Genomic DNA, 41,266 nt, shown 5'->3' with positions numbered 1-41,266 from the left:
AATGGCAAGCAAGTGATCACATATTTGTCAATGCTTCTGTTGGAACCAAACTCAGTGGGATAGCAAGGTATGGGAGTATCAATCTAGGATTCAAATGGAGGTTTTAAAACCTTCAAGGTTTTTGGATGCAATGGTGTTCCCGGTATCAATAGAAATGAAATCCGCAATGTCAAAATGCAATTCCCCCCACTAGAAACACAAGAAAATATTATCTCTAAAATCAATTATATAGAATCTAAAATCGACCAATTAAAAAATATATGCCCTAATATAGATATAATAAAAAATCAAATCATAAACAAATATCTCTCAAGCTAAAAAACTAATTTATTTTCTCCCACACACTCCCCTCAGGTGTATCCATCACCACAATACCTATAGCCATAAGCTCTGCTCTGATTTTATCAGCCAAAGCAAAATCTTTTTGTTTTTTTGCACTCAAACGTTCTTGGAGTCGCTGTGTGATAAAATCTTTTTGCACCTCACTTACCCCTAATTGAAAATATTCCAAAGCTTCCTTCCCACCTATTCCAAATACTTCAGTAACAAATTCAATATTGCCTGCTATTTTTGCTTTGAGTATTTTATCTTTGGGATTTTTATCAAGCTCATCATTAGCAGTATTTATCATTTCTTCCAACACACTAAAAGCTTTAGAAACATTCAAATCATCGCTCAATGCCTCCAATAAAGAAAATCTAAAATCTTCTCTTGCTATTCCAATCTCTCCTATGACCCTTTTTTTGAGACGATAAAGCTTATCAAGACGTTTTTTACTCATCAACAAATCTTCTTCATTGAAGTTCAAAATACTACGATAATGCACCCCAAGCAAATAATTCCTCAAAATCTCCCCATCATAGACCTTGAGTGCATCTTTGATAAAAAAACTATTGCCCAAACTTTTGCTCATTTTTTCACCATTGATATTGACAAAACCATTATGCATCCAATATTTAGCTATCTCTACATCATCTGCACAACGCGTCTGAGATGCTTCATTTTCATGATGAGGGAATAACAAATCCGCTCCCCCACCATGAATATCAATCTGATAAGGTTTGCCTTTGTAAGCAAGCATTTCTTCAATCATAGCTGAACATTCAATATGCCAACCCGGTCTTCCCCTCCCTAAAGATGTTTCATATCCAATATCTTCAATGCCTTTATACATTTTCCATAAAACAAAATCCCTTTCATTTTTTTTCTCTTCATTTTCTTCTACACGACTGATATTTTGTTCATTTTCCAAACCTCTATGGCTAATACTGCCATAGAGGTTATCTTTGCCTACATCAAGATAGATATCTCCATTTGAAGTTTTATACGCAATCCCTTTTTCCAAAAGTCTTTGTATCATCTTGATGATACAATCAATGCTCTGCGTTGCTTTGGGTTCTTTATTAGGTCTTTTTACCAAAAGGGCTTTCATATCAGCAAGATAAGATTTTATATAATACTGGGTAAGTGTTTGGATATCTTTATTTTCTTCCAAAGCTTTTTTAATGATTTTATCATCAATGTCAGTAAAATTTTTTACAAAATTTACCTTATACCCTTCAAGTTCCAATACCCTCACGAACAAATCAAAAACAATCGCACTCCTAGCATGTCCCAAATGAGCATCATCATAAACTGTAGGACCACAAACATAAATCCTAACTTCACCAGGCATGATGGAAATAAAATCAACTTTTTGTTTCAACTTGGTATCATAAATCTTCATCAATCGCCCTTCATTGGATATGAAAAAAATACAAAAATAATTTCAAAACCCCTATCTCTATAATCGCTACGAACAACAAACCTATCCAACCTCTAAAATAAGCTATTATATCCCAAAATCGCACAAGTCCAAACTCCCTAACACTAAGTATAAACAACATCACCCCACTCAGACTCCCTGCAAGTGCAAGCCCCATAGCTCCAAAATGCCACATCAATACTAATGAGCATATCACACCAAATATCAAAGAAAGGGCTGAAATCTTAGCAGCCCTACCCTGTAATCTATGAGCATAAAGCCATAGAGAAAAAATCCTAGATAGTCCAAATGGCAAAAGTCCAAGCATATAAGCTGCGAAAATATTTGCTACTTCTAAAGTATCTGATCGTTGGAATTCCCCACGTTCAAACAAAAGCCATATGATTTCATTTTTGAGCATTATACCACCTATCACACATACCCAAAGCATGAACAATAAAAACCAAAAAGATTTCTTCATATTTTTCAAGGCAAGCATCTCTTGAGAATTCTTTATCGCTTTAGCTATCATCGGGAAAAGTGCAGTAGAAATAGCAATGGCAAAAATAGCCAAAGGGAGTTGAAAAATACGATTAGCATAATACAAATATGAAATACTCCCACCAACCAAAAATGAAGCCAATAATGTATCAATGAATGAAGCAATTTGGGCTGTCGAACTCCCAAGCACAGATGGGAAAAATTGCGTAAAAAAGTTTTTCAAATCTATCTTTATTTTGAAAGCTAAAAATTTGGCTTTAGCAGATGGAGAAAACAATGCCTTATAAATCTGCCTCAGCCCTACAAAAAAAATCATAAAAAACTTCAATTTATATAATGGATAAAAATGCAATAAAATCTGTGCCACACCTCCACACAATACCCCATAGCTCAAAAAATAAATGATCTGCATCGAATCAGAATCTTTAGCCAAATATAATGCCCCTATCATAGATAAATTGAGCAAAACAGTGTTGTAGGCACTTACCCAAAAGCTATTTTTATACTGTAAAAAAGTACTCAAAAAGGTAACGATAAAAACAAGTTCTAAATACCAAAAATTGATTACAACAATTGGCTCTGCTAAAGCTATTTTTTCTTCATCAAATCCTGTTGCTAAAATCTTAGTCACCCAGCCTGAAAAACACCAAACAAAAAGAGTCAATAATAATAATATCAAAACAAACATCATAAAAGTCGCTACAACAAAAGCACTTTTTTTCTGACTAGCGATAAAACCAGGCAAAAAGCTTTGTGTAAACGCTCCTTCTGCAAAAACACGTCTGAATAAATTTGGGAATTTAAAAGCAACAAAAAAAATATCACTATACATCCCTGCTCCAAGTACAGAAGCCATATACATATCTCTAAAAAAACCAAATATCCTAGAACACATAATGCCACTACTATTAGTCAAAAAAGCTTTTTTTAACAAGCTGCCTTCCTTCAAAACAATAAAAACTCATTTTAATATCAAATATTGTAGAATATTTATTGTATTTTATCAAAAACCAAAAATTATATTTAAGGATGGAAAATCGAAATGGATACCCCCCATTTTATCCCACAAATCATCAAAAACTGTGAAGATATCAAAGAAGAAATCCAACGATTCTCCATCAATACAAAAATAGATTCTAAATATATTTGGTTTGATGTCATCCAAACACATACTTTTATCAAACTCCACGAAAAAGACGAATATCGTGCGATTGTCGGGAATGAACTCATCCAGTTTGAAAAAGATAGTTTTTATGCAAAAGAGGATTTTTTTGTCAAACAAACCTATGATATCCGCATCAAACCAAAAGCAAAAAATTTTGGCATCAAAATAGAAATCACACCTCTAGCCGATAAAGCTTCTCTATTATTTGATGAACATTTTACTATCATTGATGATGAATATTTTTATGAAGAAATATTTAGTTTCATTGATACATTGATGGCATATGAAAAGATTATTTTCAGGCAACAATATGAACAAAAAGAAAACCTCAAAATACAATTCCAAAAACTCAACAAACAAGGACTATACCCTCAAAAACTATTGCTAAAACAAACTCCTGATTTTATCCCATCTAAACCAGCTAAAATGAATTTTTTACTCAAAGAAGAATGGGAAAAAAATGGCAAAATTGCTCCAGAAAATGCACTCTTTGGCGTAGGTAAAGGTGAAGTCATAGCAGAATGTACCAATCCCATAAAAGGGAAAGATGGAAGGAATTTAAAAGGAATATTTATCCACAATGAACTTATCAATAATAAAAATGTTCATTTTTCATACAATACACTTTCTATCCAAAAAGAAGAAACACCTGAAAAAGTCATTTTCAAAGCCTTAGATGCAGGATATGTAGAGATTTCTAATAATACAATTTCATTGCACACTGATTTTAATTTTAACACTATCAAAACCATCAATACTCCTATGCTTTTAGGAGGTCTTAAAAGCGGTATTTCATTGAATATAAAATCTGAAGATGAACTCATTGATGCAATTGATGCCAATATGATTATTGAAGCAAGCACAATAAATATCAAAGGGAGCATTGGAGAAAATGTCATCCTTACAGGACAAAAAATCTCAATAGAAGGTCAAACCCATCAAAGCAGTATCATCTATGCAGAAGAAGCCAATATCACAACACATAAAGGAAAGTTTTATGGTGATAAGTTTTATGCAAAAAATCTCGATAGCGGATTCACACAATGCGTTGAAGCTATCATTGGATCAACTGCAGGAGCAACTATCTTTGCTAAAAAACTAGAAATCAAAAATCTAAAATCTAATAATAAAATATATTTTTCTCAAGAATGTATCTTGAAGCAAATGCAAGGGGGTGAAAATAAAATTACTATCAGTGCGAGTGCCCATACTAGCACAAAAGACACTATGGATTTTATCAATAAAAAAATATCATTACTAAAAACAAAGATGCAAACCATCATCAAAGAATACCAAACCCTTTTACTGCAAGCAAAAAAAAATAAAAATATCATCGATAAAATCAAAGCTTCTGATGTCCCTACCCAAAAAGCAATGTTGGCAGATAAAGATATTGAAAAGACTTATTATGAATATATTGAAGCAATCAAAAAACTCAAAATCCTAAAAAAAGAACTCATAAAATTTCAAAATGAAATCCACGATCTCAATCATAGTTTATTACAAATAGAAGATGAAACCCTTCGAGCAAAACTCATCACTCAAAGTGACTGGAAAATGGAAAATGAAATCGTCTATCATCGAGACTATCCAAAACCCTCCGATGAGAATCTTTTCATAGAAGATGGTGAAAATGTCGATATTATAATTGATCCAGCTACAAAAAAAATGATAAAAACCCAATGAAGGACAAATAAATGATCGTAGCAATGACTGGTAGTGTTTACAAATTAGACCCTACTTTTGCATGGCTTGAAGTCAATGATATTGTTTATGGTATCCATATTTCAACCAATACAAGCTATATACTCAGTGAATCTAAAGAAAAAAAAATCACTCTACTCATCACAGAAATCATCCGTGAAGATGCTCATTTACTATTTGGATTCCACCAAGATTTAGAAAAAATTACTTTTGAACGTCTCATTAAAATCAATGGTGTGGGTCCAAAAGTTGCCTTAGCTATCCTCTCAACTTACACGCCCAAAGCCTTTGGAAAAATCATCCAAGACAAAGACATTAAAGCACTCCAAAGAGTTCCAGGCATTGGTACAAAAGGAGCAGGTAAAATTATGGTAGATCTTGCAGGTTTCTTCTCTGAGATTATACAACCTCAAAATACCCTGTCAAAAGAAAATGAACGCAATGAAGCGTTTATGGCACTTCAAAGTTTAGGATTTAAAAATGCAGAAATCTCAAAAGTTTTTAAAGCCATCCAAAGTTCAAACACGCAAGAAATAATCAAAGAAGCTTTAAAAATGCTCAAATAGCTAATACAAATTACTTTAAGCATAATAAAAACTTTACAAGGAGCCTATATTGTTAGATAAAATCCAAATCATTGGTGCAAAAGAAAATAATCTCAAAAACATCTATTTAGAAATCCCAAAAAATAAACTCATTGTCTTTACAGGTCTGAGTGGTTCGGGCAAATCAACCCTTGCCTTTGACACACTTTATGCAGAAGGACAAAGGAGGTATATTGAATCCCTCTCAAGCTACGCAAGACAATTCCTTGATAAAGTCGCTAAACCCAATGTAGATAAAATTGAAGGCCTCACACCCGCTATTGCTATTGATCAAAAAACCACAAGCAAAAATCCCCGATCAACAGTGGGGACTATCACAGAAATTTATGATTACCTACGATTGTTATTCGCAAGAGTAGGCACACAACACTGCCATATTTGCGGCAAACCCATTTCTCAAATGAGTCAAACTGATATTATCCAACAAGTTTTAGACCTACCAGCCCAAAGTAAAATCATCATTTTAGCCCCTATCATAAAAGAAAAAAAAGGTAGCTTCACAGACAAAATCCAAGATTTAAGACAAAAAGGCTTTGTAAGAGCATATATTGATGGTGTAATGGTACGTTTAGATGAAGAGATCAATCTAAGTAAGACAAAAAAACACAGCATAAAAGCCATCATTGATAGGGTCATAATCCAAGAAGATAACCATTCTCGTATCGCTCAAGCCATCGAAAAATCCCTCAAAGAAACTTATGGAGAAGTTGAAATTGAAATCATCAATGAAGCAGGTCAAAACCGCTTTATCCACTATAGCGAACACCTTGCTTGCTTTGATTGCAAAATCAGTTTTGAACCTTTAGAACCACTTAGTTTTTCATTCAATTCTCCAAAAGGAGCTTGTGAAGATTGTGGCGGACTGGGTAGCAAATATAGCATTGACATCAAAAAAATTTTGAATAAATCTTTACCCCTTAATAAAGGTGGCATCAAAGTAATTTTTGGCTTCAACCGAAATTATTATGCTGAACTGTTCAATGGTTTTTGCCAAACCAATAAAATCAATATAGACCAATCCTTTGAAGAGCTTGAAGAACACCAACAAAATGCCCTATTATATGGGAATGGTTCTGAAGTCTCTTTTACTTGGAAAAATTCTTCACTTAAACGTCCTTGGAAAGGCATTATTCAAATCGCTTATGATATGTTCAAAGATGAAAAGGATTTGAGTGACTATATGAGTGAAAAACCTTGTTCCACCTGTAAGGGTCATCGCTTAAAAGCCTCTAGTTTGAATGTAAAAGTTGGAAAAAAGAGTATTGGAGATATCATTGATATGCCCATTGAAGAAAGCTACGCATTTTTCAACAATGACAAAAACTTTGCCTACCTTAGCGACCAATCACGATTCATTGCTGCTTCCATCCTCAAAGAGATTCGAGAAAGACTATTTTTCCTATATGATGTAGGCTTGAGCTATTTGAGTCTGGGCAGAGATGCTAGGACAATAAGTGGTGGCGAGAGTCAAAGGATACGTATTGCTAGTCAAATTGGCAGTGGACTCACAGGAGTGATGTATGTTTTAGATGAACCAAGCATAGGACTACATGAACGTGACACACTCAAACTGATAAAAACACTCCGCAGTCTTCAAGAAAAAGGCAATACTGTCATTGTAGTTGAACATGATAAAGAGACGATCAAAAATGCAGATTTCATTGTGGACATAGGTCCTGGAGCAGGTAAAAATGGTGGTGAAGTCGTATTTTCTGGTACAGTAAATGAAATGTTAACTAGCAATACACAAACAGCACAATATATCAATGGCACAAAAACCATCTCTTATTTATACAATCGTCCTCAAAAAAAATGGCTCTCAATCAAAAATGTCACGATCAACAATATCAAAGATATGAGCTTAAAAATACCTCTATCTAACTTTGTCTGCATCACTGGAGTAAGTGGGAGTGGCAAAAGTTCACTCATACTCCAAACCCTCTTGCCCGTCGCCCAAGAACTCTTAAATAATGCCAAAAAAGTCAAAAAATGCGATGGCATTGAGATTGAAGGACTTGATATGCTTGATAAAGTCATCTACCTAGATCAAAGCCCTATTGGCAGAACACCAAGAAGCAATCCTGCGACCTATACAGGCGTGATGGATGATATCCGTGTGCTTTTCTCTGAAGTTAAAGAAGCTAAAATTTTAGGATACAGTGTGGGTCGATTTAGTTTCAATGTAAAAGGAGGACGATGTGAAAAATGTCAAGGTGAGGGTGAAATAAAAATTGAAATGCATTTCTTGCCAGATGTAATGGTCAAATGTGACGCCTGCAATGGTGCAAAATATAATCCTCAAACCCTAGAAATAAAATACAAAAATAAGTCCATTGCCGATGTATTAAATATGAGTGTTGATGATGCGTGTGAATTTTTTTGCAAAATACCCAAAATTGCTTCAAAACTCAAAACTCTCCAAGATGTAGGTCTAGGCTACATAACATTAGGACAAAATGCTGTTACCCTTAGTGGTGGCGAAGCCCAAAGGATAAAACTTGCTAAAGAACTCAGCCGCAAAGATACAGGAAAAACACTCTATATACTCGATGAACCTACCACTGGACTGCACTTTGCAGATGTTAATAGGCTCACAAAAGTCCTCCATCACCTTGTTGAACTCGGGAATTCAATGATCGTCATTGAACATAATTTAGATATGATAAAAAATGCTGATTATATTATTGATATAGGTCCTGAAGGTGGTGATAAAGGGGGTAAAATTGTTGATGCTGGATCTCCGGAACATATCGCAAAAAATCATAAAAAATCAGGAAGCTATACAGGAAAATTCCTAGCTCTTGAATTGTAAATTTTAGATTTTACAAAAATATCAAAAAACAATTAAAGATTTCATTAGCATGAATCGCTCAAGGCGAATGCTCATTAAATAAAATTATTGATAAATATGTTAAAATATAAAAAGACTTACAATAATATAAATACGGATTTATTACCATGAGATTTGAAATGCTTTATAGCAAAATACATCGTGCAAAAATTACAGATGCGAATTTAAACTATATTGGTTCAATCACTATAGATTCAGATATTGCAAAAAAAGCAAACCTACTTGAAGGTATGAAAGTAGAAATCCTAAATATTAATAATGGAGAACGTTTTTGCACCTATGTGATACTAGGGAATAGTGGGTCTGGTGAAATTTGCCTCAATGGTGCTGCAGCAAGAAAGGTTCAAATAGGGGATATCATCATCATCATAGCCTATGCAAGTTATGATGAAAAAGAACTACAAAATTACACCCCTACAGTCGTAATGGTAGATGAGAACAATCAAATAATATCTGTAAAACATGAGGTGAAAAATGTTTGATCCCGAGCAACTTGGTAATGTTTTTGGCAATATACAAAAAGAATTTTCTGATTTGGAACAAAAAGCTAAAGATACTTGTATCACAGCAAAAAGTGGTGGTGGATTGGTGAGTGTAAGCATTAATGGTGCTGGAGAACTTATCGACATCGCTATTGATGACAGTTTGCTTGAAGACAAAGAGTCATTACAAATTCTACTCATCAGTGCTATCAATGATGCTTATAAAAGTGTAGAAGAAAACAAAAAATCAATGGCATTCCAATTATTTGGCGGGATGAATCCTTTTGGTGGAAAATAATGCCAAATCTTTTTTTGATTGTTTTTGTATTTTTTTTGATTGTTTCAAATCTTTTTAGCTATGATTTTTCTCATTGCGTCAATTATTATCAAGAAGCAACCACAAGTCTTACAAACAATCACCTTGTTTCTATCAAAAACAAAAACAAGAATGTATCTTTAATGTTTTCACGCACTCCTCCAAAAGGGCTTAAGATTTTAAAAGCTGATCCTTTTGTGGGATTATATATCATACAGAGTAACCCCACAAAATACATTTACAAAATTTTAGATATTGATAGCTATGCTAAGCAAAAAGAATTATCAGCCATAGGCTTTAAATACTCATCTAAAGGTAAAATCTTAAAAACCCAAAATGGCTTTACTGATTATGCACGATTTTCTACTAATATCCCGATAAATGGTGTAATAAGCAACATTTGCTACCAAATTTATGGTATTGGTGTAGGGGATAATCAATTCATTGATAAAAAATATATAGACAGATTCTTAAATCAAAAAACCTCTTATTATGGAGATATAGGCATCAGGGCAGTACAAAAAGACAAATATATCATTGTACGTCAAGTCGATCCATTTTTTAAAAATAATCCTTTTTTGCCCGGTGATGTCATCTTATCAATCAATGGAAAAACCTTTCAAAATTACGCAGATTTTGAATGGCTAGTCAGCAACCTGCCCTATCAAAAACCTGCCAATATAATTATCATCAGGGATAATAAAAAACAAAGCTTTAATATCAACACAGATAAACGTTATGGTGGATTTTTAATGCCAGATACTTTTTTAGAAAGATTTGGCATCGTACTTGATAAAGACCTCACTATCATACAAATAGATGAAGACAAGCAAAGTAATTTTAAAATAGGAGATAGACTTATTTGGATTGATAGAAAACCCATCATCAAAAATGAAAATGATTCATTCATAAAAATCACAGATTCTTTACGTAGTGCACTTTCACAAGCAGGCATCAAAAATAATATAGAGGTTTTAGTGATGCGCAATGGTTTAGAACTTTATTTGAAAATTTGAGGTTGGCAATATGGAGTTAAATTTTTATAAAAAAACCTGCCTTGAATTTGAAAATTTCTTATTACATTCTGCTCCAAAAATACAAACCTTTCATCCTTATTTCGAAACTGCATTTTGGGAAATGATGCTAAGTGGAGGTAAAAGATTTCGTCCTAAACTTTTGTTAGCAGTAGTGTGTGCTATAAGCCCTATTTTAAGTAAAAATGCTTTTTTACCGGCTTTGGCTATAGAATGCCTGCATACTTATTCTTTAATACATGATGATTTACCCTCAATGGACAATGCTTCCTTAAGAAGAGGGCACCCCACTTTGCATACACTCTATGATGAATCAACTGCAATATTGATAGGCGATGGACTCAATACCTATACATTCTATCTCTTGAGCAAAGCTAGGCTTGATAATGGAGTAAAAATTAAACTCATTGAAGAGTTATCTAAAGCTGGAGGTATTGATGGGATGGTAATAGGTCAGGCAATGGATTGTTATTTTGAAAACCAAAAGCTCCAAATAGATCGATTAAAAGAAATCCATTTGAATAAAACAGCAAAATTAATCGCAACCTCTCTAAAAATGGGTGCAATTATTGGCAATCTATCAAAAGAATTAACAGAAAAAATCTATATTTTTGGTTTGGAGCTAGGGCTTTATTTTCAAATACAAGACGACATTATTGATACCACACAATCAGAAAATCAAGCATTAAAAACAACACGACAAGATAATAACAAAAATAGTTACGTAAATCTATTAGGCTTGGAAGAAGCAAAAAATAATGCTAATGGACTTAAAAAAAATATTGTAAATAATTTAACATATTTTGAAAAATCACTACAACAGAATCTAAAAATATTGTTGGAAGATTATTTATAAGGAGCTAGAAAGAGGTGAAAAAAATATTATTGACTAATGATGACGGATTTGATTCAAAAGGATTATTAGCACTAAAAAATGCTCTCAGCCATATCGCTCAAATCACCATCGTAGCACCCTCTAGTGAAAAATCCGCCTGTGGACATGGTCTTACACTTACCAAACCATTAAAATTCATCAAAGTTGATGACGATTTTTATAAGCTTGATGATGGAACTCCTGCAGATTGCATTTATCTTGCACTGAATACAATTTATAGCAAAACTTCATGTCCTGACCTCATCATTTCTGGGATCAATTTGGGGTCAAATATGGGAGAAGATATTACTTATTCAGGTACAGCTGCAGGAGCAATGGAAGGAGTCATACAAGGTATTCCTTCTATAGCAATTTCTCAAGTAATGAAAGACAAAAATTTAGCTGATTCTTTTGATTTTGCTTTAGCAAAAAAAGTTATCGTTGAAATCGCTGAAAAAATTTTTAATGCTCAATTCCCATTAAGTGAACGAAAATTCTTAAACATCAATATCCCACAAATAAATCCTTCAGAATGTAAAGGTTATAAAATCACTCAAAAAGGCTATCGCCTCTATAGCAAACAAGCTCACCTAAATCACAATCCTAGAGGTCAAGAATATTATTGGCTAGGACTCCACCCACTTGCTTGGCATGAAAGAAAAGAGCCAAAAGGATTGATATCAGATTTTTCTGCCACTCATCAAGGATATGTCTCAATAACACCTATTACTTTAGATATGACAAGTTATTCAGATATTGATTCTTTGAAAATATGGTTAAAATGATTTTTGCCGATATGCTTTATAGATTTTGTTTTGGAGAGTTTTTATGAAAATTAAAATATTAATTTTTAGTTTGTTTGCATTATTTTTTTTAGGTTGTGCGAATAAAATAAATATGGGTTATTACTCAACAATTGAAAAAAATTATATTTTCAATGCTAATGCACCTATAGTAGTAGCTTATGACAAAAATGATCTTCTTTCAGCTTATTATATCAATCTGATTGTCTATGAACTCCAAAAACAAGGCTTCAATAGTGTTTATAAACAAGAAGATTTACCTATACACAAAGCCAAGAATGTGGTTTTTGTAAAATTATTCCACAGCGTCCGTCCTTATCCAAGCATTAATTATAGCTATTCTATGTTCAGTGATGGTCTTATGCAATCTTGCTATTGGTATGGGGAACAGTTCTATTGTAATGACAAACCAAATAAAACATATGTTTTGAGTGGATATTCAGAAAGCCTAAATTATCTTTCAGGTTACCATTTTACGCTTGATTGGTATGATTTAAATCTAAAACGACGTATTTTGTACATCAATGGAAGCGTGAATGGAAAAACTTGCGGTTATAATCTTTTGCTACGAGATTTAGTTATTCAAACAATTTCGAGGATTGATTTAAAACGTGCAGAAAATTATCGTTATTATTTTGACTTGCCTTATTATTGGGTTTGTCCTTAATTAAACAATAGGTTTTGGAGGTTTTTATGGTTATAAGACGTTCTTTTGGTTTTTGTGCTTCTCATATTGTCAGGAATTGCACATCCAAAAGATGTTCAAATAGTATTCATGGGCATAATTATAAAGTAGAAATTTTTATCAATGCCAATACTTTGGATAATGGAGGAATGATACTTGACTTTGGTATTTTTAAAAATCAAATTGCAGACTTTATTGATGGATTTGATCATGCTCACCATTTTTGGAATCAAGAAACACCTGATTTTATTAATTTCATTGAAAAAAACTCTGCTAGATATGTAAAATTATCACTAAACCCGAGTGCAGAAAACTATGCTTTATTATTATTGTTTTACATTGATAAAATTTTAAAAGCAACCCAATTCAATAACGCTGAAGGAAATGTGAAAGTAACATCTGTAAGGGTGCATGAAACAGAACACGGATATGCAGAAGCTTTTAAAGAAGATTTGGAAAATCCTAACTTTATGCAGCATATTCATTTGGATTCTATAGAATTTTCTGCACAAATTCAATCTGAATGGAAAGACCCAAATATGTTCTACAAGCTCAAATCTTATGAAAAAAACCCAAAGACAAAACCTTTTAATAACCCTATCCCTATCCATCAAGTCAAAATCTAATGTTACCTGTTTCAGAAATCTTTTATAGTTTTCAAGGAGAAGGTGAGTTTATCGGTACTCCTAGTGTATTTTTACGACTTGGTGGTTGTAACCTTAAGTGCATTGGTTTTGGGATAAAAAACTCTTATGAAGGGAATACAATACTAGGATGTGATAGTATTTATGCTGCCAATGGACATTTTTCAAAAGAATGGAAATCTTATGACTCCAGTCAAATACTAATAGATAAAATACAAAATTTTTCTTCAAACAAGTTTGATATAGTAATCACAGGTGGTGAACCAAGCTTGCATTTCAAAAACCCAGTTTTACTCAAGACAATAGAATATTTTTTACAAAAAGGACACCGAATATCCATAGAGAGCAATGGAAGTATTGATTTTGTATTCAATGATATTTTAAAAGAACTTCATTTCACTTTGAGTATCAAATTGAGCAATTCTGGAGAATCTTATTCAAAACGTATCAAAACCAAAGTAATCCAAAATATAATTGATAATGCCAAAAGTGTAGTGTTTAAATTCGTCCTCAATGCACAAATGTGCGAAAATGGTACTGCTTTAAAAGAAATTGAAGAGTTGCTAAAAACCCTTAAACTCAAATCAAATAAAATCTATTTAATGCCTCAAGGCATTTCTAGAAAAGAATTGGATGAAAATATTAAAAAAATATACCCTATTTGTTTACAAAAAGGATTTTGCCTTTCTGACAGACTTCATATTCGAATATGGGGAAACAAAAGAGGGGTTTAATCAACCAAATAACTTTCAAGATTCCAAACAATTAAAACCATTGAATCGAAAAAATCCTTATTTTTTACCCTATTCTATCATGCTCTATAAAAAAGTTACTTTTAGTATCATTATTTGCACAATATCCTATTTTGTGCTGACCTAGCTATCCAAATAAAGTCCATTCCTATAAACTATCCTAAAAAATATCTATTCAAAATCACAAAATTATTAAAAACACAATATGTATATGATAATATTTTAGGATTAAATAAAAACTACAAAGGAAAATCTATGAGCATCATTATTGGATTCCCAAGAATTGGGGAACATAGAGAGCTTAAAAAAGCTCTAGAAAGCTTTTGGTCAGGCAAATCATCTCAAAACGATCTGCAAAATGTAGCCAAAGAATTGCGCAAAAAACATTGGTCTTATCAAAAAAATCTTGAACTTGTAAGCGTGAATGACTTTAGTCTTTATGATAATGTTTTAGATCTAGCTTATATGCTTGGGGCTATACCAAAAAGATTCCAACAATACGATGGACTTGAGCAATATTTTGGTATGGCTAGAGGACTCAAAGATAGTCTGGCTTGCGAAATGACTAAATGGTTTAACACAAATTACCATTATGTAGTTCCAGAATTAAGCCGTACGGACTCCTATAAAATAAATCCAACAAAAATTGAAAATGAATTCAAAGAAGCTAAAGCATTGGGTTACCAACCAAAAATTAACCTCATTGGATTATTTACCTTTGTAGCACTTTCAAAAATTATTGACGATACAGATTTTGAAATCATATTTGAAAAAATCAAAAATGCCTATTTTGAACTCCTTGATACCATTAAAACATTTGATTCTAACCTCACTATCCAATTTGAAGAACCAATTTTCACCAAAGGTGAGGACAAAAGATTTTATGACAAGATCAAAGATATTTATAATCAAATTGCTGCCAAAGGATTCAAAACTATTGTTATAACATATTTTGAACATAGCACTGAAGCTACTGAAATCTTATGTGAAACAAATATTGAAGGCATTGGATTGGATTTTATATATGGAGAGAAAAATCTATCTTCTTTGCCAAAAATAGCACAAAGCGGGAAAACACTTTATGCTGGTATCATAGATGGACGTAATATATGGGTAGCAAATTTAGAAAACAAACTCAAGACTTTAGAAAAATTTTCTCAATATTTACCCAAAAATAAAATTATCCTAAACACTAGTTGTTCTTTGTTGCATACTCCATTTGGCAAAGACTCTGAAATTAAAATGGATAAAGAGATTCTCTCTTGGCTGAGTTTTGCTAGAGAGAAAATCACCGAATTAGAAATCTTGGAATCTGTTTTTAGGAATGGTATTTCACCCTCTATTAAAGAAAAATGGGAAAAAAATATCAGTATCAATCAAAATAGAAAGGTTTCTACTAAAATCAATGACAAAGCAACGCAAGAACGATTAAAACAACCTATCAAAACACAAAGAGAATCTGCATTTAAAGATAGGATAAAGCTACAACATAAAGCATTAGATTACCCTATATTGCCTACTACTACCATTGGTTCTTTTCCCCAAACTCCTGAACTAAGAGCCCTCAGACAAAGCTTTAAAAAAGGTGAGATTGATTCAAGTGTATATGAAAAAGGTATTGAAGAATATATCAAAGATTGTGTTGCTTTCCAAGAAGAAATTGGATTAGATGTTCTTGTACATGGCGAACCAGAGAGGAACGATATGGTGGAATATTTTGGTGAGCAACTCAAAGGTTTTGTGTTCAGTCAAAATGGATGGGTACAAAGCTATGGGAGTCGATGTGTTAAGCCACCCATTATCTTTGGAGATGTAAGCAGACCTGCTCCAATGACACTCAAATGGATTACCTATGCCCAAAGCCTAAGTTCAAAAATCCTCAAAGGAATGCTCACAGGACCTGTAACAATACTAAATTGGTCTTTTGTACGTGATGACTTACAAAGGAGTGATGTATGCAAACAAATCGCACTAGCAATAGCTGATGAAATCAATGATTTGCAAAATGCAGGGATTAAGATCATTCAAGTAGATGAGGCTGCTTTCAAAGAAGGCTATCCCTTAAGGAAAGAAAATATCAAAACTTATGAAGAATGGGCATTGTATTGCTTTAAGGCTTCTGTAAGCGTAGCTAAAGCAACCACTCAAATCCATACACATATGTGTTATAGCGAATTCAATGATATTATCAAAACAATTGAAGATCTTGATGCAGATGTTATCAGTATTGAAACTGCACGAAGCGGAAATGAATTGCTTAAAATTTTTGCTGATGTGGGTTATTCACACGAAGTTGGTCCAGGTGTGTATGATATCCATAGTCCTAGGATTCCAACCAAAGAAGAAATTATTAAACAAATCAGGCTATTACTTGAAGTATTGCCCAAAGAACAACTTTGGATAAATCCTGATTGTGGTTTAAAAACAAGAAAATGGGAAGAAGTCAAACCTAGTTTAAAAAACCTTGTTGAAGCTACCAAAGAAATCAGGAATAATTAAAAGGATAAAAATGATTGAGGAATGTATCAATAAGATACTCCATACTGATTTCTTAAGCTATGAAATCACACCTCCAAGAGAGAGTTACATACAAGAAGAACTAATCTTAGCACTAAAAGATTTTAAAGAATTTGACGCACTTGTATGTACAGATTCTCCTCTAGCAAAGTTTAGACCATCAGCAATACTTACAAGCCTAAAACTTCAAAATAATACAAAAAAACCTGTCATCTGTACTCTAAATATGCGCGATCGCAATACTATAGCACTTCAAGGAGATATATTAGCACTCAATGAGCTAAATATCAGGATGTTTTTAGCCCTCAGTGGCGATCCTATCAAGCTTGGGGATCACCCAGAAGCAAAAAGTGTATTTGAAGGCAATAGCAGTCTACTTATAAAAATCATCCAACATTTCAATCAAAACAAAGATATTTGCGGACACACTATAAAAGGAAAAATAAAATCCATTTATCCCTTTGGTGTTATCAATTCTTATGCGAACAACTTTTTAAGCTTAAAAAATAAAATGAGGAAAAAAATAAATTCAGGAGTCATAGCTCTTTTCACACAACCTGTTTATGATATCAAAAATGCTCAATATTTACTCCAAGCTTGCGAGGAAATAAACCAAGAACTCCATACAAATGCAAAGCTTGTATTTGGTTATTTTCCTATCCTCAAATACAAAACTGCACAATTTCTTTATTCAAAACTACCGGGTGTTTTTGTGCCACAAGATTGGCTAGAAAAGCTTGAAAAAGCGACAAAAAAAAGTGAGGAAGAAGAGCAAAAAATAGGATTTGAACTTAGCAAGAATCTTTTCACTGAGCTTAAAAATCTTCATAATAAAATCCATTTTATGAATTCAAATAACATAGCACTAGCAAAAAAAATCATTTTATAACAACTTATTCAATAAATATTACACTCTCTTTTAGCTCTAGCAAAGAAGCAGTATTTTATTTATTATTGTCTAGGTATCCAAATAGTACGCTCAGAGTCTGAAATATATTGGGGCTGTTTGATTGAAGTCAATGGAGCATTTTCTCCTACAAAAGCACAACCATATAGAAAAATACACATAAAGCTTGTCATTAAAATTTTCATTATGAATCCTTTATCATTTTATACTTAATGATAAAGATTATTTATTAATAATTATCAAATAATAATTATTATCTTTTATATTGAAGATTTTATTGTTCTGGTATCCAAGTAGTTTGTGAAGATGGCGAATGAATCTGTGTTTGGATAGTCAATAAGGCTGTTTTATCATTATTTTCAATATCAGTAGCACACCCAATAAGTATAAAAATACTCAATATGCAAATCATCAGTGTTTTCATTATGAATCCCTTTATAAGCAAATTTTGTGCTTGGAATCATAAGCTTTATTTATAAATACGAACCAAATAGCTTTACTATAAAAAAGAAAAAAAAGGGGGGGGGGATTATCTCTTGGTTTTATTTTTTACCATCTCTATCAAGCACAAGACATTCTCTCTGGGTAAATCTGGCAACATCCCATGCCCTAAATTGAAAATATGCCCACTTTGAATTCCCATTACTGATAAAATACTATCTACACCCTCTTCCATAGCATTGATATCATAAAGCCGTGAAGGTTCTAAATTCCCTTGCAAAACATATTTATTCCCTAAATATTTTTTTGCATACTCCATAGGAGTACTCCAATCTACACCAAAAACATCAAACTCTCCATCAATACGATCCAAATATCCTGCAATACCTTTTGGAAAAAGTATTACTGGAGTTTGAGGATGAGTTTTTTTGACAAAAGCAGAAATTTCTTTCATATATTTCCAACTGAATTCAAAATAAGCTTCCCGCTCTAATGCACCAGCCCAAGAGTCAAATACCATCACTACATCAGCACCTGATTTGATTTGCATATCAAGATAGCCTTTGAGTTCTTGTGTGATTTTTTGGAGCAAAGAATGCAAAAGATTAGGATCTGTATAAAGCATTTTTTTACTATGTGTATAAGTTTTACTCCCCTCACCTTCAATCATATAAGTTGCCAAAGTCCAAGGAGAACCACAAAATCCTATGAGTGCCTTTTGTTTTGAAAGTTTTTTCCTTACTTGAGAAATCGTATCATAAACATAAGTAAGCTTTTTGTAAGCACCTATTTCTAAATTATTAACACTAGTTTTTTCACGTACAGTCTTGGAAAAATGAGGACCTTCTCCAGCAATAAAATCCAAAGGGAGACCCATTTCCAAAGGCAATACTAAAATATCGCTAAAAAGAATTGCTGCATCTACATCCAGAATATCTACAGGTTGCAAAGTTACTTCAGTAGCTAGCTCTACACTATGACACAACTGCAAAAAACTTCCTGCTTGTTTCCTAACTTCCCTATACTCACTCAAATATCTCCCAGCTTGGCGCATCATCCAAATTGGTGTATATGGAGTCTCTCTCCTTTTGCAAGCATCAACAAAAACCATCAGAATCCTTTTTTGACAATATCAATCAAAAGTATATAAAGTTAATGTAAATTCACCTCTTCAAACCACTTTAAATTCATCAGGATGGTCAATAGCATAACGAAACTTGTCCATATCAATTTTTTTATCCCAAATCGATACAATCAAACAAGCCACGGAGTTTCCACAAAGATTTCCTACAGCACGCATATCACTCATAAACTTATCCACACCCAAAAGAGCTGCGACACTCACTGCTGGTATACTACCAGGTCCTTTACCCATTGCTTGGAGTGTACCAGCTAAGACAATAAAACCAGAGCCTGTAACTCCAACGGCACCTTTTGAAGCAATCATTAGGATTATCACCACACCTACATAGTGTTCAAAACTTAAAGGTATATTAAAAGCCTGAGAAAGGAAAGCAATGCTCAAAGAAAGATAAATATTTGTCGCATCTAAATTAAAAGAATACCCCATAGGGACAACCAACCCAACTGCCCCTCGATTCATCCCGGCTGATTCAAGTTTTTTCATCAAAGGAGCTAGAGCTGTTTCTGAAGAACTTGTTGCAAATACAATCAAAACTTCTCTTGCAATAAAACGCATGAATTTAAATATATTTACTTTTGCCAAAGCACAAAGGATTCCAAGCACAACAAAAATAAAAAACAAACAGGCAAACAACATCACAAAAAGCAAATAAGCCATATTAAAAAGTGTCTCAAATCCAAACTTTCCTATCAAAAATGCCATCGCTCCAAAACTCGCTATTGGGGAATAATAAATCAAAATAGTCAGTATCCTAAAAAAGAAATTTTGTAATTTTTCAATCGGTATAAAAATTTTTTCTTTGATATCTTTTCTAAAAAATGAAACAACAATAGATATAACAACAGCCATAAACAAAACTTGCAATGTATTCCCTGTCAAAAATGGTGTGAGAGGATCATTTGGAATAGCTCCTAATAAAATAGATTTTATAGAGCCAATGTGTTCGGAACTTTCGGAAGCATATTGAGCAACCAAGCTTGAATCAAGTGCATTCACATCCAAATTCATACCATGACCTGGCTTAAAACCTTCTCCAAACAACACACCTACTATCAATGCAAAAGTACTCATCACCTCAAAATATATGACTGTTTTTACACCCAAACTACCTAAAGTTCTTAAGTTTTCTAAACCTAATATCCCACAAATTATAGTTGTAAAAATAATTGGTCCTATGAGCCATTTTAAAGCCTTAATAAATGGATCAATAGTCCATTCCTTGGTCGATATACCAAATTGCGGAGCAATAATACCTACAATTATCCCCGCTATAATACCAACTATTACCCAAAATGCAAGATTTTTAGTAAGCCTCCGAGCAACTGTAGGCTTTTTTGAAGTTATCAATCCTTTTTTCACATGATCTCCTTTAAGTCTCCTCAAATATCCTACTATATTTTGAGAGTTTAAGGCAAAAAAAATTTGTAGTTGATAGACTCAAACGTTACTGCTTGTAACTATAATCAATAAAACAGGATTGAATCTCTCCAACCTTTGTATTTTAAATTCCAAAATCATAAAAAGTAAAACTAACCATCACCGCATACATATTAAATTTTGGATTATCATAATTGGCTGCTTGAGCACTCCTTACAATCCCAAAAGGCAAACCTGATCTAGCCTCAAGGCTCAACCCAAAGCCCTGAGCAACATTGACAAAAAGACCTATTGTACCTACTGCAGATTGGATATTATATAAACCAGAATCTTCTGGCAAACCTAAATGTTGTAGCTGATAGCCAATGGAGACTTTTGGTATCAACCATCCATCAAACAATCTAAGTGCAAAAACCCCACCAGCTGAAAGATAATAAGTATCTCCAGCACCAGCATCCAAATACCCTCCAAGCATTAGCAGTTTACTAGGACCCCCTACCCAACCCCTCTCAAGACCAAAATATGCATTATGTGAAGAAAGACGATAAGAATTTTGTCCATTTTTTAAGGGTATGGATTTAGAATATAAGTCTTGATAAACATAGCCAATCCTAAAAGCACCATAAGAATGAGTACTAGCAGGTATTGGAGCAAAACTAAACTCACCGTGATTGAGTTGTTTTTCTTCAATATCTGGAACTTTTTTATCACTTACTTCATCGATTGCATTTAAATAAATGCTACTGAAAATAAAAATCCATAACGCAATCTTCTTCATCATCTTCCCTTGTTAAATAAAAACTATATTTTATAATTTTCTGCCAAATTCTCCAATACCTCGCAAAATTTTTCAAATGCTACCATATCCAAACGTTCATTGACCGAATGGGGTGATAAGATTGTTGGTCCTATTGAAAGCATTCTGACATCATTCTTACCCATTGCTTCAAATCTTTCCTGCAAAATCCCACATTCTAATCCAGCATGAATCTGACCTATCTTAATAGGTTCTTTTTGGAAGGCTTTTTTAATAGCGTTTAAAAATTCATCTTCTTCTTCAATATTTCTACACCAAGGAAGATAAAAATCCTCTATTTGAATCTTTACATTTGAATCAATTTTTAAGGCTAAATTTTTGACTTCATAAAGATTTTTCTCCAAAAGCTCTTTTGTATTCGCACGTCCCATTAAAGAAATATCAATTTTATTTGTATTTTGTTTGACTAAAGAAACATTTAATGAATCCAATACATTATTTTCTTCTATTACCCTAACACCATTTTTAACCCCAAATATAAAATCCTCTAAAATATTTTTTTGATAAACAATCCCTATGTGTTCCAAAATTTCTACAGAAAAATTCTCATGGCTTTGTAAAACTTCATTTGTTTTTATAATCACTTGAGCAAAAACTGGAAGAGAATTACTTTTTTCACCTCCCATAAAAGAACATATAGCACATTCTATCCCACTAATGAATTCTACAAGACTCACAATCGCATTCTTGATACTTTTATGGATATCAACACCACTATGTCCACCTTTAAAACCCTTTGAAGTTATCTTATAACAATACTTATAGTAGGTATTGTCTTGTGGCAGTTCAAAAGATACATTCATATCATAACCACCCGCACATCCTAAAACAATCTCCCCAAAAACTTCACTATCAAGATTGATTAAATAATTTGAAGTAATTTTTAGTTCTAATCCTTTTGCACCCAAAAGTCCAACCTCTTCATTATTAGTGAATAAAAATTCTAAATCTTGATATTTTTGCATTAAATATAATTGTGAAGCGACCCCTATACCATTATCTGCACCTAAAGAAGAATTTTGAGCCTTCAAAAAACCATTTTCAATACACAACTTCAAGGGAAAATCAGCCTCTCCAACACCTACCATATCATAATGGGATTGAAAACAAAGTCTAGGAAGTTTAGAACCAAAAGCATAAATATTTTTTGCATTATCAGTTTTGATTTTATAAGCATATTGTTTGGCAAATCTACAAATATATTCAAACATTTCATCAGTATGAAAACTTTTATGAGGGATTTGTGCGATTTCTTCAAAAATTTCTAATACACTCTTATACATCACAATTCCAGTTTAATTTTTCTCTTGGATAATTCTACTATTTTGCCATGAAATCTAGCATAAATTTGTGATAGAGATAACCTATTAGCATAACTTGCATACACTTCATCTAAATTATCCCTAATACCATTTTCAAACCAAGCTTGCAATTCATCATAATCTTCTATCTCTATGCCTTGTGCAAGCAAAAGTTTATAAGTGTATTTGTCTACAACCATTACTTCTCTACCACAGACATAATTCAAAATAGAATCTGCACTTTCTTTCCCTATACCCTTTTGCTTTAAAAGCCATTCTCTATCAACACTAGATACAAATACCTCAAAACTACCAAAATCGCTTAAAATAGAAGTGCAAAGATTTATCAAACGAATACTCTTTTGATTGAAAAATCCACTTGAAACGATATAAGAAGCCAAAATATCCCTCTCAATACTGGCAATATTCTTTAAATTTTCTCCATTATCATCACCTAAGATATGGTTTTTCTTTAAAGAATATAAAGATTTTTCTACATTTTCCCATTTGGTATTTTGCGTGAGTATTACCCCTAATATAGTTTCAAAACTATGGGCATTAGGCCACCACCATTGTGAAGAATTTTTAAGTAAATCAAGTTTTTTTAAAGCCATCAATATATCAAAACTATCAAACATTTCTCAAATGCCTTTCTAAAATTTTTAACACTCCTGTCCAATCACCATTTTGTTCTTGTGCAATCCCTAAGACAGAATCATACCAATCTGATTTTATAGGATAAATTTGCCCAAGTTTTCCCCATCTCCAATCATACCTTTTATGTAAAAGCACAATGGTAGGTATATTATACATTCCTGCTAAATGAACAATAGCTGAATCTATACTGATTAACAAATCAAGCTTTTTTAATTCTATAAATGTATCTTTAAAATCTTTGATTTTATAAGATAAATCTTTCACTCCAAATTTTCTACAAATTTCTCTACTGATCCCTTCAGGCTGTAAAGAATAGATTTCAAAACCTTTGAGTGAATGCAAAAGTAATTCTACAGGAATGCTCTTTTCTTCAAAATATATAAAATCTGGATGTGATGAAAAAAATATACCAATTTTTTTGATTTGAAAATTTTTGGATTCTGGAGCTGATAAGCTGACTTCACTTGTGTTCAAAATTGCTGGCAAAGATAGCAAAGAAAAAGCATTTTCATAAGGAGTAATCTCATCAATTGAATACCTCAAATTCACTTTATATTTATCAGAAAAAATCCTAAAAAGAGGTTTTTGAATATAAATTTGAAGATTTTTTACTTTTAATTTATCAAGGAATCTAGAAAACATCAAACTATCCCCAAAACCTTGTTCATAATACACCAAAACATCTTTCCGTTCATAGTCAATATCTTGAATAACCCTCAAACCTTCAATAGGTAAAATATTCTTGAGCAAAAGCCTCTTTTGATAATAGGTAAAACCCTCTTTATAGCGACCTAGGCTGAGCAATAAATAAGCATAATTCAAATAAAAAATAGGATCGTTGCAAAGTGATAAGGCTTTTAAATACATCTCTTCAGATTCTTCAAAATACAAAGCATACCTAAGAGTATTGGCATAATTAAAGTAAAAATAAGGATCTTTAAGTTCTTGGATTGAAATTGTTTCATAAATTTTCAAAGCCTTTTGCTCTTCAAAATGTTTGCTGTATATAGAAGCAAGTTGCATCCCAGCATTTTCATAACCAAGATCAAAAGCCTTTTGAAACAAATTTATAGCATTTGTAAAATCTTTGATTCGAATATATTGATTGCCTAAATTATACATTGCCTCAACATCATTTGGAGATATTTCTAATACCAAAGAATAATGCTGAATCGATTTCAAAAAATCTCCAATATCACTATAAGCACGAGCTAAATTGAAATGGAAATCAATATTGTCTTTTAACTTTAATCCACAGAGGATTTCAATAGCTTTTTGAGGATTATTCAATCGACGATACATTTCTGCCAATACAATTTTAGATGGCACATCTTCACATAGATTTAAAGAATATTCTAAATATTCAATCGCTTTTTTGCATTCTCCTAATGAAAATAAAGCAAAAGCACATAATTTCCAAACTTGGGTATCTAAAGGACTGATAGATAAAATTTGAACACAATAAGAAATACATTCTTTATAATTAGATTTATCATAAGCATTTTTAGCAGAAGAAAAAAGTTTGAGCATAAATAAACCCCAAAGAGGGGAGGATAAATTTAGCTCAATAATCTTAAAATATTTTGTTGAACTGCATTTGCTTGGCTCATTGCATAGCTTCCTGATTGAGCAAGAATATTATATTTATTAAAGTCAGCAGATTCTTGTGCAAAATCAACTTCACGGATTTGAGATTCAGCAGCTTTTACATTCACTTGAGTGATAGTGATATTATTAACTGTACTAACCATTTGTCCCTGAACAGAACCGAGATCCGCACGAATTTTATCAAGCATTTTTTGAGCTGATTCAGCAATATCCATTACTACCATTGCACCTTTTAATGTAGTCACACCTGATCCCAAACTTGCATTACCACTAGCAACAACAGCATTATAATTTGCACCTGAAGCAGATTTTACAGAAGAGTTAAACGTACCTGTTACATCCCTAAGGTTTACTGTAGTTTGTGCAACCTGAGTAGCACCAAAACCAATACCTGAAAAACCTCCAGTTGTAGAATCTGAAGAAGATAAAACAACAATATCTCTAGCATCCAAGCGACTCAAAGACAAACGACCAAAGTTTGTAGACCCTTCTGCTGTAGTTGTATCTTGACCACCATTTACGGTTGAAAGTGCAGCAACAGGCGTTTTTCCATCCGCACCTGCTACTGGAGCAGTAGTTTTAAGACTGATACCACGACCATCAACACTTCTAAGATTCAAACGACCATTAACATCTGTATAAGCTTCTACTCCTGTTTCTGAAGTAACAGCATTAAAAGCAGCTACTAATCGTCCATCGCTATCATTTGCTTTGATTTCAACAATATCACCTAAAGAAATACCATTTAAAACAACACCTGCAAGATTACCCGAAACAACTGCCACATCTGAAGTTGTAATAACATTTGCTTGTGCTCTAACACCTGTTATATCAGTGTTTTTATTAATAACCTCTGCTAAAACACCAAGACCTGTCCCTGCAGAAGTAGAAATCTTTACTGACTCTAACTTGACATTATTCACACCATCAACTTGTTTGAAAACGATACCCATATCACCAGAAGCAGTTATCATAGCACCTGTTGCGATCCTAACTTGACCAATCTTATCAGATGTAGTTGATCCAATAGAAGCTTTTATACTTTGATTTGAGTAAGCTCCAACTTGAAATTCTTTGTTTGTAAATTGACCAGAGAGTAAAGCTTGACCATTATAAGAAGTAGTATTACCAATATTATCAAGCCCTTGTATTAAACGAATAATATCTGATTGGATAGCTTTCCTTGATGATGTAGTTTGACCATCTTGAGCAGCTTGAGTTGCCTTTACTTTGATAGTATCAAGGATTTTAAGTTGCTCATCCATTGCCTTATCAGCAATCTGGATAATCCCCATACCATCATTTGTATTTTGAATCGCTTGACCCAAAGCACTTGCCTGAGATCTTAAACTATCAGCAATGATCATACCTGAAGCATCATCAGCAGCTTTATTGATTCGTAAACCTGAACTTAATTTCTCAAGAGAGTCTCTAAGTTTTGTTTGTGTAAAGACAGATTGTGCATGTGCATTCATTGCATTAATATTTGTATTAACCTGAAAAGCCATTTTCTAACTCCTTGTTATTTTTATCCAAAGCTTCCTTGCTTGGTTGTAGGGTATATCGACCATTTTGAAATCAATTTAATACTTTATTGACACAAATTTGGAAAAAATACCTCACAATTCTACATAGATTTTAAAAATCCACATCTAGAATAAAAGGATTCTACATAAAAACATACGATGCAATCATTATTGGTTCAGGACTTGGAGGGCTTACTTGTGGAGCAACACTTGCTAAAGCAGGGAAAAAAATACTCATCCTTGAACAACATAGTCTTATTGGTGGATGTGCAACCTGCTTCAAACGCAAAGGGATGAAAATAGATGCTGGATTACATGAACTTGACTGGGGAAATCCAAAAACTGATATGAAACACCTTATATTTAAAAAATTGGGTTTAGATAAAAAAATACAACTCATAAAACTTCCAAATACTTGGACTATCAGGACGCAAACCAAAAATCTTTCTATACCACATGGAATAGAAAATGTAAAATCCACACTAAAAAATTTATTCCCAAAAGAGCATAAAGGAATTGATCTATACTTTAAAAAAATAAAATTTCAGGCTTTTTTAGTGCGTAAATTTCCTTGGGATATGAGCTTTATTGATTTCTTTTTTGCTCCTATTACAACTTTGATATTTTTCCTCAAAAATATGATTTTCAATCATTCTGTTGGTAAAATAATGGATTCTTGTATAAAAGACAATCAACTAAAACAAATCCTTAATATCAATATCTCTTATTACCATCACGATCCCTATAAATTTATCTGGAGTTTTCATGCTATACCACAAAAACATTACTATGATCAAGGTGTCTATATTAAAGGTGGCTCACAAAGCCTTTCTGATGCATTAAGTGAGATCATCAAAGAAAATGGAGGAGAAGTGAAAGCAAACTGCGAGGTTACTTCTATCCTTACAAAAAACCAAATAGCTATAGGCGTAAAATACTTGGACAAAAAAACCCAAGAAAACCTATCAATAAAAGCCTCAAAAATAATCGCCAATTGCGATCCTGCAATTGTTTATGATTCTCTTTTAGACAAAAATATTGATACGATATCAGATACAAAAAATACAAAAAAATTTCCCATCACAACCTCTTTAGTCTGTGCTTATATGGTATTTGACAAGAACATTTCTGAATTATATCCTGAAATGAGCTATAACACCTTTGTCACTGATGATAAAATCTTGAATTCATCATTCAAAGATATAAAAATCGCTGATATTCCTATCCAAAATCGCTCTATTGCTTTTATTAATTATTCCAAAATAGATAGTGGATTGAGCCAAAGAGATGATAGATATTTAGCAGTAGCAGCACTTTATAGTAATTTTGAAGAATGGGAAGGATTAGATCAAACCCAATACAAAGATAAAAAAACAAAGCTTTTAGGACAAATCCAAAATCGTTTAGAAAAAGTCTTTATGGGCATCAATACCCATTGCATCCATGCTGAACTTTCCACACCAAAAACGATACAAAATTATATAAAGACAAGAAAAGGGACACCCTATGGTTATGATCAAAATCAAGAAGGTTTTATTGGAAGGGAAAAATTTTACTCAAAAAATATCAAAAATTTATTTTTTGCGAGTAGCTTTGGCTTTCCCGGTGGTGGCTTTACAGGAGCTATTCTAGGAGGTTACCGCACTGCAAATAAAATCCTTGATCCTTATATGTATCCCAAAAAAATTGCATTAGCAGCGATTATAGGAGTAATAGCAGCAGAAATAATCAAGTATATTTTAAAATCATTCCCACCTTCTTAAAAAGAGAGCAATGAATTTTATTCAGCAAAAGCACCGTAATGCATTAATTTATCATAACGTTTCTGGATAAAATTATCTTCTTTCCTGATAGCCTCTAAATTAGTCAAAAAATATTCTTTGATCAAATTTGCCGCACAAATTTTATCGCGATGAGCACCTTTATTTGGTTCAAGAATAATATCATCAATCAAATGTGCTTTTTTAAGTTCATCAGGTGTTATTTTCATTGCTTTGGTTGCAGATTCTATTTTGCTTGGATCATTCCATAAAATAGCTGCACAACCTTCTGGTGAAATCACACTAAAAATTGAATACTGCATCATAGCAAGTCGATCGGCTACTGCTATAGCCAAAGCTCCACCACTCCCACCTTCTCCAATCACAATAGATATAGTAGGGACATTCAAAGCAGCAAAATCTTGGAGATTCTTAGCAATGGCTTCACTTTGTCCTCTTTCTTCTGCACCTAAACCCGGATAAGCACCTGCAGTATCTACTAACATTAGAATTGGAATATTAAATTTTTCTGCAAATTTAGCTGCTTTACGAGCTTTACGATAACCTTCTGGATTTGGCATACCAAAATTACGCATCAATTTATTTTTAGTACCCCTACCTTTTTCTTCACCAATGATTAATGTTACTTGATCTTCAATCCTACCCAAAAAACAAACAATAGCTTTATCATCACTAAAATGCCTATCTCCACATATCTCATAAGCATCTTTCAATATCAATTCAATATAATCAAGTGCATAAGGTCTATCAGGATGACGTGCTAATTGTAATTTCTGATAATCATTCATATTTGAATAAACGGATCGAATTTCTTTTTCAAGCTCAATTTCTAAAATATCTCTTGCAGCTCCATCACCACGAATAGCTGCCATTTCAATCTCATCTTGAATATTTTTGATACGTTGTTCAAAATCCAAATAAGTAGCCATTATAATTTTCTAATTTATTATATTTTTTTAAAGATGATGACACCGTTTGTGCCACCAAAGCCAAAAGAATTACTCATTACAGCTTTAACATCAGCTTGTCTAGCTATATTAGGGATATAATCAAGATTGCAATCTGGATCAGATGTCTCTTGATTGATAGTAGGAGGTAAAATACCTTCATTCATCGCCATTATAGAAATAACAGCTTCAATAGCACCTGCAGCACCTAAACAATGTCCAATTTGACCCTTTGTAGAGCTTACAGGAGGAACTTTTTCTTTTCCACCAAAAATATTCCTTAAAGCAATAGTCTCAAATAAATCATTATAACCTGTGCTTGTACCATGTGCATTGATATAATCAATCTTAACATTTGCCATATTCAAAGCTGCTTTCATTGCACGATAAGCACCTTCACCTTCAGGAGCAGGGGTTGTCATATGATTAGCATCCCCACTTTCTCCAAAACCAACCAATTCAGCATAAATTTTTGCTCCTCTAGATTTTGCACTTTCATATTCTTCCAACACCAAAGCACCTGCACCCTCACCCATTACAAAACCATCCCTATCCTTGTCAAAAGGACGAGAAGCCCTCAAAGGATCATCATTCCTACTTGATAGAGCCTTCATTGCTGCAAAACCACCAATACCTACAGGACAAATAGTAGATTCAGACCCAATGACAAGCATTTTATCTGCACCATTTAATATGATTGTTTTAGCTGCTTCAATAATTGCATGAGTACCAGCTGCACAAGCAGTAACACTAGAAAGATTAGGTCCTTTTATGCCATATTCAATAGAAGTAAAGCCTCCCAACATATTTACCAAAGCAGAAGGGATAAAAAATGGAGTGATCCTTCTAGGTCCTTTTTCAAAACAAGTAATAGAATTCTTTTCTATATTAATAAGTCCACCAATCCCTGCAGCAGAACTCACGCCAAATCGATCAGCTATGCCTTCATCACAACGTCCATCATTGCCCAAAAGGCCACTATCGCTCATTGCTTCTTTTGTAGCCTTCAAGGCAAGTTGAATAAATCGATCGGCTTTTTTTACCTCTTTGGGATTCATCACTTCATTAGGATCAAAATCAATTATTTCTGCAGCTATTTGCACCGGAAAATCATTTGTATCAAAACAGGTAATTCTTTTAACTCCACATTTAGCATCAACAATAGATTTAAAAGAATCTCCTCTATTAAGCCCCAGAGAATTTATCATCCCTAAACCAGTTACAACGATTCGACGCACATATACTCCTTATAGATTAAAATCAATAAGCCCCTCTAAAACAAAGAGGTCAATTATTTTTTATTATCTTCAATAAATTTTACAACATCTCCAACAGTTACAATTTTTTCAGCTTGTTCATCAGGAATTTCAATTTCAAACTTTTCTTCTAGTGCCATCACAAGCTCAACAACATCAAGTGAATCTGCTCCCAAATCTTTTACAAATTCAGCCTCTGGTTTGACCTGACCCACATCTACATTTAGCTGCTCAGCTACTACAGCTTGTATATCCTCAATTAAAGCCATTTTTTCTCCTTCTATTAAATTTAGAATTTGTAATATTAACTAAAGTTTTGATAAAAACAAATTAAAAATCAAAACTTACATATAAAGTCCCCCATTTACCTTTAAAACTTCTCCTGTGATATAGCTTGAATTATCACTCAATAAAAAAGCTACTGCATTTGCAACTTCTTTAGCTTCTCCTAGACGACCTAATGGAATATTCTTGACATAACTTTCTTTGACTTCATCTTTTAAAACATCTGTCATATCTGTTTGTATAAAACCTGGAGTTATGCAATTAAATCTAACATTCCTAGGTGCACCCTCATAAGCAAAAGATTTACTCATAGCAATCATCCCACCTTTACTAGCAGCATAATTACTCTGACCCGGATTCCCTCGTTCACCAACAATAGAAGCAATATTGACTACACTTCCAAACCTCTGTTTACTCATTATCTTTAGGGCTTCACGACATCCAATAAAAGCAGACTTCAAATTTGCCTCTATGACATTGATAAATTCTTCTGTTTTCATTCGAAGTGCAAGTTTATCATTAGTAATCCCAGCATTATTGACCAAATAAGATAATTTCTCATCAGATTCTTGGATAACCTTAAATGCATCAAGAAAAGCCTCTTCATCCCTAACATCAAATTTAATCAAAGCAGCTTTTCCTCCCTCATCTTCAATCTCTTTTTTGAGTTTATCAGCTATTTCAGGATTGCTACGATAATTTATCCATACTTTCAGACCAAAACCAGCTAAATTCTTAGCAATTTCAGCACCTATACTTCTAGAAGCACCTGTTATAAGAACATTCTTACCACTAAAATTCATTGAATGAAAACTCCTAAGTATGATTTAATAAAAAATAATATTAGCGAAAAAGTATTGAATTTAGGATATAAAGAAGAATATTTGAAGAAGAGTTTACCAAACCCAAAAAGGATTCTGGTAAATTAAAGTCTAGACTCGTAACGTCGTAACATATAAAGACGTTTGAGCATTTTTTTCTTTGCATTGATTTTTTGTTTTTTACGTTTTTCTGTTTTTGATTCAAAAAATCTTCTTGCTCTGCATTCAGTTACAACTAAATTGCGATCAGTTTGTTTTTTAAACTTTCGATATGCTTCATCGAAAGACTCACTTTCCCTGACTTTAATACCGGGCATTATCAATCACCACTTTCTTAATAAATTTAAATTTGGGTTTTTCAATCCAAATTTCAAATTATTATAACTAAAAATCATAAATTAACATAAAATTCAAATAACTTTTGTTAAAATACAGGCTTTTATGTGCCCATAGCTCAGCTGAATAGAGCAACAGGTTGCGGTCCTGTAGGTCGGGGGTTTGAATCCCTCTGGGCATACCACTAAGACAAATTCAAATACTTCAAATCCTAACAAATACTAAAACCTACAGATTGAATTACTTCAAAAAAATACAAAACCAAAAAAGTTTTTAAGCACTTTTTGATATAATTTACTTTCCAAAAACCTAAGATTGGGGATACATTCAATGGATGTCAGAGCAAGGTTCTTAAATTTTTTCCAGTCTAAAAATCATATTATTTATGAAAGTATGCCTTTAGTGCCTAATGATCCCAGTTTACTTTTTACCAATGCAGGAATGGTGCAATTTAAAGATATTTTTACAGGCAAAATCCCTACACCTGTTGATAAAAAAGCTGCATCAGCTCAGTTATGTATTCGAGCAGGAGGCAAACACAATGATCTTGAAAATGTGGGCTACACAGCCAGACACCATACACTTTTTGAAATGTTGGGGAATTTTTCATTTGGAGATTATTTCAAAAAAGAAGCAATATCTTATGCTTGGGAGTTTGTCACCAAAGAGCTAGGATTTAACAAAAACATCCTATATGTAACAGTACACCAAAATGATGATGAGGCTTTTGAAATCTGGAGTCAATATGTTAGCCCTGATAAAATCAAAAAAATGGGCGATAAAGACAATTTTTGGCAAATGGGAGATACTGGACCTTGTGGACCTTGCAGTGAAATATTTGTCGATCAAGGAGAAGAATTTTTCCACACTCAAGAAGACTATTTTGGTGGTGATGGCGATCGATTCTTAGAAATATGGAATCTTGTTTTTATGCAATATGAGAGGAAGGCTGATGGGACTCTGTGTCCATTGCCAAAGCCAAGCATAGACACAGGTATGGGACTAGAGAGAATCCAAGCTCTTTTAGAAGGTAAAAAGAATAATTTTGATTCTTCAATTTTTATGCCTTTGATAGAGGAAGTCTCCAAACTCACTCGAATGCCTTATATTCATCAAAAAGGTGCTAGTTTCCGCGTGATTGCAGATCATTCAAGAGCGGTAGCATTTTTACTGGCACAAGGGGTCAATTTTGACAAAGAAGGTCGAGGCTATGTATTGAGGAGAATACTCAGAAGAGCTGTAAGACATGGGTATTTGCTTGGTATGACTTCTCCTTTTTTATATAAAATCGTCCAAAAAGTATGCCAACAAATGGGTACATATTACCCCTATTTATTCCAAAAAGAATCAAGCATAATGGATCAATGCCAATCAGAAGAAACTAGATTTTTTGAAACCATAGAATCAGGTATGGATATGTTCAAAAAAGAACTCTCCTCACTACCAAAAGATGCTCCATTTAGCGGTGAAATTGCCTTCAAACTCTATGATACTTATGGCTTTCCACTAGATCTCACTCAAGATATGCTAAAAGAAGAAGGACGAAAATTAGACATAAAAACTTTTGAATTCCATATGGAAGAGCAAAAAAAACGAGCTAAAGCCTCTTGGAAAGGTAGTGGGGATGAAATAAAAAATGGAGATTTTCTTGAAATACTAAATGAATTTGGAGAAAATCAATTCAACGGGTATGAGCATTCTTCATTCACAAGTAAAGTCATTGCTTTATTGAACAAAGACTATAAAAAAATCACTCAACTCAAAGAAGAAGGCTATATTGTCTTTGAAACAACTCCATTATACCCAGAGTCTGGAGGACCTATAGGCGATAAAGGAGTCTTATATAAAGATGAAAAGAAAATCGCAGATATCTTAGATACCAAAAAATATTTTGGTATCAATATATCGAAAATCTTGCCTTTAAAAACCATCTCTGTAGGCGATACGCTCCATATTATTGCAGACAATGAACGTATTGAGACCATTAAACATCATAGTGCTACCCACTTGCTTCACTCTGTCTTAAAAAAAGTGTTAGGAGAACATATCGCACAAGCAGGCAGTCTTGTGGAACCTAATCGTTTGCGATTTGACTTTTCACATCCCAAAGCACTCAGCAAAAAAGAGCTTCTTGAGATTGAGTCGATGGTAAATGCCATTATTCTTCAAAATATACCTGCAACTACAGAATACTTACCCATCCAAGAAGCAAGATCAAAAGGAGCTATGGCTCTTTTTGGAGAAAAATATGGAGATATAGTACGTGTTGTGAGCTTTGCAGATGAGTCTTGTGAGCTTTGCGGTGGTATCCATGTTCAAAATACAGGCATCATTGGGAGCTTTTATATCACTAAAGAAAGCGGTGTGAGCAGTGGAGTAAGGAGGATTGAAGCAGTCTGTGGTAAAGCTGGTTATGAATATGGAAAAAATGCTCTATATGTAATCACTCAAGCAAAAGAACTCCTCAAAAACCAAGATATCTTCATAGGTATTTCAAAACTCAAAGAACAAATAAAAGAACTCAAAGACAAATACTCAAAAAATACCTCTGATAATGATTTGAAAGCATTTGAAGAAATAAAAGGAACAAAACTCATCGTGCAAAAATCCCTTTCAAGCAATATCAAACAACTCATTGATATAGCCAAAAACAAATATGAAAAAATTGCTATTTTACTCGTCTATGAAGAAGAAGATAAAGTATCTATTGCCTGTGGCGTAAAAAATGCCACTATCAATGCAAATGAATGGATAAAACAAATAGCAAAAATCCTTGAAGGTGCCGGTGGAGGCAGGGAAGACTTCGCGACAGCAGGGGGGAAAAATACTTCAAAAATCCCTGAAGCAATGCAAACAGCTAAAGATTTTGCAATAAAAAAAATTGAGGAGTTTACTTGATTATCCTCGCTTCTGCCTCGCCTATGAGGGCAAAATTATTACAAAAGTTTGGTGTGGAATTCATCCAAAAACCTTTGGATTTTGATGAAGATTCTATCAAAAGCACTGTCCCAAAAGAATTTGTCTATATTGCGACACTAGGCAAATTCAAAAATGCACTCCAACATTTTGGCAATGATTTACCTGTATTGGTCGCTGATACAGTTGTGAGCACATCAGGAAAACTACAAAGAAAAGCAAAAAATATTTCTGAAGCTAGAGTATTCCTACAATCCCAAAGCAATCAAAATATTGAAATATTCACTTGTATGATGTATAAATCCAAAAGTCTTGATTTTATTGATATTTCATCGACAAAATATACCTTCAGTGCATTCAAATCCAACCATCTTCAAGATTATTTAAATTCAAAAGAATGGGAAGGAAAAGCAGGCTGTGTGATGGTAGAAGGTTTTCATAAACATTACATAAAATCCCAAACTGGTCTTGAAAGTACAGCATTGGGCTTGTCTGTAGAAAAAATTTTACCTTTTTTAGGAATAATGTGAATACAAGTGTTCTGATTGTGATGCTTGTCGTCTCAATCATGATAGGTTTTTTAGGTCTTTTAGCCTTTTTATGGGGACTCAAAACAGGGCAATTTGATGATGAAAAAAAAATGACTCAAGGAGTATTATTTGATGGCATTGATGATCTGAATGAAGCAGCCTTAAGAGAAGAAAAACAAAAAATATTCAAAGGAACAAAGATGAACAAAATTTATGATGTCGCTATCATTGGTGCTGGACCTGGAGGCATAGCTTCAGCAGTAGAAAGTGTCATTATTGGGATTAAAGACACTATTATGTTTGAAAAAGGTGAGGAACATTCTAGCACTATCAGGAAATTTTACAAAGACAACAAACGAGTTGATAAAGATTACAAAGGACAAAAAGTTGAACTTAATGGGAATATTTTTTTTGATGATGGTACGAAAGAAAGCACTTTAGAACTTTTTTCTGAAATCATTCAAAACCACAATATTCAAACCCATTTCAAAACAGAAATAGAATCCATCAAAAAAGCACAAGATATTTTCACCCTCACTACCACAGACAACCAAATCTATCAAGCCCGATATATCGTAGTATCTATAGGTAAAATGGGGCAACCCAATAAACCATCTTATAAAATCCCCATTACCCTGCTAAAAAAAGTCGCTTACAATATCAATGACTGCAAAGAAGGGGAAAAAATCCTTGTCGTAGGTGGGGGAAACTCTGCTGTAGAATATGCCTGTTATCTAGCTACTATTACAGATACAACACTTAACTACCGCAGGAATGAATTCAATAGGATAAACGACTATAATGCACAAAACCTCAAAGAAATCATTGAACAAGAAAAGCTCAAAACAAAATTTGGTATTGATATTGAAGGACTTGAAGATATTGAGGGCAAAATAAAAGTACTTTTTACTGATAAAAGCAGTGATATTTTTGACAGGGTCATTTATGCTATTGGTGGTGTCGCACCAGTTGATTTCCTAAAAAAATGTGGCATTGAACTTGATGCCAACAATATTCCTATCATAAATGAAAAGCTTGAAAGTTCTGTAAAAAATCTATTTGTAGCAGGTGATATACTCTTCAAATCTGGAGGTTCTATCGCCACTGCACTCAACCACGGTCATCAAATCATCAAAGAGATCAAAAATAGAATATAATCTACATCATGTTTCATTGACAAAAATAGTCTAAAATAAAATCTAAATATAACTTAGGAGGAATCAATAATGTTTCATGAATATCGTGATGAAATCTCCCAACTCAAAATCAAAAATGCACATTTTGAAAAGATTTTTGAAGAACACAATCAATTAGATAAAAAAATAATTGAAGCAGAAAAAAACCCTTCTTCAAATCATCTACAAATCGAAGAAATGAAAAAACTCAAATTGAAACTCAAAGATGAAATTTATACAATGATTGTGCAACACTCCAAATCTCAAAAATAAGCATTTTTTTATCCAAAAATACCCTATATACAATGCAATTTTGCATTGTATACTAAACCAAAAAATCCTAAAAACACAAAATATTAAATACAAATCCTTCAAAAATTGATAATACAGTATATTAAATTTAAAGATTTTTAAAATTAAATATGCTTTAATTCTAATACTCAAAATTAACATTTAAAATAAGGAATTCAAAATGAAAAACAAAATACAATCAGTAAAAATCTCATTGGGGGGGGGGGCATTCATTAAAACAAAATTCTCCTTTAAACCCAAATCAAACCCTCTCTTGTAACAAATCCAAAAAAATCTCTCTTTATTTATTAGTCTCTATAACACTTTCTTCACTGGTTGTGCCTTTTTCTGTCACACTGGAAGCAAATACTGTAGGCTCTTGCCCTACTTCTTCTTCAACTCCTTGTATCCAAGCTTCCATTAATGGTAGCACAGCTACATTATCTTTAGAACCTATTGGAGACACTCATGATGAATCAAGGCTTAGAATCAATGGAAATATAGCTTCTGGACAAACACTAAGTCTCACTGCAAATCAATCCATATTACAATACAATGAAACAGATGCTAAATATATCATACGAAATGGTGCTATGATAAAAACGGATTTCAAAGATTCTGTCTTGACCGGGCAAATCAATATTACATATGGTGGATTTGCCAATACCAGCACTCTTAATTTTGATGGTTCTTATAAAGGAGATAGTGATAGCAACCTAAAAGGCTATGCCCTTTCAGGTTCTATAAATTTTGATGTCGGTAAAAATAATTTTAATTTCAAAAATGATGCCAATTATAAAGGAAATATTACACTAAACCAAAATCGAAGTGGGGCTTCCGCTCAAGGGATTTTTAATTTCACTAATTCTTCAATGGAAGGAAATATAACAAATACTGTATCAGCTTACTTTCCTCATAGTTCACAAACCCTAAACTTTTCTGGCAATTCCTCTAAAGGTTTTGCTTTAAAAGGTTTAGATGGTGTTTCTAATGCAAATGTTAGTGCTCAAAAAGATGTTATCAATCTGAATCTAGATAATGGTGCTAAAGCTTATGCTAATCTTACAACAAGTCTTAATGGTTATTCCGATAATTTTGTCCCTACTATCAATTTCAGTGCCAAGAATGGCTCTATTTTAAATGGAATTGTTACCAACAACACATATGGTAAAGTGTTTTTTGGCATAATTAATCTGGCATTTGATAATTCTGAATTCATAGGGAGTTTTAACAATTATAGCAAAGGAATCCTCACTGCTTCTAATAATTCTAAAATAGATACCATCAAAACCATTGGTGGAACTTCAAATATCACTTTGGATAACTCTACCCTTAATTCTTTTGTTATAGACAATGGAGGCAAAGCTATCTTATCTGCTAAAAATTCTACTATTCAAAATTTGAATAACAATTGGGGAAGCCTTCAAGGGACTTTAGATAATACAACCTTGAATGGAGATATTGTTTTTTCTGTTGGTACTTTCTCTGATTTGAGTGGCAATGCTTCTAATGGATTTACCTTCCAAAACAAATCCAAACTCAATGGCGATATCATCAACCAAACCTATCAAAATGCTTCTGTAGCTCCAACGTTTAGCTTTGATAATTCTTCAATGCAAGGAGATGCGATCAATAGGAAATCTTCTAATAATAATGCCAACAACAACCTAACCCTTCATTTCAAAAACAACGCAAGCTTAAAAGGAGATATTAAAGCCAATGCTTATACCACTAATGTTGATTTCACCAACTCAAGCTTTGAAGGAAAAATCACCACTGATAGCAATAATGGAGTCCTCAAAGCAAGCTTTGATAATTCTAAATTGAACATCAATTCTATCACTAACAACAATGTTTCTTCTACACTCTCCTTTATGAATACTACAAATGCTAATATTGGAGATATTCATTTCAAGGGTAATATAAATGGGGATTTTACAACTTCCAATATTGGAGATATTAAAAATGATACTTCAATCCTCACCTTCACCCTAGATGCTTCTTCCACTGGCAATATCACCAATACTAATACTTCCTCTATCCTTACTATCCAAAATACCCTACCTGCTAGCAGTCCATCTGATGTTGCCCCCGCTCCTGTATCTCCTGTGGTAGCAAGTGGAGATGGAGGAGATATTTCACCTACTGAAGATTCAACTACTCCATCACAACCTACTTTCAATCATACTTATGGGGATATTGACTTTGCTGGGAAATTGAGTGCTAGTGTGTCTAAAAGCTCTATCAAATCTTTGAATTTGAGCCATACAGACAATAGCATTACCTTAAAAGATGCTTCAGCACTCGGTAAGCTTTCTATCAATGGAGGTTCGACAATCACTACCTTGAGTGATTCTAGCATTGGAGAGATTCAAATCACTGGAGGGGATTCAAAAGCAAACCTCACTACCTCTATACTATCAGGCAATATCAATAACACTGGAGGGAATATGGATGCAACCCTGAGCAATTCAATCGCTTTAGGACTCATACAAGCCTCAACGACAGATACTTCCATATCAAGTATCAATAACATTGCCTTCAATACAGACAAAAGCAAAATGAGTTTAGTCGATGCTAAAACCTTCATCACTTCTATCCTACCAACTCCACCCACTGAAGATTCAAGTAGCTCAGCCACTCCGGATGCCTCTGCTAGCATCCCACTGAGCGAAGAACAAAAAGCCCAAAAGCTAAACCAAACCTTCCAATCTTATGTCTCTACGCTCTCTAGTGAGCAAAAAGGTGCTTTGATCTTAAATTACCTCAAAGATTCTAAAGTCTCTGCTTTTGCAGGCAACATCACCACTGCTGGAGGGAGTAATAATGTTGATTTCAAAGATTCTTTGTATTTAGGTGGCAATGTGAACACTTCTGAAGGGACAAGCAACATCACCCTTTCTTTTTCAGATGATTTCATCACTTCACTCAAAGGCAATGCTATCACTAAAGGTTTCTTGTATGAAGGCAATGGTCCTGAATTTGATGTCACCACCACTGGAGGGACTGCTAATATTGGTTTGAGTGGGAGCATAAAAGGGGTAGCAGCTATCAATTATGCTGGAGGGAATACCAACATCATCTTTGCTGACACCATTGCCAACCCAATAGCTCCAACAGGAGGGAGTGATGGGAGTAGCACCCCTAGTGCTGCTATCTTCAAAGGCGGGGATAGTTTGATCGCTGGTAATTCACAGAGTAGTGGGGATGGTTCTGTTTCTTCTACTCCCAGTGTGAATAAAATCAATGGCTACACTTATCAAGATGGCATTGTGGTGAAATTAGATGCGGCTAAAGCAGATGCTATCCTTTCTCCTTATCGCCATTTGTTCGCAACCAATTCCACTACTTTCTTCATCGATAAAATAAGTAACCCTAATATATATACCGCCACTATCAATGGTGCGATAATCGGAGAGGTTGATTCTTTAGCCAGTTCTAGCCCTTCTAGCAGGAGTGGAGATAGTGCCAAATCTTATGAAGCCATTTTCAATAAAGATTCTGTCTTCATCGGTAAACTCAACATCACTGATCGTAATGTTTCTGTCAAACTAGCACAAGGCAGTAAGCTTGTGCTTTCTGATGGTTCTAACATTGGCACACTTTCTTCTGATGGAAACTTAAAACTAGATACCAAAAATATCTTAGGGGATTCATTGCTCCAGAACAATACCATTGTAGATTTGACAACAGGAGGAACACCTGCAGCTTCTTCTGAAGGACAAAGGACAGTTTATTCTACTTTGAAAATCTTAGAAGCAAAAGATTTGAATAATATCCTTTTTAGGGTCGGTTATGATCCTTTGACTTCAGCTTCAAAACCCTCAAAAGAAAAAGGCGATCACATCATCATCCAATCAGTTTCTAATACCAACACCCCTACAAGCACTAGCCCAAGCACAACTCCTAGTGCTACCTTAAAGGGGGCAAGCACAGAGGATAGTTCCCCCCTAGCTTCTAGGGATTCAAGTGCTCATAACTACCTCCAAGCTTATCAAAATGTTTCTTCTCCTATATTAGGGGATTTGAGTGATAAAAATATTTTAGTGGCTTCGGTGAAAAAAGATACTACTAACCCAAATAACAATTTTGTTTTCAACACCAGCTCTTCTGTCCAACAAGGTTATGATGTCATCACCACAACCTTCATCATCAAAGAAGAATCTTCTGCTAATGGGGATGGATCTAGCACTCCTGTAAGCTCACCTGCTCCTGAGCTAAGTGGAGCAATTTTAAGTGCTGCTGATTCTGTCCCTGTTGATTCAAGTCGCACTAGCAGTGTTGCTGATAGTTCTCCTGCTTTATGGACTAATTATTATATAGGTTCTGCAAATGCTCAAATCGTTGATAAATCCAAATCCCTCACCCAATCAGCCATCAGTTCTAATTATGCTATCTTCTTATCCAATATCAATGATTTGAACAAAAGGTTAGGAGAACTCAGGACAAATCAAAAAGCACAAGGGGGATGGG

The 41,266-nt window shown here is 33.5% G+C and carries 35 protein-coding genes and 1 tRNA gene; 20 read left to right on the top strand and 16 right to left on the bottom strand.

Going from position 1 to position 41,266, the window contains the following annotated elements; genetic code table 11:
* Positions 1 to 322: 322 nt before the first annotated feature.
* Both cysS and murJ read right to left on the bottom strand, forming a co-directional pair.
* Positions 323 to 1,726 (bottom strand): cysteine--tRNA ligase, encoded by a 1,404-nt coding sequence (gene cysS / locus BKH44_RS07755; protein WP_095272061.1) that lies wholly within the window; start codon positions 1,724 to 1,726, stop codon positions 323 to 325.
* Between the two features lie 10 nt (positions 1,727 to 1,736).
* Entirely contained in the window at positions 1,737 to 3,179 is a 1,443-nt protein-coding gene (gene murJ / locus BKH44_RS07750; protein ID WP_095272059.1) for a murein biosynthesis integral membrane protein MurJ, read from the bottom strand.
* A 108-nt stretch (positions 3,180 to 3,287) separates the two neighbouring features.
* Here murJ and BKH44_RS07745 point away from each other — a divergent pair, with 108 nt between their 5' ends.
* The 13 genes from BKH44_RS07745 (at position 3,288) to BKH44_RS07685 (ending at position 17,566) form a co-directional block, all read left to right on the top strand.
* The gene (locus BKH44_RS07745) at positions 3,288 to 5,096 is read left to right on the top strand and encodes a FapA family protein (protein ID WP_095272057.1); all 1,809 of its coding nucleotides are present in this window, start codon (positions 3,288 to 3,290) and stop codon (positions 5,094 to 5,096) included.
* 11 nt (positions 5,097 to 5,107) lie between these two features.
* Positions 5,108 to 5,680: a Holliday junction branch migration protein RuvA gene (ruvA, locus tag BKH44_RS07740; RefSeq protein WP_095272054.1), complete on the top strand. Its 573-nt coding sequence runs from the start codon at positions 5,108 to 5,110 to the stop codon at positions 5,678 to 5,680.
* Positions 5,681 to 5,729: 49 nt separating this feature from the next.
* On the top strand, positions 5,730 to 8,531 hold the full coding sequence (uvrA, locus tag BKH44_RS07735) for an excinuclease ABC subunit UvrA (RefSeq protein WP_095272052.1): 2,802 nt from the start codon (positions 5,730 to 5,732) through the stop codon (positions 8,529 to 8,531).
* A 146-nt stretch (positions 8,532 to 8,677) separates the two neighbouring features.
* Positions 8,678 to 9,052: an aspartate 1-decarboxylase gene (panD, locus tag BKH44_RS07730; RefSeq protein ID WP_095272050.1), complete on the top strand. Its 375-nt coding sequence runs from the start codon at positions 8,678 to 8,680 to the stop codon at positions 9,050 to 9,052.
* Positions 9,045 to 9,350, top strand: coding sequence for a YbaB/EbfC family nucleoid-associated protein (locus BKH44_RS07725; RefSeq protein ID WP_095272048.1), 306 nt, complete (start codon positions 9,045 to 9,047; stop codon positions 9,348 to 9,350). The genes panD and BKH44_RS07725 overlap by 8 nt, the downstream gene beginning before the upstream one ends.
* Positions 9,350 to 10,384, top strand: a complete 1,035-nt coding sequence (locus BKH44_RS07720) for a PDZ domain-containing protein (protein ID WP_095272046.1) — start codon at positions 9,350 to 9,352, stop codon at positions 10,382 to 10,384. Before BKH44_RS07725 ends, BKH44_RS07720 begins: the two co-directional genes overlap by 1 nt.
* Before the next feature lie 10 nt (positions 10,385 to 10,394).
* On the top strand, positions 10,395 to 11,258 hold the full coding sequence (locus tag BKH44_RS07715; protein WP_095272044.1) for a polyprenyl synthetase family protein: 864 nt from the start codon (positions 10,395 to 10,397) through the stop codon (positions 11,256 to 11,258).
* A gap of 14 nt (positions 11,259 to 11,272) precedes the next feature.
* Positions 11,273 to 12,061 (top strand): 5'/3'-nucleotidase SurE, encoded by a 789-nt coding sequence (surE, locus tag BKH44_RS07710; protein ID WP_095272041.1) that lies wholly within the window; start codon positions 11,273 to 11,275, stop codon positions 12,059 to 12,061.
* A gap of 43 nt (positions 12,062 to 12,104) precedes the next feature.
* On the top strand, positions 12,105 to 12,746 hold the full coding sequence (locus BKH44_RS07705; RefSeq protein WP_095272038.1) for a hypothetical protein: 642 nt from the start codon (positions 12,105 to 12,107) through the stop codon (positions 12,744 to 12,746).
* 26 nt (positions 12,747 to 12,772) lie between these two features.
* Complete coding sequence (locus BKH44_RS07700) at positions 12,773 to 13,390, top strand: 6-pyruvoyl tetrahydropterin synthase family protein (RefSeq protein ID WP_095272037.1); 618 nt, start codon at positions 12,773 to 12,775, stop codon at positions 13,388 to 13,390.
* Entirely contained in the window at positions 13,390 to 14,142 is a 753-nt protein-coding gene (locus tag BKH44_RS07695) for a 7-carboxy-7-deazaguanine synthase QueE (protein WP_095272035.1), read from the top strand. Before BKH44_RS07700 ends, BKH44_RS07695 begins: the two co-directional genes overlap by 1 nt.
* Positions 14,143 to 14,415: 273 nt before the next feature.
* Positions 14,416 to 16,659 carry a 5-methyltetrahydropteroyltriglutamate--homocysteine S-methyltransferase gene (metE, locus tag BKH44_RS07690; RefSeq protein WP_095272033.1) on the top strand — a complete coding sequence of 748 codons (2,244 nt, stop codon included), beginning with the start codon at positions 14,416 to 14,418 and terminating at the stop codon, positions 16,657 to 16,659.
* A 10-nt stretch (positions 16,660 to 16,669) separates the two neighbouring features.
* Positions 16,670 to 17,566, top strand: coding sequence for a methylenetetrahydrofolate reductase (locus BKH44_RS07685; protein WP_095272030.1), 897 nt, complete (start codon positions 16,670 to 16,672; stop codon positions 17,564 to 17,566).
* Between the two features lie 62 nt (positions 17,567 to 17,628).
* Here BKH44_RS07685 and BKH44_RS08855 read toward each other — a convergent pair whose 3' ends face one another.
* From BKH44_RS08855 to BKH44_RS07650, 9 genes are all read right to left on the bottom strand, one after another.
* Positions 17,629 to 17,769, bottom strand: coding sequence for a hypothetical protein (locus BKH44_RS08855; protein WP_180674148.1), 141 nt, complete (start codon positions 17,767 to 17,769; stop codon positions 17,629 to 17,631).
* A gap of 89 nt (positions 17,770 to 17,858) precedes the next feature.
* Positions 17,859 to 18,008, bottom strand: a complete 150-nt coding sequence (locus BKH44_RS08850) for a hypothetical protein (protein ID WP_180674147.1) — start codon at positions 18,006 to 18,008, stop codon at positions 17,859 to 17,861.
* Between the two features lie 105 nt (positions 18,009 to 18,113).
* Entirely contained in the window at positions 18,114 to 19,136 is a 1,023-nt protein-coding gene (gene hemE, locus BKH44_RS07680; RefSeq protein ID WP_095272027.1) for a uroporphyrinogen decarboxylase, read from the bottom strand.
* Positions 19,137 to 19,196: 60 nt separating this feature from the next.
* Positions 19,197 to 20,528, bottom strand: a complete 1,332-nt coding sequence (locus BKH44_RS07675; protein WP_257842625.1) for a cation:dicarboxylase symporter family transporter — start codon at positions 20,526 to 20,528, stop codon at positions 19,197 to 19,199.
* Between the two features lie 142 nt (positions 20,529 to 20,670).
* Complete coding sequence (locus tag BKH44_RS07670) at positions 20,671 to 21,324, bottom strand: hypothetical protein (RefSeq protein ID WP_095272025.1); 654 nt, start codon at positions 21,322 to 21,324, stop codon at positions 20,671 to 20,673.
* Positions 21,325 to 21,347: 23 nt separating this feature from the next.
* Positions 21,348 to 22,646, bottom strand: coding sequence for a M20/M25/M40 family metallo-hydrolase (locus BKH44_RS07665; protein ID WP_095272022.1), 1,299 nt, complete (start codon positions 22,644 to 22,646; stop codon positions 21,348 to 21,350).
* Positions 22,646 to 23,302 carry a 3-methyladenine DNA glycosylase gene (locus tag BKH44_RS07660; RefSeq protein WP_095272019.1) on the bottom strand — a complete coding sequence of 219 codons (657 nt, stop codon included), beginning with the start codon at positions 23,300 to 23,302 and terminating at the stop codon, positions 22,646 to 22,648. Before BKH44_RS07660 ends, BKH44_RS07665 begins: the two co-directional genes overlap by 1 nt.
* A complete protein-coding gene (locus BKH44_RS07655) occupies positions 23,295 to 24,851 on the bottom strand; it encodes a tetratricopeptide repeat protein (protein ID WP_095272017.1) in 1,557 nt (518 codons plus the stop codon). Before BKH44_RS07655 ends, BKH44_RS07660 begins: the two co-directional genes overlap by 8 nt.
* 29 nt (positions 24,852 to 24,880) lie before the next feature.
* Positions 24,881 to 26,437, bottom strand: a complete 1,557-nt coding sequence (locus tag BKH44_RS07650) for a flagellin A (RefSeq protein ID WP_095272014.1) — start codon at positions 26,435 to 26,437, stop codon at positions 24,881 to 24,883.
* Positions 26,438 to 26,586: 149 nt separating this feature from the next.
* On the opposite strand from BKH44_RS07650, the gene BKH44_RS07645 reads away from it, so the two are divergent.
* The gene (locus BKH44_RS07645) at positions 26,587 to 28,218 is read left to right on the top strand and encodes an NAD(P)/FAD-dependent oxidoreductase (RefSeq protein WP_095272011.1); all 1,632 of its coding nucleotides are present in this window, start codon (positions 26,587 to 26,589) and stop codon (positions 28,216 to 28,218) included.
* Positions 28,219 to 28,235: 17 nt separating this feature from the next.
* Here the strand turns inward: BKH44_RS07645 and accA are convergent, their stop codons facing one another.
* From accA to rpsU, 5 genes are all read right to left on the bottom strand, one after another.
* Positions 28,236 to 29,165: an acetyl-CoA carboxylase carboxyl transferase subunit alpha gene (gene accA / locus BKH44_RS07640; protein ID WP_095272008.1), complete on the bottom strand. Its 930-nt coding sequence runs from the start codon at positions 29,163 to 29,165 to the stop codon at positions 28,236 to 28,238.
* 17 nt (positions 29,166 to 29,182) lie between these two features.
* Positions 29,183 to 30,421 (bottom strand): beta-ketoacyl-ACP synthase II, encoded by a 1,239-nt coding sequence (locus tag BKH44_RS07635; protein WP_095272005.1) that lies wholly within the window; start codon positions 30,419 to 30,421, stop codon positions 29,183 to 29,185.
* Between the two features lie 53 nt (positions 30,422 to 30,474).
* Positions 30,475 to 30,708, bottom strand: a complete 234-nt coding sequence (gene acpP / locus BKH44_RS07630) for an acyl carrier protein (RefSeq protein ID WP_095272003.1) — start codon at positions 30,706 to 30,708, stop codon at positions 30,475 to 30,477.
* A 75-nt stretch (positions 30,709 to 30,783) separates the two neighbouring features.
* The gene (fabG, locus tag BKH44_RS07625; RefSeq protein ID WP_095272000.1) at positions 30,784 to 31,527 is read right to left on the bottom strand and encodes a 3-oxoacyl-ACP reductase FabG; all 744 of its coding nucleotides are present in this window, start codon (positions 31,525 to 31,527) and stop codon (positions 30,784 to 30,786) included.
* 122 nt (positions 31,528 to 31,649) lie between these two features.
* A complete protein-coding gene (gene rpsU / locus BKH44_RS07620; protein ID WP_095225502.1) occupies positions 31,650 to 31,862 on the bottom strand; it encodes a 30S ribosomal protein S21 in 213 nt (70 codons plus the stop codon).
* Positions 31,863 to 31,988: 126 nt separating this feature from the next.
* On the opposite strand from rpsU, the gene BKH44_RS07615 reads away from it, so the two are divergent.
* The 6 genes from BKH44_RS07615 to BKH44_RS07590 form a co-directional block, all read left to right on the top strand.
* A tRNA-Arg gene (locus tag BKH44_RS07615) sits at positions 31,989 to 32,065 on the top strand.
* Between the two features lie 146 nt (positions 32,066 to 32,211).
* Positions 32,212 to 34,779, top strand: coding sequence for an alanine--tRNA ligase (gene alaS / locus BKH44_RS07610; RefSeq protein WP_095271997.1), 2,568 nt, complete (start codon positions 32,212 to 32,214; stop codon positions 34,777 to 34,779).
* Entirely contained in the window at positions 34,776 to 35,327 is a 552-nt protein-coding gene (maf, locus tag BKH44_RS07605) for a septum formation inhibitor Maf (protein WP_095271996.1), read from the top strand. The genes alaS and maf overlap by 4 nt, the downstream gene beginning before the upstream one ends.
* Positions 35,324 to 36,484: a cbb3-type cytochrome oxidase assembly protein CcoS gene (gene ccoS, locus BKH44_RS07600; RefSeq protein ID WP_095271993.1), complete on the top strand. Its 1,161-nt coding sequence runs from the start codon at positions 35,324 to 35,326 to the stop codon at positions 36,482 to 36,484. Before maf ends, ccoS begins: the two co-directional genes overlap by 4 nt.
* 69 nt (positions 36,485 to 36,553) lie before the next feature.
* Positions 36,554 to 36,775, top strand: a complete 222-nt coding sequence (locus BKH44_RS07595; protein WP_095271990.1) for a DUF465 domain-containing protein — start codon at positions 36,554 to 36,556, stop codon at positions 36,773 to 36,775.
* Positions 36,776 to 37,131: 356 nt separating this feature from the next.
* On the top strand, positions 37,132 to 41,266 hold a 4,135-nt coding region (locus BKH44_RS07590; protein ID WP_143428326.1), incomplete at its 3' end, for a hypothetical protein.

This window comes from Helicobacter sp. 13S00477-4, assembly GCF_002272785.1.
Lineage (GTDB): Bacteria > Campylobacterota > Campylobacteria > Campylobacterales > Helicobacteraceae > Helicobacter_J.
The sequence above is the reverse complement of the archived record's forward strand: the minus strand, read 5'-3'. Positions and strand labels throughout refer to the sequence as shown.

Bases quoted from the DNA above. Each gene is read 5' to 3' on its own strand.
- cysS (WP_095272061.1), bottom strand. From the start codon at position 1,726: ATGAAGATTTATGATACCAAGTTGAAACAAAAAGTTGATTTTATTTCC.
- BKH44_RS07745 (WP_095272057.1), top strand. From the start codon at position 3,288: ATGGATACCCCCCATTTTATCCCACAAATCATCAAAAACTGTGAAGAT.
- ruvA (WP_095272054.1), top strand. From the start codon at position 5,108: ATGATCGTAGCAATGACTGGTAGTGTTTACAAATTAGACCCTACTTTT.
- panD (WP_095272050.1), top strand. From the start codon at position 8,678: ATGAGATTTGAAATGCTTTATAGCAAAATACATCGTGCAAAAATTACA.
- BKH44_RS07725 (WP_095272048.1), top strand. From the start codon at position 9,045: ATGTTTGATCCCGAGCAACTTGGTAATGTTTTTGGCAATATACAAAAA.
- BKH44_RS07720 (WP_095272046.1), top strand. From the start codon at position 9,350: ATGCCAAATCTTTTTTTGATTGTTTTTGTATTTTTTTTGATTGTTTCA.
- BKH44_RS07715 (WP_095272044.1), top strand. From the start codon at position 10,395: ATGGAGTTAAATTTTTATAAAAAAACCTGCCTTGAATTTGAAAATTTC.
- BKH44_RS07705 (WP_095272038.1), top strand. From the start codon at position 12,105: ATGAAAATTAAAATATTAATTTTTAGTTTGTTTGCATTATTTTTTTTA.
- BKH44_RS07700 (WP_095272037.1), top strand. From the start codon at position 12,773: ATGGTTATAAGACGTTCTTTTGGTTTTTGTGCTTCTCATATTGTCAGG.
- BKH44_RS07695 (WP_095272035.1), top strand. From the start codon at position 13,390: ATGTTACCTGTTTCAGAAATCTTTTATAGTTTTCAAGGAGAAGGTGAG.
- metE (WP_095272033.1), top strand. From the start codon at position 14,416: ATGAGCATCATTATTGGATTCCCAAGAATTGGGGAACATAGAGAGCTT.
- BKH44_RS07685 (WP_095272030.1), top strand. From the start codon at position 16,670: ATGATTGAGGAATGTATCAATAAGATACTCCATACTGATTTCTTAAGC.
- BKH44_RS08855 (WP_180674148.1), bottom strand. From the start codon at position 17,769: ATGAAAATTTTAATGACAAGCTTTATGTGTATTTTTCTATATGGTTGT.
- BKH44_RS08850 (WP_180674147.1), bottom strand. From the start codon at position 18,008: ATGAAAACACTGATGATTTGCATATTGAGTATTTTTATACTTATTGGG.
- hemE (WP_095272027.1), bottom strand. From the start codon at position 19,136: ATGGTTTTTGTTGATGCTTGCAAAAGGAGAGAGACTCCATATACACCA.
- BKH44_RS07670 (WP_095272025.1), bottom strand. From the start codon at position 21,324: ATGAAGAAGATTGCGTTATGGATTTTTATTTTCAGTAGCATTTATTTA.
- BKH44_RS07665 (WP_095272022.1), bottom strand. From the start codon at position 22,646: ATGTATAAGAGTGTATTAGAAATTTTTGAAGAAATCGCACAAATCCCT.
- BKH44_RS07660 (WP_095272019.1), bottom strand. From the start codon at position 23,302: ATGTTTGATAGTTTTGATATATTGATGGCTTTAAAAAAACTTGATTTA.
- BKH44_RS07655 (WP_095272017.1), bottom strand. From the start codon at position 24,851: ATGCTCAAACTTTTTTCTTCTGCTAAAAATGCTTATGATAAATCTAAT.
- BKH44_RS07650 (WP_095272014.1), bottom strand. From the start codon at position 26,437: ATGGCTTTTCAGGTTAATACAAATATTAATGCAATGAATGCACATGCA.
- accA (WP_095272008.1), bottom strand. From the start codon at position 29,165: ATGGCTACTTATTTGGATTTTGAACAACGTATCAAAAATATTCAAGAT.
- acpP (WP_095272003.1), bottom strand. From the start codon at position 30,708: ATGGCTTTAATTGAGGATATACAAGCTGTAGTAGCTGAGCAGCTAAAT.
- fabG (WP_095272000.1), bottom strand. From the start codon at position 31,527: ATGAATTTTAGTGGTAAGAATGTTCTTATAACAGGTGCTTCTAGAAGT.
- rpsU (WP_095225502.1), bottom strand. From the start codon at position 31,862: ATGCCCGGTATTAAAGTCAGGGAAAGTGAGTCTTTCGATGAAGCATAT.
- alaS (WP_095271997.1), top strand. From the start codon at position 32,212: ATGGATGTCAGAGCAAGGTTCTTAAATTTTTTCCAGTCTAAAAATCAT.
- BKH44_RS07595 (WP_095271990.1), top strand. From the start codon at position 36,554: ATGTTTCATGAATATCGTGATGAAATCTCCCAACTCAAAATCAAAAAT.